Source organism: bacterium (assembly GCA_022616075.1).
Classification (GTDB): domain Bacteria; phylum Acidobacteriota; class HRBIN11; order JAKEFK01; family JAKEFK01; genus JAKEFK01.
Map to the genome: position 1 here is coordinate 1 of JAKEFK010000368.1, position 45864 is coordinate 45864.

At 48.4% G+C, this 45864-nt stretch carries 52 protein-coding genes; 15 read left to right on the forward strand and 37 right to left on the reverse strand.

Annotated elements, in window-relative coordinates:
- The 3 genes from L0156_28305 to L0156_28315 all read right to left on the reverse strand — a co-directional run.
- Nucleotides 1–585: HAD family hydrolase (locus L0156_28305; protein ID MCI0606905.1), on the reverse strand; the 585-nt coding region annotated here is incomplete at its 3' end.
- Nucleotide 586: 1 nt separating this feature from the next.
- Nucleotides 587–1813 carry a VWA domain-containing protein gene (locus L0156_28310; protein ID MCI0606906.1) on the reverse strand — a complete coding sequence of 409 codons (1227 nt, stop codon included), beginning with the start codon at nt 1811–1813 and terminating at the stop codon, nt 587–589.
- A gap of 37 nt (nt 1814–1850) precedes the next feature.
- On the reverse strand, nt 1851–3326 hold the full coding sequence (locus tag L0156_28315) for a magnesium chelatase (GenBank protein MCI0606907.1): 1476 nt from the start codon (nt 3324–3326) through the stop codon (nt 1851–1853).
- Nucleotides 3327–3458: 132 nt separating this feature from the next.
- On the opposite strand from L0156_28315, the gene L0156_28320 reads away from it, so the two are divergent.
- The gene (locus tag L0156_28320; protein MCI0606908.1) at nt 3459–4388 is read left to right on the forward strand and encodes a 2-dehydropantoate 2-reductase; all 930 of its coding nucleotides are present in this window, start codon (nt 3459–3461) and stop codon (nt 4386–4388) included.
- 28 nt (nt 4389–4416) lie between these two features.
- On the opposite strand, the gene trxA is transcribed toward L0156_28320, so the two are convergent.
- Both trxA and glgA read right to left on the reverse strand, forming a co-directional pair.
- Nucleotides 4417–4746, reverse strand: a complete 330-nt coding sequence (trxA, locus tag L0156_28325) for a thioredoxin (protein ID MCI0606909.1) — start codon at nt 4744–4746, stop codon at nt 4417–4419.
- 77 nt (nt 4747–4823) lie between these two features.
- Nucleotides 4824–6266 carry a glycogen synthase GlgA gene (glgA, locus tag L0156_28330; protein MCI0606910.1) on the reverse strand — a complete coding sequence of 481 codons (1443 nt, stop codon included), beginning with the start codon at nt 6264–6266 and terminating at the stop codon, nt 4824–4826.
- Between the two features lie 215 nt (nt 6267–6481).
- On the opposite strand from glgA, the gene L0156_28335 reads away from it, so the two are divergent.
- Nucleotides 6482–7603 carry an inositol-3-phosphate synthase gene (locus tag L0156_28335; GenBank protein ID MCI0606911.1) on the forward strand — a complete coding sequence of 374 codons (1122 nt, stop codon included), beginning with the start codon at nt 6482–6484 and terminating at the stop codon, nt 7601–7603.
- 24 nt (nt 7604–7627) lie between these two features.
- On the opposite strand, the gene L0156_28340 is transcribed toward L0156_28335, so the two are convergent.
- Together L0156_28340 and L0156_28345 are read right to left on the reverse strand one after the other, a co-directional pair.
- Nucleotides 7628–8740, reverse strand: a complete 1113-nt coding sequence (locus tag L0156_28340; GenBank protein MCI0606912.1) for a D-glycerate dehydrogenase — start codon at nt 8738–8740, stop codon at nt 7628–7630.
- Nucleotides 8741–8854: 114 nt separating this feature from the next.
- The gene (locus L0156_28345; GenBank protein MCI0606913.1) at nt 8855–10024 is read right to left on the reverse strand and encodes a pyridoxal phosphate-dependent aminotransferase; all 1170 of its coding nucleotides are present in this window, start codon (nt 10022–10024) and stop codon (nt 8855–8857) included.
- A gap of 142 nt (nt 10025–10166) precedes the next feature.
- Here L0156_28345 and L0156_28350 point away from each other — a divergent pair, with 142 nt between their 5' ends.
- Nucleotides 10167–11330, forward strand: a complete 1164-nt coding sequence (locus tag L0156_28350) for an acyl-CoA dehydrogenase family protein (protein ID MCI0606914.1) — start codon at nt 10167–10169, stop codon at nt 11328–11330.
- A gap of 135 nt (nt 11331–11465) precedes the next feature.
- Here L0156_28350 and L0156_28355 read toward each other — a convergent pair whose 3' ends face one another.
- On the reverse strand, nt 11466–12401 hold the full coding sequence (locus L0156_28355; protein ID MCI0606915.1) for a hypothetical protein: 936 nt from the start codon (nt 12399–12401) through the stop codon (nt 11466–11468).
- On the reverse strand, nt 12398–13303 hold the full coding sequence (ftcD, locus tag L0156_28360; protein MCI0606916.1) for a glutamate formimidoyltransferase: 906 nt from the start codon (nt 13301–13303) through the stop codon (nt 12398–12400). The genes L0156_28355 and ftcD overlap by 4 nt, the downstream gene beginning before the upstream one ends.
- 23 nt (nt 13304–13326) lie before the next feature.
- Here ftcD and L0156_28365 point away from each other — a divergent pair, with 23 nt between their 5' ends.
- Entirely contained in the window at nt 13327–14913 is a 1587-nt protein-coding gene (locus tag L0156_28365) for an ABC transporter substrate-binding protein (protein ID MCI0606917.1), read from the forward strand.
- 38 nt (nt 14914–14951) lie between these two features.
- Here the strand turns inward: L0156_28365 and L0156_28370 are convergent, their stop codons facing one another.
- The 6 genes from L0156_28370 to L0156_28395 all read right to left on the reverse strand — a co-directional run bounded on the left by L0156_28370 (nt 14952) and on the right by L0156_28395 (nt 18960).
- Nucleotides 14952–15635 (reverse strand): hypothetical protein, encoded by a 684-nt coding sequence (locus L0156_28370; protein MCI0606918.1) that lies wholly within the window; start codon nt 15633–15635, stop codon nt 14952–14954.
- Between the two features lie 18 nt (nt 15636–15653).
- Complete coding sequence (locus L0156_28375) at nt 15654–16106, reverse strand: RidA family protein (GenBank protein MCI0606919.1); 453 nt, start codon at nt 16104–16106, stop codon at nt 15654–15656.
- Nucleotides 16107–16156: 50 nt separating this feature from the next.
- Nucleotides 16157–16894 carry a hypothetical protein gene (locus tag L0156_28380; GenBank protein ID MCI0606920.1) on the reverse strand — a complete coding sequence of 246 codons (738 nt, stop codon included), beginning with the start codon at nt 16892–16894 and terminating at the stop codon, nt 16157–16159.
- Nucleotides 16869–17771, reverse strand: coding sequence for an ABC transporter ATP-binding protein (locus L0156_28385; GenBank protein ID MCI0606921.1), 903 nt, complete (start codon nt 17769–17771; stop codon nt 16869–16871). Before L0156_28385 ends, L0156_28380 begins: the two co-directional genes overlap by 26 nt.
- A 3-nt stretch (nt 17772–17774) precedes the next feature.
- Complete coding sequence (locus L0156_28390; GenBank protein MCI0606922.1) at nt 17775–18161, reverse strand: GntR family transcriptional regulator; 387 nt, start codon at nt 18159–18161, stop codon at nt 17775–17777.
- 130 nt (nt 18162–18291) lie between these two features.
- Entirely contained in the window at nt 18292–18960 is a 669-nt protein-coding gene (locus tag L0156_28395) for a lipid-binding SYLF domain-containing protein (GenBank protein ID MCI0606923.1), read from the reverse strand.
- A 164-nt stretch (nt 18961–19124) separates the two neighbouring features.
- On the opposite strand from L0156_28395, the gene L0156_28400 reads away from it, so the two are divergent.
- The 9 genes from L0156_28400 to L0156_28440 all read left to right on the forward strand — a co-directional run bounded on the left by L0156_28400 (nt 19125) and on the right by L0156_28440 (nt 26080).
- Nucleotides 19125–19793, forward strand: a complete 669-nt coding sequence (locus L0156_28400) for a hypothetical protein (protein MCI0606924.1) — start codon at nt 19125–19127, stop codon at nt 19791–19793.
- Nucleotides 19794–19795: 2 nt separating this feature from the next.
- Nucleotides 19796–20275, forward strand: coding sequence for a tetratricopeptide repeat protein (locus L0156_28405; protein MCI0606925.1), 480 nt, complete (start codon nt 19796–19798; stop codon nt 20273–20275).
- A gap of 78 nt (nt 20276–20353) precedes the next feature.
- Nucleotides 20354–21304 (forward strand): 50S ribosomal protein L11 methyltransferase, encoded by a 951-nt coding sequence (locus L0156_28410; protein MCI0606926.1) that lies wholly within the window; start codon nt 20354–20356, stop codon nt 21302–21304.
- Between the two features lie 15 nt (nt 21305–21319).
- Nucleotides 21320–22057, forward strand: a complete 738-nt coding sequence (locus L0156_28415) for a hypothetical protein (protein ID MCI0606927.1) — start codon at nt 21320–21322, stop codon at nt 22055–22057.
- A 307-nt stretch (nt 22058–22364) separates the two neighbouring features.
- Nucleotides 22365–23792 carry a hypothetical protein gene (locus L0156_28420; protein ID MCI0606928.1) on the forward strand — a complete coding sequence of 476 codons (1428 nt, stop codon included), beginning with the start codon at nt 22365–22367 and terminating at the stop codon, nt 23790–23792.
- 11 nt (nt 23793–23803) lie between these two features.
- Nucleotides 23804–24331, forward strand: a complete 528-nt coding sequence (locus tag L0156_28425) for a tetratricopeptide repeat protein (protein ID MCI0606929.1) — start codon at nt 23804–23806, stop codon at nt 24329–24331.
- A gap of 88 nt (nt 24332–24419) precedes the next feature.
- Nucleotides 24420–24959: a tetratricopeptide repeat protein gene (locus L0156_28430; protein MCI0606930.1), complete on the forward strand. Its 540-nt coding sequence runs from the start codon at nt 24420–24422 to the stop codon at nt 24957–24959.
- Between the two features lie 441 nt (nt 24960–25400).
- Nucleotides 25401–25613, forward strand: coding sequence for a hypothetical protein (locus tag L0156_28435; protein MCI0606931.1), 213 nt, complete (start codon nt 25401–25403; stop codon nt 25611–25613).
- A gap of 86 nt (nt 25614–25699) precedes the next feature.
- A complete protein-coding gene (locus L0156_28440; GenBank protein MCI0606932.1) occupies nt 25700–26080 on the forward strand; it encodes a hypothetical protein in 381 nt (126 codons plus the stop codon).
- Nucleotides 26081–26096: 16 nt separating this feature from the next.
- On the opposite strand, the gene L0156_28445 is transcribed toward L0156_28440, so the two are convergent.
- Nucleotides 26097–26315 (reverse strand): DUF1203 domain-containing protein, encoded by a 219-nt coding sequence (locus L0156_28445; GenBank protein MCI0606933.1) that lies wholly within the window; start codon nt 26313–26315, stop codon nt 26097–26099.
- Nucleotides 26316–26464: 149 nt separating this feature from the next.
- On the opposite strand from L0156_28445, the gene L0156_28450 reads away from it, so the two are divergent.
- A complete protein-coding gene (locus L0156_28450) occupies nt 26465–27805 on the forward strand; it encodes a hypothetical protein (GenBank protein MCI0606934.1) in 1341 nt (446 codons plus the stop codon).
- 36 nt (nt 27806–27841) lie between these two features.
- On the opposite strand, the gene L0156_28455 is transcribed toward L0156_28450, so the two are convergent.
- Complete coding sequence (locus tag L0156_28455) at nt 27842–28327, reverse strand: DUF1203 domain-containing protein (GenBank protein MCI0606935.1); 486 nt, start codon at nt 28325–28327, stop codon at nt 27842–27844.
- Nucleotides 28328–28437: 110 nt separating this feature from the next.
- On the opposite strand from L0156_28455, the gene L0156_28460 reads away from it, so the two are divergent.
- Nucleotides 28438–28836: a hypothetical protein gene (locus L0156_28460; protein ID MCI0606936.1), complete on the forward strand. Its 399-nt coding sequence runs from the start codon at nt 28438–28440 to the stop codon at nt 28834–28836.
- Here L0156_28460 and sctV read toward each other — a convergent pair.
- The 20 genes from sctV to L0156_28560 form a co-directional block, all read right to left on the reverse strand.
- Nucleotides 28833–30989, reverse strand: a complete 2157-nt coding sequence (gene sctV, locus L0156_28465) for a type III secretion system export apparatus subunit SctV (GenBank protein MCI0606937.1) — start codon at nt 30987–30989, stop codon at nt 28833–28835. The genes L0156_28460 and sctV overlap by 4 nt on opposite strands.
- Before the next feature lie 56 nt (nt 30990–31045).
- The gene (locus L0156_28470; GenBank protein ID MCI0606938.1) at nt 31046–32098 is read right to left on the reverse strand and encodes an EscU/YscU/HrcU family type III secretion system export apparatus switch protein; all 1053 of its coding nucleotides are present in this window, start codon (nt 32096–32098) and stop codon (nt 31046–31048) included.
- Between the two features lie 33 nt (nt 32099–32131).
- Nucleotides 32132–32962, reverse strand: coding sequence for a flagellar biosynthetic protein FliR (locus L0156_28475; GenBank protein ID MCI0606939.1), 831 nt, complete (start codon nt 32960–32962; stop codon nt 32132–32134).
- Nucleotides 32963–33000: 38 nt separating this feature from the next.
- Complete coding sequence (fliQ, locus tag L0156_28480; protein MCI0606940.1) at nt 33001–33270, reverse strand: flagellar biosynthesis protein FliQ; 270 nt, start codon at nt 33268–33270, stop codon at nt 33001–33003.
- 20 nt (nt 33271–33290) lie between these two features.
- The gene (sctR, locus tag L0156_28485) at nt 33291–34064 is read right to left on the reverse strand and encodes a type III secretion system export apparatus subunit SctR (protein MCI0606941.1); all 774 of its coding nucleotides are present in this window, start codon (nt 34062–34064) and stop codon (nt 33291–33293) included.
- The gene (locus tag L0156_28490) at nt 34045–34848 is read right to left on the reverse strand and encodes a flagellar hook-length control protein FliK (protein MCI0606942.1); all 804 of its coding nucleotides are present in this window, start codon (nt 34846–34848) and stop codon (nt 34045–34047) included. The genes sctR and L0156_28490 overlap by 20 nt, the downstream gene beginning before the upstream one ends.
- Nucleotides 34845–35345, reverse strand: coding sequence for a flagellar assembly protein FliH (locus tag L0156_28495; GenBank protein ID MCI0606943.1), 501 nt, complete (start codon nt 35343–35345; stop codon nt 34845–34847). Before L0156_28495 ends, L0156_28490 begins: the two co-directional genes overlap by 4 nt.
- A 5-nt stretch (nt 35346–35350) precedes the next feature.
- A complete protein-coding gene (gene fliI, locus L0156_28500) occupies nt 35351–36640 on the reverse strand; it encodes a flagellar protein export ATPase FliI (GenBank protein ID MCI0606944.1) in 1290 nt (429 codons plus the stop codon).
- A gap of 118 nt (nt 36641–36758) precedes the next feature.
- On the reverse strand, nt 36759–37421 hold the full coding sequence (gene sctL / locus L0156_28505; GenBank protein MCI0606945.1) for a type III secretion system stator protein SctL: 663 nt from the start codon (nt 37419–37421) through the stop codon (nt 36759–36761).
- 6 nt (nt 37422–37427) lie between these two features.
- Nucleotides 37428–38255: a hypothetical protein gene (locus L0156_28510; protein ID MCI0606946.1), complete on the reverse strand. Its 828-nt coding sequence runs from the start codon at nt 38253–38255 to the stop codon at nt 37428–37430.
- Nucleotides 38256–38404: 149 nt separating this feature from the next.
- Nucleotides 38405–38899 (reverse strand): hypothetical protein, encoded by a 495-nt coding sequence (locus L0156_28515; GenBank protein ID MCI0606947.1) that lies wholly within the window; start codon nt 38897–38899, stop codon nt 38405–38407.
- 14 nt (nt 38900–38913) lie between these two features.
- On the reverse strand, nt 38914–39303 hold the full coding sequence (locus tag L0156_28520; GenBank protein MCI0606948.1) for a hypothetical protein: 390 nt from the start codon (nt 39301–39303) through the stop codon (nt 38914–38916).
- Nucleotides 39304–39369: 66 nt separating this feature from the next.
- Nucleotides 39370–39780, reverse strand: a complete 411-nt coding sequence (locus L0156_28525; GenBank protein ID MCI0606949.1) for a tetratricopeptide repeat protein — start codon at nt 39778–39780, stop codon at nt 39370–39372.
- 41 nt (nt 39781–39821) lie between these two features.
- Entirely contained in the window at nt 39822–40118 is a 297-nt protein-coding gene (locus L0156_28530; GenBank protein ID MCI0606950.1) for a hypothetical protein, read from the reverse strand.
- 94 nt (nt 40119–40212) lie between these two features.
- The gene (locus tag L0156_28535) at nt 40213–40548 is read right to left on the reverse strand and encodes a hypothetical protein (GenBank protein ID MCI0606951.1); all 336 of its coding nucleotides are present in this window, start codon (nt 40546–40548) and stop codon (nt 40213–40215) included.
- 108 nt (nt 40549–40656) lie between these two features.
- On the reverse strand, nt 40657–41358 hold the full coding sequence (locus L0156_28540; GenBank protein ID MCI0606952.1) for a sigma-70 family RNA polymerase sigma factor: 702 nt from the start codon (nt 41356–41358) through the stop codon (nt 40657–40659).
- 1 nt (nt 41359) lies between these two features.
- Nucleotides 41360–41755 carry a flagellar biosynthetic protein FliO gene (locus L0156_28545; GenBank protein ID MCI0606953.1) on the reverse strand — a complete coding sequence of 132 codons (396 nt, stop codon included), beginning with the start codon at nt 41753–41755 and terminating at the stop codon, nt 41360–41362.
- A 141-nt stretch (nt 41756–41896) separates the two neighbouring features.
- Entirely contained in the window at nt 41897–43393 is a 1497-nt protein-coding gene (locus tag L0156_28550; GenBank protein ID MCI0606954.1) for a FliM/FliN family flagellar motor switch protein, read from the reverse strand.
- 12 nt (nt 43394–43405) lie between these two features.
- A complete protein-coding gene (locus L0156_28555; protein ID MCI0606955.1) occupies nt 43406–44365 on the reverse strand; it encodes a hypothetical protein in 960 nt (319 codons plus the stop codon).
- Nucleotides 44366–44498: 133 nt separating this feature from the next.
- Nucleotides 44499–45864, reverse strand: a 1366-nt coding sequence (locus L0156_28560) for a hypothetical protein (GenBank protein MCI0606956.1), incomplete at its 5' end; no start/stop codon positions are given.

Genomic DNA, 45864 nt, shown 5'->3' on the forward strand with positions numbered 1-45864 from the left:
AACGGAGATTTCTCCGGGACGTTTGTATCCGACAAAAAGGATGCCGGCCGCCTCCGCTGCCTCAGCATCGTAGATAGAATCTCCCACATAGCAGACTTCCTGTTTGGATAGACTCAGAACTTCCAGCGTTTTTAACAATAAATCCGGCGCGGGCTTCGATTCCTTTACCTGATCCACACCGATAACGGCATCAGGATAGTTCATTAACCCTGCATGCTTTAACAGATCATTCACAATCGCAGTTGGAGAATTGCTCGCAACAGCGATTTTCCTGTTCTGCGATTGAAGATGCCTCAAGAACATTTCGCTGCCTGGCTCCAGTTTTGCCCAGCGAGTGTAATCGCCGAAGCGCGTTTCATAAAACGCCATCAACTCTTCCAGACTCCATTCGGGGAAAAAGGCGTCTCGATCCTCTTCCGGACCCTGCCCCCAGCGACTATCGAATTCCTCAAGTGACACAGGAGTTTTCCCCTGTTCCCGCATGGCATCTTGAAGCAAACGAAACCAACAATCGTAGGAACCTACGAGCACGCCATCAAGATCGAAGAGAATAGCTCTACAGGAACGCAAAAAGGAGTTGCGCACGCTATTGTTTGTATTTGGTTTGCGTTTTTCGGTTGAGATAATCGAAGAGGATGTATTCGCCGAGATTGTAGGGACTCGTAAAATATGCTTTCCCGCGGCACATCTGCGTTAGTTTTTTCACGAACGCAACGAGATCACAATCGGAAGCAAGCATGAACGTGTTGATCAGGATGCCGCCTTTCCGACATTTGGATGCTTCTTCGAATGTATGGCTCACGATCATTGGATCGAGGCCAAAAGCATTCCGGTAAATTTGTCCGTTATCCAGAGTCATGGCGGACGGCTTGCCATCGGTAATCATGATGATCTGCTTCATATCCTTTCGCTCGCGCGAAAGAATGCGTTGCGCCAATCGCAAACCATCCCGCGTATTCGTGTAATAAGGACCCACCTTTACAGTGGCGAGCTTCTTCAATGGAATTTCCTCAGCCCCATCATGAAAAAGCACAACATGAAAACTATCACCCGGATACTGGGTTCTGATCAGATGAGCCAGCGCAAGCGCCACCTGTTTTGCGGGAGTAAAGCGATCTTCCCCATAAAGAATCATGCTATGACTGCAATCAAGCATCAGGACGGTCGCGCAGGAACTCTGGTATTCGGCCTGCTGAACCATAAGATCTTCTTTTTCTAACGGGAAGGGAATTTGCAGTCCGGCTCTTTGAATGCATTTCAAAAATGTTGCGCTGATATCCAGATTCATGGCGTCGCCAAATTCGTAATTCCTGGGAGCCTCTGAAGTTTCAATGCCTGTGGACAAATGATGAGTGTCGTGCCTCCCTATGCTGCTGCGGCCAACGGCGCCGAGCAGATCTTTCAGCTTTTTGAACCCGAGAAAATCGATGCTTTTGTCTGTTAATTCTATGCGTGTGTTCATCGGGTTTTCAGAATGATCCGGTGGTGGAACGATCTCACCAGCCTCATCAGACCAGCCGGTTGCTTCCTGACGGATGTATCCTTCCTCTTCCATTCGCTGGAGAATCTGGCGAATCAGTTGCCTCAACTGGTCATCATTCATGTTTTCTGTCGATTCCCACTGAGACATTTCATCCATCAGCATGTCGTACAGATCTTGCATGGTTAGATCTTCACCTGAGGAATAAAAGCGGCTGTAGAAATCCTGAAACCCTGATTGGAGTAAATGATCAGAGAGTTTTTCCAGTAAATCTTCGAGACTTAATTCCGACCAATCCTCAAAATACTTCGTGTAGTTTGTATATCGGCTCATCTCTCACTTGGCCCACTAGTGACTAGTCACTGGTCACTTAATTATAATGTTTTTTAACTCGATCGTAATTTTGAAAGATCTGTTCCTGGCTCTTCTTGGCTGCCGTGTAGATTCCCTTTTCTTCACTGCGGCTGATTTTTTTCTGCGAGCACAGCCCTTCTAGAATGAATTCACAACCGGCTATCAGCATGCCCTTTTCGCCATGGCCATCCATGCCAAGAGCGGCGACTTTTTCCACCAGAGTAGGAACGCGTTTGAAATCGGCGAGGCATTCCTCATTGGATGCTGTCTGTTTTACACGCAAGGTTCCGCCGTTTTCGAACCACTGTATGACCTGGCTTAACTCTTCTCCCGGTCCGAAATACTTGATAAACGTTTGACCGATTGCGCAACGGATAATGTCGCGCCCCACCTGTTCAGCGCCGCGCAGTTCCCCTTCATATTCGAGTTCCAGTTTTCCGGTGATCGAAGGGAGCGATTGATACACATCTGTGACTCTCGCAACAGGTTTCTCGCTATTTACGAGCCCGCGACGCTCTGCATTGCTGACAACGTTTTCCAGGCAGGTAATCGGTAAGCGTTGTGATACGCCGGATCTTTTGTCGATCCGTTTGTCTTTGCGGGCCTGAAAAGCAACTTCCTCCACAATCTCTCTTACAAAGATGGGAAGCATCGGTCCTTCCTTGCCACGATGCGTCCAAGCTTCCTGTTCCGTGATCTTGATTCCTTCTTCAATCGTTGCAGGATAATGAGTGTGGATTTCCGAACCGATACGATCTTTTAAGGGAGTGATAATTTTCCCGCGCGCCGTATAATCCTCAGGGTTTGCTGAAAACACCATCATGATATCGAGCTTTAAACGAACTGGATAACCTTTGACCTGAATGTCCCCTTCCTGCAGAATGTTAAACAAACCGACCTGAACCTTGCCGGCAAGATCCGGAAGTTCATTAATCGCAAAAATGCATCGATTTGCTCGCGGGACCAGACCATAATGAATCGTCAACTCATCGGAAAGTTGCAAACCCCCGCGCGCTGCCTTGATGGGATCAACATCACCGATCATATCGGCGATGGTTACATCCGGCGTGGAGAGCTTTTCAACGAAACGGTTCGAACGATGAAGGAACCGGATCTGCGTCTGGTCCCCCAGCTTTTGAATCAGATCGGAACAAATACGGCATATCGGACGGTACGGTTGATCGTTGATTTCGCAGCCGGCAACCACCGGCATGTATTCATCCAGCAGATTGACCATCTGACGCATGATGCGACTTTTTGCCTGGCCACGCAAACCAAGAAAAATGATATTGTGACGGGAAAGAATGGCGTTGATAATTTCCGGGATCACTGTGTCGTCATATCCGACAATTCCCGGAAATAGGATTTCTTTCTTCTGAAGTTTCTTGATCAGGTTTTCGCGCATCTCCTCTCTAACCGAACGATTTTTGATGCGCAATTCACTCCATTCGCTTTTCTTTAACTCCCCTAAAGTTTCAGGATGATGACTCATGGCTCACTGCTCATTGGTTTCACACTCCTCGAACAAGGTATAATTCTAAGCTTCGGTTGAAATGATGACAAGGCGCGCGGTTAGTACCGAGTACCGAGTGCTGAGTGATGAGTGCTGAGTGCTGGGTAAAAAATGAAGATTGCGGTTTACGGTAGCGGAGGAGTTGGCGGTTACTTTGGTGGGCAGCTTGCGCTGGCCGGTGAACAGGTCTATTTCATAGCACGCGGCGCGCATTTGCAGGCGATCCGTGAAAACGGATTGGAAGTTGCGAGTAACAAAGGTGACTTCAGGATTCTACATGCGCTTGCTGCAGAGAGGCCTTCGGAAATTGGTCCTGTCGATATTGTTCTTGTTGCTGTTAAGGCGTGGCAAGTCCCTGAAATTGCGCCAACGCTGGAACCATTGCTTGGCCCCGATACGTTCGTCGTGCCGCTGGAAAATGGAGTTGAATCAGCGGATCAGTTGGTCTCGGTGATCGGCAAGGACCGCGTCGTTGGAGGACTCTGCAAAATCATCAGCTACATTGAGGGACCGGGAAAAATCAAACATGCCGGCGCAGAGCCTTTTATCGCGTTTGGAGAACTGGATAACAGAAAGAGTGAACGAACGCAGAAACTGTTAGCATCCTTTAAGAGAGTTGGAGTGGCTTCGAAAATTCCCGAAGACATACACGCAGCTATCTGGGAAAAATTCTTATTCATCGCTTCCATCAGCGGTATCGGGGCCGTCACGCGCTCGTCAATCGGCATTTTGCGAACTTTACCGGAAACGCGCGCGATGCTAGAAGAGGCGATGCAGGAAATTTACAGTGTGGCGATAGCGAAAAGGATACCATTGAAAGATAATGTGATTGCAAAAACGATGAGTTTCGTAGATCAACTTCCCGCATCAGGAACAGCTTCGATGCAAAGAGATTTGGCAGAAGGAAAACCATCGGAGCTGGATGCTCAAAATGGCGCTGTGGTCCGCTTTGGAAAGGAAAAGAATGTGCCAACGCCCGTGCACGCTTTCATTTATCACTGCTTATTGCCTTCCGAGTTGAAAGCACGCGGAAAGATTTAAACAAACCGCCAAGTCGCCAAGAAAAATCCTAACCGATATGCTGCGATAGTACCTGGACGATTTCATTCTTTGGACGGTTGCCGATGAGCACCGTCTTGATCTCACCGTTGTTAAAGAGAATGAGTGTTGGAATGGATCGCACCCCGTATTTGGCGGCAGTCCGCTCGTTTTCATCCACATTCAACTTTCCTACTTTCATTCGCCCTGAGTAGGCGTCTGCAATGCTGGCAACTGTTGGAGCGAGCGCATGGCAGGGACCACACCACTCTGCCCAAAAATCGACCAGCACAGGTACGTTTGCCTTTAACACTTCCTGGTCCCAGTTCGCATCGGTTACATGAATAATATTTTCAGCCATAAAATTTCCTCCTGGCTCGATGAAACCACAGATGAACACAGATCATAAACGTAGCGTATTAATTTACGCTTGCGGCGTTAAGATTTCAACTGAAGGGCTTGATCGTAAAGCGACATGTACCTTAAAGCAGAATTCTTCCAGCTGAAATTTGCCCTCATTCCGTTTTGCATCATTCTCTTCCACATTCGTTTGTCTTCGAAAGCTTTCCTGGCGCGGGCAAAGGCCTCTACGAGAGCTTCGGATTTGTAAGGTCCGAATTTGAAACCGTTCCCGGCTTGATTCTCCTGGTCCCATTCCTGGACCGTGTCCTCCAGGCCCCCCGTCGCGCGGACCAACGGTACAGTTCCGTATTTCAGGCTGTACATTTGATTTAATCCGCACGGCTCATAGCGGCTTGGCATCAAGAACATATCGGCCCCGGCTTCCAGCCGGTGGGCATAAGCTTCGTCGAACCGCAATGCAATGCTCACCTGATTCGGGCGCCTGCTCCGCAATTTCTCAAAAAATCGTTCATATCGCGCGCCACCGGTCCCCAGCACAATCAGAAACGCTTTGCTGTCCAAAATCCGATCTGCCGCAGCTTCCACGAGATCAATACCCTTCTGAAGCGCAAGTCTCGAAATCATTGCCACAACCGGCCAATCACTATTCGCCTCCAAACCAGCTTCCGCGAGTATGTTCCGCTTGCATTCAGCTTTTCCTGATAAGTCAATGCAACTAAAGTTTCTTGCGATGTAAGCATCCGTTTCCGGATTCCAAATCTTTTCATCGATCCCGTTCAGCACGCCAAACAATCTGTCTTTTCTCATCCTCAACACACCCTGCATCTTGCAGCCATATTCATCCGTTTGAATCTCCTTACTGTGCCGGGGACTCACGGTTGTCAGAAGGTCTGAATACAGAAGACCCGCCTTCAAGAAACTTACGGTAGTGTAAAATTCCAGACTTTCCGGCGTGAAATATTCAGGGCCGAGTTCCAGCAGCGAAAAACGACTCCCTGAAAAATTCCCCTGATACGCAATGTTATGAATTGTGAAAAGAACAGGCGTCTTACTGATCGGATCGTGATAATAGTGAGTTCGCAAAAAGAGCGGAAAAAGCCCGGTGGGCCAGTCATTGCAATGAAAGATATCAGGCGGTTCCCCTTTCCTTCTAAAGTATTCGAGGCAAGCGCGAGTAAAAAAAAGGAAGCGTTCATCGTTGTCCGAATATCCACCGGAGGAGTCTCCATAAATCCCGCCCCGTTGAAAGTATTGCGGAGAGTCGATCAAGATCAGCTTCATTCCTTCATAGAGCGCCTCCACGATGGAATAGGTCACTTGCCTGCCCGCAAATGTCAGGCGCAACGGACTGATGAGTCCTGTAGGAAGAATCGGGAAATTTCCGTACAGAGGCATCATGAGCGTGACCTGATTCCCGAGCTTGACCAGTTCTTTTCCCAAGGCGCTGACCACATCACCCAGTCCCCCGGTCTTCGCAACAGGCACGGCTTCGGACGCAACGAGCGCGATTTTCAACATAAGCGTTTTCGATTATACATGGGTAGAACGCCACAGAAGATTGGCGGAGAACGCCATCTCATTGTTGCACTTTCAAAGCTAGGTTCTGGATCCACATGTGCAAGTTACTGGATTGAAATAGTTTAGCTTTTACCCACAATCTGGCACGGTTTTTGGTGTATAGAAAGCGCGCGATGTGTGTATTTCGCGGAAGTTCATCTAACAGGAGGCTGAAAATGAGTAAGATTCGCGTAGCAATTGCAGGAGTTGGAAACTGTGCCAGTTCTCTGGTGCAGGGAGTGGAATACTATAAGTTAACCGCGCCGAACAGTCTTGGATTGATGCATTATGACATGTGCGGTTACAAACCATACGACATCGAAATTGTTGCTGCGTTCGATATTGACGCGCGCAAAGTTGGCCGGCCTCTTTCACAAGCAATTTTCGCGAAACCGAATTGCACACAGGTTTTTTGTGCTGACGTTTCCGATAATGGCGTGACCGTCCAGATGGGAAAAATCTTAGATGGTGTGGCGGATCACATGCGTGACTATCCGGAAGAGCGGACTTTTGTTCCCGCAAATTTGCCTCCGAGTGATGTGGAAGCCGTGTTACGCGAAACCGGAGCAGACGTTCTGCTTTGCTATCTTCCTGTCGGTTCGGAGCATGCAGCACGATATTACGCGAAAGCCTGTTTGAACACGGGCGTGAGTTTTATCAATTGCATTCCTGTCTTTATCGTTTCCAACAAAGAATGGGCCGAGGCTTTCAACAAAGCCGGCATCCCGGTTATCGGAGACGATGTGAAATCACAACTCGGCGCAACAATTCTTCATCGCACTTTGATGAAGATTTTCCAGGAACGTGGAATTCGAATCGAACGAACTTACCAGTTGAACACCGGTGGAAATACCGACTTCTTGAATATGTTGAACCGGCACCGTTTGAAATCAAAAAAGATTTCAAAAACGGAAGCAGTTCAATCCACAATGGAAAACCGCTTGAAGGATGAAAATATTCATATCGGTCCTTCTGACTATGTGCCCTGGCAGAATGACAACAAGGTTTGTTTCATCCGGATAGAAGGACGGGGCTTCGGGGAAGTGCCGATGCACATGGAACTCAGACTCTCGGTTGAAGATTCTCCCAACAGTGGTGGGACGGCAATCGACGCAATTCGCTTGATCAAGATTGCCCGGGACCGGAAGCTTTCGGGACCGATGTATCCATCATCCGCTTATTTGATGAAACATCCTCCCATTCAGATGGATGACCGGGAAGCGCGGAAACTGATTGACGAATTCATAGGTGTCAAGGTCGAGGAAGTTGCGGATGCCCTGATGGCCGAAGCGATTTAAAGTTTCGCGGGCGGGACGCCCGCGCTACTTTGATTCGAAAGCTTCTTTGTTTACGACGTAAGGCATCTTTTTCGGACTGTCGTACTTGCCTTGCAGCATATCCAATACGGCTTGCACTGTGCGCCCCGCCATACCCACATTTGGATCCGTGCTAAGACGGGTTTGACGCGCACCGCTCGCAAAGTGATGGAACTTGCGGAGTTTCATATGCAATCGCGGATCGCGTAAGGGACTATCCATAGGAAGTGGCTCCACTTCAAAAACATCAAGAGCAGCTCCCGCGATCCAATCTTCGATCAGCGCTCTGTAAAGTGCTTTCTCATCAATGATCGGCCCGCGTGACGTATTGATGAGATAGCCGGTTTTTTTCATCCTCTGAAACTGTGGTTCGCTCATCAAATGGTATGTCGGCGTCTTGCTTTCATGAGGCATCAACAGCGGAACATGTAACGTGACGTAATCTGCCTTTTCGAGAGCTTCGTCGAACGTCACATACCGAATCGATTGAGGGCGAGTGACGAGTTTTTCCGCGGCACGCAAATCCATCAAGCGCTGAATCGATTCCACAAACTTGTGGTCTTGATAATCCGAATCGTAACAGAGAACATCCATGTCAAAACCGGCCGCTTTTTTGATGAATGACTTGCCGATTCTTCCTGTGCCGATCACCGCAACCGTTCGCGCGGTTACCTCATCACCCAGGAAGGGTTCGTATGGATGCCAGGAAGGCCACTTCCCTTCCTCAACGAGCCGCTCCGAAGAATAAAGTTTTCTTGCAGCGCATCCCATAATGAAGAAGGCAAACTCCGCAGTGGCATCCGTCAAAACATCGGCTGTGTTGCTAAAAGGAATTCGGTATTTGTTAGCAGCGTTCCGGTCGATATTGTTAAACCCGACCGCATCCTGCGCAATCATTTTCAGCGTATCCTTGCCTGCCGCAAAAACTTCTTCATCGATCGGATCCCGCAAAGTCGTGATCAACACATCTACGCCGGAACGAACTTTTTCCAGGATCACACTTTTCGGTGGAGCTTCGACGCTGGCATAAACTTCCACTACGTAGCCTTCATTGCGCAGACGGTCGAGAGCATCCTTTCCGATGTCTGCTGTGGCAAAAATTCTGAATTTCGAAGTCATTTTAGTCGTTGTTGTAGGGGCAGCGCATTCGCGTTTTTTGCGAATGCTCTGCCCGGCACGATACGGGCGCAGCATTTGTAAAAAACACAAATGCGGTGCCCCTACGCACCATCATTAAAGGTTATGAGTCCGCAGTGTGTTTTGTATTCTTTCCAGAGCTTCTGCAATCTTTTCTCTGGAGTTAGCGTATGAAAAACGCAGATACCCCTCCCCGAATGCGCCAAAAGCAGTTCCCGAGAGACAGGCCACTCCCGCTTCTTCCAAAAGGAGGTCCGCAAGTTTTTTCGAAGGGATCCCGAGTTTCTTTACACTCGGAAACGCGTAGAAGGCGCCGTCAGGCGTCCGGCAATGAAATCCTGAAGTATCGTTGAGGCCCTTTACTATAAAATCGCGTCGCTGACGAAAGACCTCAATCATTTCTTCCGGTTTTGATTGATTTCCTTGCAAAGCCTCCAAACCTGCGAATTGAGTAAAAGTAGAAGTGCAGGAAGTTGCATTCGTTTGAAGCTTACAAACTTGCTGCGCCAGATCAGGACGCATCACACCGTATCCCAATCTCCAACCGGTCATCGCAAATATTTTTGAAAAACCATCCAGAATGATCGTGCGATCCTTCATTCCGGGAAAGGAGGAGATGGAATGATACTCCCGTGTGTACAGGATTCGGCGATAAATCTCATCGGAGAGAATCATAAAATCAAAATTTTTTGCCAGATCAGCAATCCTTTCAAGATCGGACAAAGGAATCACACCGCCTGTTGGATTGTGGGGTGAGTTTAAAATCAGAAGTTTGGTTTTCGAGTTTACTTTTTTTGCCAGCTCTTCCACATCCAAACTCCAATTGCTCTCTTCCTTCAGCGGAATCGGAATCGCTTTCGCTCCCAGGTACTCGATCATGGATTCGTAGATCGGGAATCCCGGGTTCGGATAGAGAACTTCATCTTCCGGATCCACCAGCGCAAGAATCGTAAAAAAGATGATCGGCTTTGCTCCCGGTGTAACGACCACTTCCGCCGGATCAACAGCGATGTTGCGTGTTCGAGCGGTGTCTTCCGCAATCGCCTTTCGCAGTTCCGGCAAACCCGCGGAGGGTCCATAATGATGGGCGCCATGACGAAGCGCATAAACTGCAGCGTCGACGATGTTGTCCGGTGTGTCGAAATCCGGTTCCCCGATTTCGAGATGGACAATATTCTTTCCCTGAGCCTCAAGTTGACGAGCGCGCACGAGGACATCAAACGCCGTTTCAGTGCCAAGGCGCGACATGCGTGAGGACAATTTCATACTGCGCTATTATACGCAAACTTGAACACAATTGGCAGATAAGATAAAGTAAACCGCCAAGACGCCAAGGCGCCAAGAAAATAAAATTCTCTTTTTTCATCCTGACGTCTTGGCGCCTTGGCGGTTCAATAAGGAGCAATAAATGGAAGAACTTTTAACGCAGGAACAGCGCGACTTGAAGTATCGCGCGCGCGAAGTCGCTGAAAAATACGTGCGGCCGCAGGCCGCGCAACTCGATCGCGATGGAAAATATCCGTGGGAAATCATGGAAAAGATCGGTGAATACGGGTTGATGGGCGTGTGGGTTCCCAAAGAATTCGGCGGTGGTGGGGGTGGAGTCATGGAACTCTGCCTGGTTGTGGAGGAACTCAGCAAAGCATGCGGCGGCGTAGGAGTTGCGTATGCTGTGAATGCGTTGGGATCTTTTCCCATCATGATCGGAGGAAATGACGAACAAAAGAACACTTTTCTCCGTGATGTAGCTACCGGCAAGAAATACATCGCATTCTGTTTATCCGAAAAAGAATCAGGTAGCGATGCGGGAAGTTTGAAAACTTCAGCTGTTCGTGAAGGTGATGTCTACATTATTCATGGCGACAAAAAATGGACGACTAATGCAAATGCCGCGGAACTCTATACGGTGTTTGCAAACTTAAATCCAGACAAGGGAATGAGAGGGATCTCGGCATTCCTTGTGGAAAAGGGACATCCCGGATTCACGATCGGCAAGGAAGAAGACAAGATGGGAATTCGTTGCGTGCCGGTTCATGAAACGCATTTTAACAATTGCCGGATTCCTGCCAAGCAAATGTTAGGCAAAGAAGGGATGGGCTTCATGGTTGCAATGGCGACTCTGGATCGCGCGCGGCCTGGTGTTGCAGCGCAAGCTCTAGGGCTGGCTCAGGGAGCGCTTGATCTTGCACTGGATTGGGCATCGAAACGGAAACAATTCGGTCAAAACTTGATCAGCTTTCAAGCGATTCAGTTCATGCTGGCCGATCATGCCACGGAGATCGAGGCAGCGCGGCAGCTTGTTTACGCTTCCGCAAGGGCCGTCGATCAAGGCGTTAAAGGTTTTTCCAAACTCTCCGCGATGGGAAAGCTCTTTGCGAGCGATGTAGCAATGAAAGTCACCACCGATGCGGTTCAGATCTTCGGAGGCTACGGTTATTGCAGAGACTATCCGATTGAAAAATACATGCGGGATGCAAAGATCACTCAGATCTACGAAGGGACAAATCAGATTCAACGTCTTGTGATTGCGCGAACGTTGATTAAAGAGTTGGCCAGTAAGAGTGAAAGTTAGGAACGCAGGTCTAGCTTGTTTGAAAAATCAGTTGGAGCGCGGACTTCCAGTCCGCAAAAACGTCTTCGCTTGACAAGCATTTTGCGGGCAAAGATGCCCGCGCTCCCGCTCTAGGACCGCCAGCATCTGGATTTTTCAACTAGCTCGGCCGGACGCCCGCGTTACTTTGTTTATAGCCTCATCTGTTGCATCCTGTGTGATCACGCAGGAAGGCCCGATCAGCCACTTGTCGATTGATGCAAACCGTTTGCAGTCTTCAATAACACTGTCCGGGTTAGAGACCAATCTTTGCGGGTCAATTCCGCCTAAAACGAACTTTCCTATTTCTGCAGGGTCAGGAGCGCCGTCCGCAAAAAAATCATAGCTGAAGATGTCTGCAGGATAATCCAGCATGCGATCCAAATAGGTACGCTCGCCGCAAACATGCAAAATCACCAGCGCGTCACGATCCTGCAAAGCATTCAAAACCGGCAGCTCATACCTTTTTCCGAACTCTTCATATTCACTCCAGCTCATCAAATCTGAGCTGGCCCATTTCGTAGCAAAGAAAACACCATTCGCGCCCGCGTCCAGGCAGCGCATAGAAAAATCCAGAAACGTTTTGTAGATCGTTTCCAACAGATTGTGCGTTTCCTGCGGAGAGTTCTTGCGTAATGAATCAAAATCCTCTCTGCTGTTCATCAACCGGTGAGCAATCTCGATAGGTGAGAAGATCGTTTCCACGATCGGCAATTCGTTTCCGAAATGCTGACGAAGATTCCGAATCACCTGCAGTTGCTCCCCCAACGCTCCTTCACGCGGATCCAGTACAGAAATGTTTCGAACGTCTCCGGCAGTCGTAATCACGGGACGACGAAGTTCCGGTTCCCGGCTTGGATCGGCAAAAAACTCATACTCCGCTCCCCAATCCAGCGCGTGATAACAGGCAGGTGGATTGATTTTCATCAAGTCCCAGTTCCATTTCTCCTGCCACCGGATCATGGAGGTAGTCAATTCATCAACGGTTTTTTCGCGGTCATAAAAGTGGCGCCACAGACTTACCCATCGATGCTGAGGGTTTTTCTTTTTCATTCTTCCATTAACTTGTTTTCCAGAATTTGTGATGGGTTGAAATTCTCCATCTGCAAATAATAATCAGCGGTCTCGTAAAGCGCCTCAGCCGGAATCAATCCGATCAATTCGGTTCCGACCACATTCACTCCGTAACGCGCCGCTTCACGACGCACCATTTCCACGGCCCGGTAGACCGGTGTTTTCTTGTAGTCAGTCAAATTCATCGAAACCTGCGCGGTGTTGCGATCCTGCAGCATGACACCCATCGCTTTCACAAATCGCAATCCGCCGCTTGAATGGCGCACGGCTTTTGCAATCTTGTTTGCAATCTGAATATCGGATGTCCCGAGATTCACGTTGAAAGCGATCAAAGGCATCCGCGCGCCAATCACCGTAATACCAAAAGAAGGATGAACCTGGAATGGTCCCACATCCGGCTTCCACTCGGCTTTTTGAATTTTTTCAGGAAACCCTTCGAATTCTCCTTTACGAATATTTGAAAGATCTTTTCGCGCTTCGCTGGAAGCCGCGAACTCATAAAAGTAAACCGGAATTTCGAAACGTTGAGCGACCTCTCTTCCCAGCTCCTTTGCCAGCAATACGCATTCGTCCATTCTCACGTTCTTAATGGGAATAAATGGCGTAACATCCACGGCTCCGGCCCGCGGATGTTCTCCATAATGTTGCCGTAAATCGATTTCACGGAGACACACTTCGTAGAGTTTCAATATTTGCGCCCTCAAGCCTTCAGGAGAACCCGCAAGGCTGATGACAGTGCGATTGTGGTCGAGATCCGGCTTCACATCCAGAACGCGCGTATCAGGAACATCCTGGATCTCCTGCAAAATTCTTTGCAGAACATCCGTTCTCTTTGCTTCGCTTATGTTCGGCACGGATTCGATGATTTTGTTTAATTTCATTAGGCCTCCGAGACCACTCTATTGTGAAAGGTTTCCGCCAAAGATACAATGATTCCGCAATGCGCGTGCTGATCATTGTTCTTTTCTTAGTCGGTGGATTGTTCTCAGCATCATGTAAGGAACAAACGCCGGCTCCACCCGCAAATACAAAGCCATTGCTGATTCAAATGAGCTCGTATCCGGCAACGCTTGATCCCCAAATTTCCTTTGAAGTGGAAAGCAGCTACGTCCTGGGAAACATCTTTAACTCGCTTGTAGAATTTGACTCCGAGTTTCGTCTTTCGCCGGGACTGGCCAGGCGCTGGACCAATCCGGATGATCACACGTGGCGTTTTTACCTCAACGACCAGGCCTACTTCTCGGATGGAAGTCGTTTAAAAGCTTCTGATGTGAAATTCAGCATTGAACGACTGAAGTCGTTAAAACATTCAGATCTGCGAGGTTTCGCCGAACACATCCGTGAAATCAACGTTATCAACAATCAAACCATTGATATCAAAACGGATACCCCCTTCAGTATCCTCAACAACCTCGTCTTCCTACCAATCCTTTCCGAGCAACACGTGAAGGCTGTCGGTGACAAAATTGGTGAAAAACCTCTGGGCACGGGACCTTACAAGCTCGTATCGCGCGAAATCAACAAAAAGTTGACGCTCACACTGAACGAACATTACAAGCCAAAACCGGACATTGAGCAGGTAGAGTTTGTCATCACCGGAAACATAGATCGCATCTTGAACGAAATTCTTGAACGCAAGCCGGACATTACACTGACACTCCCTCTGAGAAGAATTGAAGAGTTTCAAAAAGTAAAGCCGGCCGATCTTGAATTGTTGCGATCCAAAGGGATCACAGTTGAATATTTGATTTTCAATTTGAAACCCTCCATCCCCGGTTTTGAAAAGAATCCATTGCTCGATATCAACCTGCGTAAGGCGCTTGCTCATGGCATCGATCGAAATGAAATCATTCATTCAATTTTTTCGGGGTTTGGCAGGCCTGCCACTCAGCTTGTTGCCCCTGAAGTCTTTGGGTACGACGCAAAGGTGCATCCACCGGATTTCAATCCCAGTGAAGCAAAAAGGCTGATTCGAGAAGGGGGCTACGAAGGTCTCGAACTCCCGATCCACACCTTGGAAGGAGGAAGCTATCGTTTTGAAAATTCCATTATCCGGCAATGGAATCGAATCGGAATTAAAGCTTCAGTTCGCACATGGAAAGACCAAACCGAAATGAATGAAGCGTTAAATTCCGGTGAATTTGTAATGTCATTCACCGGCTACGTTTGCACAAGTGGTGATGCCGGTGAACTACTCACTTTCGGGTTGCATACAAGAACCGATCCGGGAAGTTATGGAAAAGGAAATTACGGCCACTACAGCAACGCTGAAGTGGACAGAATTATTCAAGAGAACCTCCGGGTACTGGATGTAAAAACACGCCTGGAAATGATCCAGCGCGTGATGAGAATTGTGAATTCGGAGATCCCTAACGTTCCGATCCTTGTTTACGATGATGCGTATGTCGTGTCAAAAAGGATTCAATGGACGCCGCCTGTCAGCGGCGAACTCATCATACGCACCATTCGATATAGATCGTCTTCCAGTTGACGCGATAGACTCGCAGACGCCAGACGCGATAAACGCTATTATTCTCCGGTCAATTCTTTAAGTTCTTGCTCTCTTTCTTTGATTTGTTTTTTCAGCGCCTTCAACTCGTCATCCGGAGCTTCTCTCTCCAGCGCTTTTCGATACATGAAATCGAGCGCGTTAATTAATTGTTCAAGCATGATCTTGCGGTCATTGTCGGATAGCCTTTCTGATGCACGAGCCCGGTAGTGCGCCAGTCCTTTCTTCGCCTTCGAGAGTTGAATTTCAGTGTCCTCAGCTGGAATCACTTTATTCGTTCGTTCCAGTTCGGCAACCCAATCAACAAGAGCCCTTTCATTGGTGTCCGAAGAGGTCGTGGAGGATTTCTGTCCGCCGCCCTGAGCAGCATCGCGATTCTGCTTTGCCAGATCCGCCAGAGTGGTGGCGTCAGAACTTGTTGTTGACTGGCTGGAACTCGGCACATCAAGGTCTTTCACATCACTGTCAGTCTGATAACCTGCATTCACTTCTTTCATGCGATCCAGGTCCAGATCCTTTTTCAGGAAGCGGAGCCGGGTGCCTGCGCTGATAATCGACACAGACGATCCATCTTCGCCGACCAATTTGCCCTCTATGATCTTTCCGTTCTTTTTCATGACAACTTTGTACTCAGCAAAGGAGAGAACAGGAAAAGCTAGAAGCGCAACCAGTGTTAGCACGCAAAGAATGGTTCTGTTTAACATAAAACAAGCATAATCCTTCTAACGCCTTACTGCAATTCCCACCACTTCGAAACGCGCATTCCTCAACAATGGACCGGATCCGATGAAAGCCCGCGCCGGGAAGTCTTTCGAAAAATAAGTCCGGTAAACCGCGTTAAACGAATCGTAAAGATCTAGATGGGGACTGAATACTTGAACATACACCAGATCATCCATGGACATTCCCGCCGCCTTTAAAGTGGCTTTCATTCCGTCCAGGATCAAACGCACTTCCGCTTCCACCTGCTCCGGAACTTTCCCTGTTTTTGGATCCAGTCCGAGACGTCCTGCGAGATAAAGGGTGTCTCCAGCAAGCACTCCGTCGCTGAAGGGAAGCTGGGCGTTGTGCTCCGGAATATTAATGAAACGCTGCGGTTCCGATTTTTGAGAATAGACAAACAGGCTCCCTGTCAGAATCAGAACAAAAACGAGAAAGAACTGAAATCGATTCATTGATTCCTCCAACTTCTATTTTAACCTCCAGATCAAATTTAACCGCCAGATCAAAAATCGGATTCCTCAAACTTATTAACAGCAAAGAAAATTCCTCCGATGCCGACAACCAGAATCACGATCAGGGACTGCCATGGAAAAGATCCTGGTTCTGCCAAATCCATAAGATTTCCAGGTAGCCAGATGCGCACCGGTGGAATCTTTTCCAGCAGACCTGTCAGGAACCAGGCACCAAAGACAATCAGACCAGCTCTTAATTTGTCAAACGTCAAAGAAGTAACGGCAAGAGTTGCGCCAATCCAGGGAAACGCGATAAGCGGCATAAGGAAGGTTTGCATCAGTGCGCGAGTGAGAGGGTAACTTTTGCCGTAAACAAATCCTGCCAGAACAATGAGTATCGATGCGACAGCAGCAAGGATCATTATGTACATCCATGCGAAAACGGCGTGAGAAAGAACCCAGCGGCGGCGAAGGACAGGGAGGCTCAAGCTCAAAAGAACTGTATGAGTTTTTGCTTCGGTCATGATCCCTCCCAAAGCAAAAATAACAGCGAATGCCGCCATTGTTTCATCTTTATGGAACCATCCTGCATCCATGTACAAGAGGTAGTCGGACGCGTATGCCTGAATCTGCTTCCATTGTTCAAGAGGGATCTCCATTTTGAGCCTTGTCAGAAAAGTTCCAAACAAGGGGAAAAAGACAATCAGCGATAAAACATTCAAAATCAGAAGGCCCAAACAAATAAAGAAACGTGTGCGCAAATCAAACCAGGTCTTCCAGAGAACCATAATCAATCCCTCCTTGACGAATTGCAGACAAATAGATTTCCCGCAGATTCATATCGTAAACATGCAGTGGCGTCAGATTATTTTTCTTCAACTTTTCCTTCAAAACAGGAAAGCGGCTCGATACGATTCGTGAAACAAGACCGGAGCGGGTGACATTCAGAATACCTTCCTCGTGCGGATCGATCGAAAAATCACCCATGACCTCGATCGTTTTCCAGTTACTTCTCATCTCTTCCAGATCCTCGTTAAGCAATAGTTCTCCGCGATTGATGATTGCTACACGATCACAAACTCGTTCGATTTCTTCAAGCCGGTGCGAAGCTATCACGGCGCTTCTCTGTCCCTGGCTAAGCCAGTGCGTCAGCAATTCCAAAATGTCTTCCTGGCTGACAGGATCGAGTCCCTCTGTTGGCTCATCCAGAAAAAGAATGCGAGGTTTCCGTGCCATGGAAACAGCCATCCAGAGTTTCGCGCGCGTACCTTTGGAAAGATGCAGGATTTTTTGTTCAAGCGGCAATTGCCAGACGCGCAGCATTTCATCCATCCATTTTTCGGACCAGTCTGGATAGAAGCTCGAATAGTAGCGAATGAATTTTCCGGCGGTCATGTTGTCATATAGAATTTTGTCTTCCGAAACAAACGCTGACTTTTCTCGGATAGAAAGTGATTGAGCTTGTATATCGAAACCGAGGACTTGAGCTGATCCCGATGTTGGATGAGTCATTCCTAGTAGCATTTTCAGAGTGGTCGTTTTTCCCGCACCATTTGGTCCAAGAAAGCCGCACAGGGAACCTTCCGGGACAGACCAGTTTAAATGGCTGACCGCTGTAAGGGTCGCGAATTCCTTTGTCAAATCATTCGTGCGAATCAAGTCCATCGGTTACTCCTTTCCTTTTCTATACCTTTTCAAGGCATCTTGGACCAATTCGAATAGCTCCTGATTCGTGAAATTCAGAACATGCGCTTCCGCCAGGAGCTGATCAATGAAAGGTTGCAGTCGCTTTCTTCTTTCTGCAACGAGCATCCCGGATGGTGTGAATTTCACAATCGTGCCTCTCCTTGTGTTACTTTCGACAAGCCCAATCTGTTCCAGTTCTCGATAAGCGCGGGCAACCGTATTCGGGTTGATCACAAGACGCACCGCGAGTTCACGAACAGGCGGTAGCTGATCGCCGGATTTCAAAACGCCTGTCGTGATGGCGTGTTTGACCTGCCTTATCAACTGCTCGTAAATTGGCTCCCCTGAACCGGTCCGAACCTGAAACATTCACTACTTCCTTTGTACTAATGTCTTAATACAATACGGGTATGATTTCAGAAAGGTTCTTAGCAAAGTAGTGCGGACATCCCCCGTCTGCGGCGAGCTTGCACAGGCGAGAACGCCTGCGCTACTTTGTTTAATCGCGCGGATACTTATTCAGCAGGCCAACCAAAGCCCTGGCAGATGCTGGAACCGGGCCACCTTCCGTCAATAATTTCTTTTCATTCACTCTGCGACCGTAGAGGTCTTCGTTGTCTCCGCGATCCGGTTTCAATACGGATCCGGAAATGGAAACTCCGGCAAACAATCCGCGGCTTCTGGCATAACAGAGAATCTCGGCTCTCATTTTCGCATCTGTTGCCGCTGCGGCGGTGCGTCCTTTCGGACCCGCAGCCGCAGAACCATCCACACCGATCGTGAATTTGCTCTCTAACAACTTCTGAATTCCTTTCCTGTTCATGATCAACAGAAGAAGATCGGTCGCAGAACCTCCAACCTGCAATCCCCAGCTTCCTCCTTTAATGGAAGCCATCACAGGAGGAGTCCAGCCGGCTTCCGTCCGGCATAGGATACAGCCTTTGCCGTAGTTACCACCGATTCCAAAAGCGGCCTTTTTCATTGAGGGAATAATCACAACACATTCCGCGTCTTCGAGAAGGTCCTGTGGAATCCCTTCCGGGATATCCAGAATTTCCTGCAATACTTCTGTGGAGTTCCGAAGCCGTTCGATCTGGTCCCTTTTGGATCCAAAGACCGGAACCACAAGGCAAAGAATCAACAATAAAGCCAGAAATTGAGTTTTCATATGCTCTCCTAGTTGCTAATCTTAACATTATGTACGACTCGCCATTTAGCAACTTTTCTTTTATCAGGGTGCCAAGTAATGCTCATTACTTCTTTGGCGTTCTTCTGTTAAAATAATCCAAGCAATATTCACCGGGCGAATGCCGATAATCAAACGGAGGGAATATGAAAGCCGGCAGATCTGTGGATGGAATTGTTTATCCGGATGTTGGGCAGCAGATCAGTGATCTGGTCTCACAGCAGCCGGGGGAAGCAGAAGCGCCAGAAATAAAAGCGGTTGTACCACGGAGGCGCGTCGATGAATATAAGGCGATTGTATCTACCGGCTACAGCCGGCTGGATCAACTTCTTCGAAAGGAATTTCCGCCACTATCTACTTTCGGTTTCATTCCACGACCAGCTGGATGGCAAACCGCTCCAGACATCTTTCATCATCCGCAAATTCGACGGGAGCTGAATGAGCTTTTTCAGGCTCTTGGCGCCGACACGAAATTGCAGGAGCTTGCTGATGATCTTGTGGCAGACTCTGAAGATGCGCCCATCAACATTCAACACTTTTTGACAGCTGGGTTTCGCGGCCTCGTTTTTCCAGCGGACGTTCCATCGATGGAGGATCCGTTGAAGTTCATTCGCGAACGATCTCTTCATTCCCTGGATGAGCTTCGCCAAAAATTATTCGATGGGCGGACCAGTAGCTCTGAAAAAGCAAGCGCCCTTCTGCAATTTCGCTCCAAGCTGGACGCTCTGAAGAAGCTCGGTGAATTTATACAGAATTCCTTTGCCGATCTGGACTATCTGGAATTGTCGCGTGTAAAAGCTCCTCTGTTGTGCTGATCATGGCGGAAAACACTGAGATTGAAGAGCGCGTAGAAAAATGGCTTAGCGGAAAACTCACCACCGCTGAAGTTTATGACCTCACGCCGGGATTAACGAAAGCGCTCGCCGAACACGGCTACCTCCTTTATGAAGAAGGGAAATACGATTCTGCAAGAGTGATCTTTGAAGCCCTTGCGGTGGTGAATGGCTCTGATCCCAACATTCAAAAGATGCTCGGATCCATCTATCAAATTCATAATAAATGGGATGCCTCTTATTATCATTACACTCAGGCTCTAAAGTCCGCGCCGAATGACATCTTTGTAATCGTGAATCGTGGCGAAACCTTGATCCACATGCAAAGGCCACGCGAGGCCGCGGAAGATTTAAAGCGCGCGATTCAGCTGGATCCTGATGGCAAAAACCCGGTCGGACGTCGCGCCCGAGTTCTGTTTACAAACCTCAGCAATGTTCAACGCTGGGCACCTCCACGAAAATAAGCGCCAAAGTAATGAGTCATGAGCAATGAGAATTGATAGCCGGACTCATCACTCATTACTCATCATTCTGGCACTCTTATGAAAGGTGCTTCATACGAACAACTCTGGATCCACCGATTGATGCTGAGCGATCTGGTGCGTGGCGAGGCGTACCGCAGAGCAATTGAGCATGTAGTGACTCCAGATTCCATTGTGCTGGATATGGGCGCCGGAAGCGGAATATTAAGTTTTTTTGCAGCAGTTGCGGGCGCAAAAAAGGTCTATGCAGTGGAACGCACAGCCATTGCCAGAGTCACCCGTGAACTGGCAAAAAAAAATGGTCTATCCGATCGAGTGGAAATCATCCAATCCGATATTCTGGACGTTCAGTTACCGGGAAAAGTCGATGTTCTTGTGTCCGAATGGCTTGGACCGTTTGGTGTTGATGAAAACCTCCTGTATCCTTTGCTTGCGACACGAGACCGCTGGTTGAAAGCGGACGGCAAAATGCTTCCCGAGCGTGTAACGGCATGGATGGCTCCCGCTTATGATCCCGTTTTGGACAGCGATATGTTCTTCTGGCAAAGCCGGCCATATGGATTCAATCTCCAACCGATCGCTGATCATTCGGCAAATGAACTACGATACAGCCAGCAACATCTTGGTCCGGAAAACCTGCTGGCCGAACCAAAACCGATGTGGAGCACGGACCTTTACACTTTTGTACCTCAAGATGCGAAACTCCCCTTTCGCGGCTCTCAGTCTTTTGTGTGCAGAAGGGAGAGTCTCCTGAATGGTGTTGTGGTTTGGTTCGATGCTGAATTTGCGGGAGGAATTCTGCTCTCCTGTGGTCCGGGCGCTCCCAGAAATCACTGGGGAAGCACGGTATGCCCGCTAGAACGAGTTGTCCAAACGAAACCTGGAACTGAGATTCGCATCGATTTTGCCTGCGAAGTGGATGATACTCCCGGGCGTTCCTTCAGCAATTGGTCTGTTTGGATTGATGGTAAGTTGGTCGAGAGCCACAATACCCGGGATTCGATTCATTGATTTGGAGATCCAAGGATGAACCTGCTGGAAAGCATTGAAGCCTGGATTTCAAATGAACAGCCGGAAAATCTGATTATGCTCGCGGATCGCTTTCTGATTCGCACGATTCTCAAGCATGAAGAGATGAACCAGCTCATGGCTTATTGTCCGGAGCTTGTCGAAGCCTTCGCGCGTGCCGACACGGAATTGGTGCTCGTCAACGATCCTGCAAGCTGCCTGGTATTGTTATGGTGCATGCAGGAAAACGGAGTGGATGTCCAGGAAGCTTTGCCTGGAATGCAACGGATGCTTGATTTCTGCGAGCCGCTCATCCGGATGACCGGTGAACCGATGCGCTCCGTTATCCGGTATTGGCAGGTGCGCACCGGTTTCAGAAGTGAGTTCGTTCCAGGCCCGCTTCCCCACCATGAGCTTCTCCGGATTTATCACCTGTTGCACGTAATCTTCTTTCTGGGAAACTACGGAGCTTCACGCGTTCCACGAGGGATCACGATCGATGATGTGATGGCGGAAGCGCATTTTCTGGCTCAACGGCACAGAAGCAATGCTGACGTGATAGCCGAGCTATTGCTCGCGGAAGCCATTCTTTCTCCGCACGATCCTGCCACAATTGATCTGTTGACGCAAAAACTCCTGACGCTGTCTGATGCAGATGGAAAGATTCATGTGCCGGGAGGAAATGCCCAAACCGATCACCACGCGGGATGCGTTGCCAGCCTCGCTCTGCACTTACTGAACCCAAGAGCGTCTTAGCGTTAACGCGTTTTTGAGTCCCCGCGTCAAGACCCGAAGACCCGGGGACGCCCGACGCGAAGACGCTTGCTGTCGCGTTCCAGGTGACCGACCGCCTTTTCAGGCCGACTTCCGGAGCCCCTTGAACCGGCACGCAACTTCTTGAAAAGTCAGGCCGATAAGTAAAGTGACTTTGAGTGCAAATGCTTTTGAATCGGAGCGGCCGTGTGATAAGATTGCTGCAGAAATCTTCGGCAGCAAGGTCGTACGAAACAATTCATTTGCTTAACAAGCAAACTGAAAACTACTAATAGATTAGGAGGAACGTATGGATGTAGGCGGAATGTCACCGGGAACCCAACTAAACCGGTTTATGGATGACCTGGGGTTTTCGGATAAATTAGGTGATCTTTACGGTATGTCGCTGGATAAAGCCATAGGAAACGACCTTGGCGTTGCCAGAAACATGCTCGATTTGTTTTCTCCGCTTTCAACTTCCCAGTTGGACAAAATGATGGGTGGCGGGTTTGCTGCTCCCGGACATTGTTCAAGACCGCACGATAACTACGGTCATCATTGGGGAACTTCGAAGCATACACATTACGATCGTGAAAAAATCAATGTGTACAGGGAGCCAAATCTTGCTGGGTTGTTCGGCAAGAAAGATGTGATGATCGATGGAAAGAAAATTGATGTCGGCAACGACTGGGGAGTAACTCCGAAGCAGCTCGAGTCAAAGATCCTCACAGATCCGAACTTCCGGGCCAAGATTGAAAGCCAGGTTGGTGGACGAATAGTTCTGGATGGAAACGCAGATGGCAACATCACCATTGCGAAGAAAGTTCATCATCCGATGGTGCCCTACCACAATCATTGTCATCAGAACGTGGGGAACATGCTTGGACGGCAGCTTCCCGGGATGATGAATGGAGTGTTGAATCAGCTCGGTGGATTCCTTCAGGGCATTGGTCAGGGTATTGGTCAAGGGATTGGCCAAGCAGTTGGTGGAATTCTCGGTGGAGGTCAGCAAGGAGCGCAGGGCGCACAGGGTGCGCAAGGTGGTCCCGGTCAAGCTGGTGGCCCCAGTGGTCCTGGTGATGAACTGGATCAAATCTTGAAGAACCCGAACATGAGCTTTGAAGCCAAGCTGGCGCAGTTCATGATGAAGTTCATGGAAAAGAAGCAGAAAGAAATTGAGTCGAAGATGGAGCAGATGAAGAGCCAGGGAGAAAGTGGTGACAAAGCTGGTGGAGCCGGTGGCGGCGGAAAAGCCGGTGGTGGCGGCGGCTTCCTTGGTGGACTTCTAGGTGGCGGTGGCGGCGGCGGACTGCTGGGAGGAATTCTCGGTGGTGGCGGCGGCGGCGGACTGCTCGGTGGAATTCTTGGTGGCGGCGGCGGCGGCGGACTGCTGGGAGGAATTCTCGGTGGTGGCGGCGGCGGCGGAATGCTGGGTGGACTTCTCCAAATGGGAGGAGGTTTACTCGGTGGCATGTTCGGTGGACCACTTGGTGCATCGCTCGGTAGCCAAATCGGTGGCGCTGTAGGTGGCGCGGTCGGTGGTGGCGGCGGCGCTGCTGGCGGCCAAGGTGGCGCTGGTGGTGCTGGTGAGGCCGGAAAAGGCAAAGGCAGCGAACAAATTGCCATGAAAGAACTCGAAACCATGATGCAGGCTTTCCAACGCATGATGGAAAGCATGGGTAACGTTCTGAAAAGCGTCCATGACATGAGCATGTCTTCGGCACGCTTGATTCGGTAAAGGAGGGAACAATGCCAGAGATATTTGAAGTACAACCAGACGAATCCAGAGAACCAAATTTGATGGATACCTTCTCGCCGGATCGTGTTGAAAAATTCATCATGGGTGAATTGACACTCGGTCAACTCTATGGGATTACGATTGAGGAAGCCTATAGCGTTGCTGAACTCGGCTACACTTTCATGGAACAAGGAAGGTTGAACGAAGCACAAACCGTTTTTCAAGGACTTGTGATCGGCAACCCTTACGATGCCTACTTCCATACGGTGTTGGGATCCATTTACCAGAAACAGGAAAATGTTGATGGCGCAATCGAAGAATACAGCATCGCCATCGGGTTAGATCCTGCCAACATGGAGGCTTACGTAAATCGGGGAGAGCTTCTGATTCGTAAAGGAAATTTCCAGCTAGCTGCTGCGGATTTCAAGAACGCGTTGGAACTCGATCCTGATGGAAACAGTCCATCGGCGAATCGTGCTAGAGCACTGTCCAGTGTAACAGCTGCGGCGCTCTCTGCGGCGTTGTCCTCTGCCAAATAAATGAGGAATTTTCTCACTAGAGCTACCATGCTTCTTCGAAGCTGGTAGCTCTTTTTTCTTTTTACGCGCGCGTCTGGAGGTCGAACGAATGGCGGATCAGAAAGAAGACAAGGTGTATGACGTGAAACCTGATGAATCACGGGAACCAAACTTGATGGATACAATGTCACCGGACCGCGTTGAAAAGTTTATTATGGGCGAGCTTACCCTCGGCCAGCTTTACGGCATCACGATCGAGGAAGCTTACAGCATTGCTGAAATGGGCTACACGATGATGGAACAGGGACGCTTAAAGGATGCGCAGACCGTGTTTCAAGGACTTGTCATCAGCAATCCATATGATGGATATTTTCATGCGGTGCTTGGCGCGATCTACCAGAAACTGGGGATCGTGGATGGAGCGATTGAAGAATACACACTGGCTCTTGGTTTGGATCCTGGAAATGTTGAAGCGTATGTGAATCGTGGCGAGCTTATGATCGCAAAAGGAAATTTCGCGCAAGCAGCCGCCGATTTCAAGAAAGCAATCGATCTGGATCCGGATGGAGAGAACCCTGTGGCAAACCGGGCGCGTGCTCTGGCATCTATCGTTGCCGCAGCACTGAGCAGCGCTATTTCGCAGAAATAAGGGAGCGCAGGCATCTTGCGTGCATTATGGACCGCAGGTGTTTCCCGCTTGCAATTTTATTCACATCTGAATTTTTCCACATGATCTGCAGTCTGCTTCATCACTAGAAAATCGGTTCATGTCAGAAGTCTAGATCATTCAAACCTGACGAGACTCGCGGATATAACGCTACGGCGGATTTTCCCATTGCAAGTTGTATTTTTCCGCGTTTAAACAGGATTTGCTTGAATGCGCTGAATGACAGGAAGAAATTCTTTATACATCACAGAAACAGATTCGAATCGTTTTGAAGGATCCTTAGCAATGCAACGCTGAAGTATTTTATCGAGGGCAATCCATTTCGTTCGAACCGCTGCAAGCCGGGAAACATTCGCGAACTGGAAAATGCGATCGAACGAGCTGTAGTGCTAGGCTCTACAGGATTCATACTACCGGAAGATTTTGCCGGAAGCCCTGCAGGAGATTGAACCCGGAAGCTCTTTAGCCGTGGGAAATTTTCAGCGGGTCTCTCGCCAGGCAAAAAAGGATTCCATCCTCAACGCTTTGAAAAAGTCCGATTACAACTACACTGAGGCGGCAAAAATCCTGGGCGTCCATGTAACGCATCTCCACCGTCTGATTCGAAACTTGAATTTAAAAAAGGACCTGCCCTGATTATCCCCTGACGGAACCCTCTGGTGCCGCAAACGCTCCGGCTGATCACATTGTTAGCTCACTTGCCCGCTTTTTAAATTTCAGAAATGACCGAAACTTTTGCTGGCGTTTATGTCAGAAACGTTCATCAACAGAATTTCATCGCGTTGATCCACACGATAACCGCGACAACAGCTACGCGCACAGTTCTACCTTATGTATCGGAGCAAGGCAGGCCGGACTTTTTGCTATATGCATGGCAATTCGCTGCAGGTCTTTATTCTATTTCTTCTCCTAAAACGAGCAGTCAGCGGATGCTTTCCGAGCCGCTCAAAAAGGAAGAGCTGATCGCTCGCGCCGTGGATGTGAATGAAGAACACGCCATTAAATTTACGGAAGCCTGCTTGAGGGAGTTCGCTCTCCAACCAAAAGTTGTTTACCTGCAAGCAGCGCAGGATGCTGTATCACGAATCGGGTCGAAGCTCTAACAGAAATAATTCATTCCTAATCGGCGCGGTCGACTCTGCGGCTAAAACATCCCGGTTTCGCGTTGTGCAAATTCAAGTAAAGAATCCGCTCATCAGAAAAAAAGCGTTCTATCTGCTCTTCAAGGTTGCTCCCATCACTTCTGATGCTACCATCAACGATTGCGAGTTGTAGATTTGCACCGAAATGAGTCGGTGTCTCACAACATAGGGCACTCTTTTCACCGATTGCTTTCATGGTTCAATTTTGCGAAAATAGGATCATTGCACCGGTTTGGTCCCGTCAAACCATGCGAGAGTGGGGTAACAAAGCGGTCGACATATCGCTTGTCGCTTGCCTCTTCTTGGATCGGCCGCATTGTCAAGAAAAATGCAAAGGGAGGAGCCATGAGTTTACACGCCCAAAAAATCAACATTTTGCTTGCAGTGGTTTTTCTAGCTATCCCGTTCTGCCTGTGTGCCGATATGGTCAACGTGAACTGCGACAACGCGGAGAGCCTTCAAGCCGCCATCGATGGGCTGTCGTCGCCGACAGGACCACATACCATCAATGTCACGGGCACATGTGTTGAAAACGTCACGATCGATCATATCGATCGCCTTACAATCCAGGGTAGTAGTGGAGCGACGATTCGCAGCGCCAGTGCTGCAAATGATATTGTCGTCTCCATAAACCGCTCGCAGGAGATCTCTTTACGGCAATTGATTATCGATGGAGACAACCAGGCGGATGATTTTGGGGTTGCCGGGGTTTTCGCTTTCCGGTCTGATGTGGATATAAGAGGATGCACAATTATTAACAATCCTGATATCGGTGTGACTGCCGATACGGAATCTACGGCAGTTATCGGTGGACCCAGCGCAGGCCAGGAAGTAGTCATCAGTAATAACGGCGCAGGAATCGTCGCCGCTAACAATTCAATTTTGCGGATCAGAGGCAGAACAACAATTGAAGACAGTGTGGAGGATGCCGTAATCGTACAGGCCAGTAATCTTGCAGTCAACGGACGCACTCCGCCCGATGGAAACATCTATCGAAATAACGGGTTTGGGATCGGGATTATTAGTGGTGGTGTTGCCGGAATAAACGGATCCAATCTCATCGAAAATAACGGCCCGATTGGACTCTTCGTTGGACGAGTGCCCCACGTGGGGATTAATGCGGTTGAAGGAACAGCACCTGGCTTCACAACGATTCAAGGACACACGCAATTCGGAATCATATCCGTTTCTTCAAACATATTTTTTTCATCGCCTCTTTCGTCCATAAAACATAAGGTTCAAAATAACGGAAGCTCTCCTATTACCAACGATGCCGGTATTTCTGCATTCCGACCGGGATGCGTTGTAGCGCGGAACGTCGAAATTGTTAACAATATTGGGGCAGGAATTGTGCTGGATGGTGGAGCTTGCACTACCATCTCTGATGCGGCTATCACCGGTAATTCGACAGACGGGCTGCGCGTTTTACACAACTCCAACGCCGAATTCGGCGGCTTCCAGATAGCAGGCGAACCGATCCCTAACAACACTACAATCTCAGGAAACAGTGGACAACAGATCGCCTGTGATGCAACTGCAACGATCTACGGAGACCTCACAGGACTGCCGGATTTCAAGTGCAACACAACCGATCCGAAGCCACCAAAAGGAGCTACTCCTGCCGCTGCCGCTGAGGCAGAACTGGAGAAGCGCATCGAGAACCGCCTCCATCGGAAACTCTTTTAACGGACGGAGACGCAACTACCAACCAGGCGGGATAATTTATTCTTTAGCGGCGCGGTCGACTCTGCAGCTAAAGCATCCCGGTTTCGCGTTGTGCAGGTGCAAGTACTGAATCTGCTCATCCGAAAAAAATCGGTCTATTTGCTCTTCCAAATTGCTCCCTTCCACAACTTCCGATGCCACCATTAAGGATTGAGAATTGTAAGCTCTCACCGAAATGAGCCGGCGTTTCACCACATCGGGTAATTCATTCACTTTCAATTGAGCCTGTTTTGCGCTTTGTCGAACGTAGACAGGACCCGTTCCGCGGTACGGACCGTCGACAGCGTGATGTTCGTACGTCAATAAAATGATAGATTCTCCAATCTCCGCATCTTCGAGACTGACACGACAGGGGAAACCCGGTTTCGAATCGGCGATGCATCTTCGCGCGTTCACAGCAGCCAGTCCGGCATCATCCAGCTCGAATAGATTAGAAAAGGCTTCCAGCGGCAAACCTGAAATTAAAAAATTTGTGGACTTCATAATCGTTCCTCCATCAGTCCGCTATGTTAGCTTCACTGATGGAGAGTCTGCCACCGAAAATCCCACTTCGAATTCCTTGCCGGCCGTTTGCTACCTGATAGAATAGGACCATGAATCCGAACAAGATAGTGGCTCGATACAAAGACGGTCGGGTGATGAAGGGGCATACAACCGACTTTGTTCCGAACAGATCCTTCTTTCACTTGAGTCTGATTGATTCCGCTGAAAAACCGATTATGGTCCGCCTGGAGGAATTGAAAGCTGTTTTTTTTGTGAAGGACTTCAAAGGAAATCCTGATCACCACGACAAAAAGGATTTTGATTCCTCGAAACCTTTAATGGGACGCAAAATTCGTGTGCTTTTCAAGGATGGCGAGGAACTGATCGGCACCACACAGGGGTATCAACAAGGAAGGCCGGTATTTTTCATCGTTCCTGCGGATCCTGAGTCCAATATTGAACGATGCATGGTTGTGGCTTCAGCCGCAAAAGAAATATCTTTTCTTTAGTAAAGCTGCTTCTGAAGGGCAATTCGCGCGATTGGTTGTACCCGGATTTCCGGGGATAACTCTTGATAGGAAAGTACAGCCACTGAGGGATGATGTATTTCAACAAGTTTTTTAAGATAGCGCCGGACTTCCATTGTTGTAATCACAACCGGCTGCTGGGCGGTGGCAGGAATGTTTCCCAATTCTGATTGAAAGCTTTTCAGAATCTGCTGCGCCGAATCAGGATCCAGTGCCAGATAATTTCCGCTTTCGGACTGCCGGATAGAATTCGTAATGATTTCTTCAATTTCCGGATCCAGCAGGTACACAATTAGATTCCCCTGACCGCGCGTGTATTTAAAGCTGATGTAGCGTTTCATTTCAGTTCGCACGTATTCCGAAAGCACTGTTGGGTTGGTCTCCACAGGCGCCCAGAGGGCAATCGCCTGGAGAATCGTTCTCATGTCTGCGACTGAAATATCCTCCTGCACCAATCTCTTGAGGATTTCCGCAAGCAGATGCAGGTTCACCAGTTTTGGAACTGTTTCCTTCACAAGGGCCGGATAAATCTGCTCCATTTGATCCAGGATTCCCTGAACTTCCTGGATTCCGATGAATTCAAACGCATACCTCCGCATGACATCTCCCAGGTGCAGCGAAACATAACCGGGAATGTCAATAATGGTGATTCCTGCTTTTTCCACTTTTTCGCGATCTTCCAACGGAATCCACGAACCCGCCTGATGAGTCATGGGATTCATTCCTTCAATCGCTTCAATCTGCAATAACCGCACATTCGTGGCCGTATCGTTTACAAAACACTTCCCCAACATTACGTTTGCAAACGCAACGGGAACTTCATTGAGCTTCACGACATAAGAATCGGCGCCGAGACCAGGAACCATACCACGCACGCGGACTCCCGGAAATCGCACACCCAGCTCATAAAAAAGACGGTCCCTGATTTGCGGCAACAGCTCATTGATGAAGCGCCCGCCTGCTGTAGATACGTCCAGCATCTTTGTCATCTCGGTGCTTAGCTCCAGCGCAAGCGGAGCCGGCAATGGTAGAGAAAGTTGATCTTCTTCTTTCTCGGCATCGGTTGGTTTCTTTTCCTTTTTCGGTTCCGTGCCGGCAATGACTTCTCCCTTCTCCTGTCTTTCTTTCAGCTTGAACAATCCGTAAGCAATGCTTCCGGTTACGGCGGCCATAATGAAGAATGGAACTTTGGGCAAACCGGGAATGATTCCAAGTCCCACCAGCAACCCGGATGCGATGGCCATCGCTTTTGGCTGGGCGAGCAACTGCGTTCCAATTTCTTTTCCAAGATTCGCGCCCTCTTCCTCAGCAGCGACTCGCGTGACAACCATGCCGGCTGCAAGCGATATCACCAGCGCGGGAATCTGTGCGACCATTCCTTCACCAATGGTCAGCAATGTGTATGTCTTAGCCGCTTTATCAGCAGGCATTCCTTTTTGCATGACGCCGATGATGAGACCACCCACAATGTTGATAACTGTGATGATCATTCCGGCGATGACATCCCCTTTGACAAACTTCATCGCTCCATCCATCGAACCGAACAGCTGATTCTCCCTCTCGAGGTTCCGCCTTTTCTTTTTGGCATCTTCCATGGTGATGTTGCCGGCACGCAAATCTGAATCGATACTCATTTGCTTTCCAGGCATGGCGTCCAGAGTGAAACGCGCGGCAACTTCGGACACGCGCTCTGCGCCCTTCGCGATTACGAGGAATTGAACCATGGTGATGATGATGAATAGAATGAAGCCGACAACAAAATTTCCACCCACAACAAAATTGCCAAATGCTTCGATAACTTCACCGGCGTGGGCGTAAAGAAGAATCAATCGAGCTGCCGAAATCTCAAGACCGAGACGGAACAAAGTTGTAACCAGCAAGATCGTAGGAAAGGAAGCAATGTTCAGCGCTTCCGGAATGTAAATGGTTACCATCAAAATTACAACGGACATCGTAATGTTTAAGGTCAATAAAATATCCAGTACGAAGAACGGCAGCGGAATGATGATCATCGCCAGCACTCCGATCACCATGAGTGCGAGGCCGACGTCACCGTACTTTGTCATCAGGGGAATAATTTCCCCTGTCATGAACAATCTTTTAATTTCCTGAGGATCGAATTTTATTTTCGCCATAAAAATGCCTTATGACGCAGGCGAGACGCCCGCGCTACATTTGCTTACCTATCATATCACCGCCGCTGGTGCTGGCCCATTTTATAAACAAAATTCAGGACTTCAGCCACCGCTTCGTACAATTCTTCCGGAACCTGATCACCAATTTCCAATCGATTCAATGCCTGCGCCAGACTGACATTCCGCATGATCGGAACTCCAGCTTCCTTGGCAAGTTCCCGAATCTGATCAGCAATCAACCTTTCTCCTTTCGCAACAATCTCCGGAGCTCCCCCCTTTTCCTTGTCGTAAAACAATGCCACTGCAATTCGCGTTGGGTTCACAACCACAACAGTGGCTTTCTTTACCTTCGACATCTGGGTATTGAAAACCAGCTCTTGCATCAAATGTTTCCTCTTCGACTTGAAATGAGGATCGCCTTCATCCTCTTTGTACTCACGTTTGACTTCATCCTTGGACATTTTCAGGCCCTTCATATGCTGTTTCTTCTGGAATGCAAAATCGGCCGCAGCAATCACCATAAAAACGGCAGCGACGCGGAAGGTGAAGCTCGTCACCATATCACTCAAAAGAGCGCCCAGATTCGAGATGTCGCTCCCAACGGAGAGCACCAGCCCGCGAAGAGAAGTTGAAACGATTTGGTAAGCCAGAAAACATACAGCAGTCATTTTGACAATATTTTTCAACAACTCGACAAGAATTGTCGGCGAAAACCACTGCTTTAGTTTGCTCAATGGATTCAGCTTTTTCATGTCCGGCTTCAGGGTATCCATCGTAAATAGGGAGCCTACTTGAATGTAGCAGACGAAAGCGGCAATGACAAAATTCGCAGCCATCAAAGGGAGAACCAAACCAAGCATTGTAAAAATCAGCTCCGTGCCAAGCGTGCTATAGGCATCCGGCCGGAGCTCGGGTGTTACGGCGATCTCAAAATATTGCTTCATCAGGATTTTTAGCTTTTCCGTCATTCCGGGCCCTATGGCAATCAGAATGCTAAAGGCAACCACAAACAAGAATGCGGTTGTCACATCCTGACTCTTAGCGACTTGTCCTTTTTTCTTGGACTCGCGCATCCGCTTCGGAGTCGGATCTTCTGTTTTATCTGACATTTATTAACCGCCAAGGCGCCAAGAAACGCCAAGCTAGGATAGAATTTTCCATACCAGTTTTAAATCCTGAATCATATCAACAAACAATCTCCCGCTGTACCGCAAGATGTACGTAAATGCCGCAAGAAACATGATAATACCGACGGCGGCTTTAACCGGCTGACCTAAAAAGGTAACGTTGACTGCCGGAGCCAGACGATTCATGACTCCCATGACTACGTCTACCATAAACAAAGAGAGCAACACCGGAGCGGTTACCTGAAACGCGATCAAAAAGATTTTTCCGGTCATGATGATCAGTTGTGTCACCAGAATGAGGAAATCGTTTGAAATATTCGGAAACTGCGGCAACGGAATCAAATCGAAGCTTTGATAGTATGCGGAAAGAAAAATATGATGAAGGTTCAAAGTAAAAAAAAGAACGATCGCAATCTGCGCCTGCAGGTTCGCAAAGATGGGCCCTGATATATCCAGTTGAGGCACCAACACGCTGGCCTGAGAGGACCCGCGCTGAATATCGATGAGATGACCTGCCGATTCGAATGCTGCGAAAACCCACGAGGAAGTGAATCCAATCAGTCCTCCAATCGCAGCCTCTTTGCTGATGAGCGCCCAGAAGGCCAGGCCCTGGTGAGGGATTTTGCCTTGCATCAGCGGATAAAGAAACGGAAATAACGCTACGGACAAAATGAGAGCCAATCCGACCTTGATCTGGGCTACAACTGTTTTCCCGCCGAATATTGGAGAAAGAGCAACCATGGGCGCGGTTCTCGCGAAAATCAGCGCAAGCAAAGCGATCACGTAATACGGATCAACGTCTAATCTTAGACGCGATGCCATCTGACCAATTACTTGATCGTCCATGGGCTCTTAGCTCGGCCGGCGGACGCCGGCGTTAAATCTCAACGAACGAGATTCGGAAAGTTGTAAAAGAGATTTTGGGCAAAACGCATCATTAAACTCATCATCCAGTAACCGGATAGAGCCAGAGTTAAAAAAACGGTAATCATCTTTGGAACCTGAGATAAAGTCTGTTCCTGAATTTGGGTCGTCGCCTGAAATACGCTGATCACAAGACCAACGATCATGCTTACTAAAATTGGAGGGCCAGATAAAATCAGAACCAGCAATAACGCTTCATTGATGACTTTCACTACGAGGTTTTCCAGCATAATTTCTCCTCATGGAACCGCTAATGCGGTATGTATCCAAGCACCAGGCCGCGCGCGATCAGGTACCAACCGTCGATCAAAATAAATAGAAGAATCTTAAAAGGCAGAGAAATAGTGGTTGGCGAGAGCATCATCATCCCCATCGACATCAAAATATTCGATACAACCATGTCAATCACGATGAACGGCACGAAGATCAAGAAACCGATCTGAAAAGCCTCTTTTAATTCGCTGATCACAAAAGCGGGCACCACAACTATCAATGCTTTATCTGAAAGATTCTTCTGCTGTTCCGGAGTGCGCATCCGCCGGGCCAGTCCGTAAAACAGCTGGCGGTCTTTTATATGTGCATGCTTTAGCATGAACTTGCGAAGGGGCTCTTTAGCAACCTGAACTCCTTCCTTTACTAATCGAGTAGTAGAATCCGATAGGAGGGGACTCTGTGACCGCTCATCAAACAAAGCTGCCGTGCCATCTTTAATCTCGAGCGCAACCGGATACATGATGTAAATTGTCAGGATGATGGCCAGTCCGTTGATGACCTGCGTAGGAGGAATCTGCTGCGTTCCGAGCGCCTGGCGCAGGATGGATAGAACCACTGATATTTTCACGAACGATGTGACCATGATTAAGACAAAGGGAGCAAGAGAAATGGCACCCAGCAAGACCAGCAGCGCCAGTGGTGAATTAATGATGTTGTCTCCCTGAGCGAACGCAATGTGTGGAAAAAACAGAAAGAGGAGAAAAGCCGCACAAAGATAGTAGCGCTTCATCTTAAATTGTGAAGCCGTCATCGTCCGGTACCGTTGTAGATCGTTTGCGTGCGCGCGTTTTAGCTGTTTCCGTTTGGACAGAGGAATCCGATTCACGGCCTCCGCGATCCTGCTGTTGTTGCGATTGTTGATCGCGGGTCATGACATTTGTTTCAGCCAGGTTGAGGCCACGTTGACCCAGTAATTGCGAAAGTTCATTCATGCCCTTTTGCAATTCGGCTTGCGCGCTTGCATCCTGTGTAACAAACTGGATATTGATTTTTTCATTCTCCGAACTGACTTTTAGATTTAAAGCGCCGAGTTTATCGGTCATGATTTCAAAATTCATCTCCGGCAGGCCTTTCTCATTTACGCCCACCTGCACTTTTTGAACGATGCTTTCAATCTCCCGGATATTGAGAGCCGGAGCATGCGTTTTTTGAACCTCCGCTTTCGCCTGTATCGAGGCCGGACTCATATTCATATTTGGCACTGAAAACTCTTTTAATTCTTCTTTTTCTTTGACCTGTTTTTTTGAGAATTCCTCTTTCTTTAGGGCCCCTTCCTGAAAGTCCTCTTTTCCATGTTTGGCCGAAACGGGTTTTTTGCCGGCGTGGGTCAAAGGTTGATGTTCGGTCTGACCTTTGGCAAGCTTCGGTCCTTTTTGAAGTCCTTTCCCGTATATTTTTCCACGGGGTACTTTAGGCGCGTCGGAATCCAGAACCTCTTTGAATTCCTTTTGCGGTTTTGCTTCTGTCTTGTTTGGCGTTTTGTTGTCAGTTGTTTTGGCAGCGGGAGCTTGTTGAGATACACTGGATGTTTTCATGATGACGAATCCTTTATTTTTCTCGCAACAAAGAGAACGTTTCCGATCTCTTCTTGCTCATTTTGTTCAGCAGTCTCGATCTCTTTTTTGATATTCTCTTTCCATTTTTCCTTATGCTTATCGATTGCCTGGAAATCTTTCGTTTTCTCAAGTAACTCCGACCTGCGCTGTTCCACAAACAACTCCGCTTCCTTTACTTTTTCACGCTGCCTTTGCAGTTTTTCCTCGGCTTTTTTAATTTCGAAATCCAGACTCTTCAAATGATCTTTGCCCATCCGAATTTTTTCAACGGAGAGTTTCCCATCAAGGATTTTTTGATTCAATTCGATCTTTGCGTTTTCTTTGTGTTGCTTCGCGTCTTCCACCGCCTGAACGCATTGCGCTTCTTTCTTTTTTTCCTCTTCCAGAGCTTTCTGGGCCTCTCCTAACGCTTTTTCGGCATCTTCCTTTGCTTTCTGGCGTTTATCCAGGACGATTTGCAGGCGATACTTTGCCATAGAGATTACTCGTCAAAAAGAGCGCAAAGTTTGTCGACACATTCCCCAAAGGACATTTTTTCGTACAAACCCTGCTGAAGAAATTCGTTGACCTCATCAATTTTCTTGATCGCATAATCGACGCGCGGATCGCTCCCTTTTTGATAAGCGCCGATCAAAATCAAATCCTTCTGCTTTTCGTACGTGGCAAGTATTTCGCGCAATTTCCTTGATGCTTTCTTGTGCCTGTCTTCAGCGATTGTTTCCATAACACGGCTTACGCTTTGAGACACATCGATTGCAGGATAGTGACCGGAGGCAGCAAGAGGACGGGAAAGAATGATGTGTCCATCCAGGATGGAGCGGACTTCATCGGCGACAGGCTCATTCATGTCATCCCCCGCAACCAGAACGGTGTAAAAAGCCGTGATTGAACCTTTGCTGGAATTCCCTGTCCGTTCCAGAAGTTTTGGCAACTCTGAAAAGACGGAAGGCGTGTAGCCTGCTCTTGCGGGAGGTTCTCCGATGGCCAAACCGATTTCGCGCTGAGCACGCGCAAAACGCGTGGAGGAGTCCATCATGAGAATGACTTTCTTACCCTGATCGCGAAAGTATTCGGCAATCGCGGTCGAAACATAGGCTGACTTCAAACGCACCAGAGAAGGTTGATCCGATGTCGCACAAATGCAAACAGAGCGCGCCAGCCCTTCCTCTCCCAGATCTTTTTCCAAAAAGTCGCGCACTTCACGGCCACGTTCACCAATCAGTGAAATCACACTTACTTCTGCTTCAGTATTTCGGGCTATCATACCCAGCAATGTGCTTTTCCCTACACCTGCTGCTGCAAATACGCCGATGCGCTGCCCTTCTCCGCAGGTTAAGGTCGCATCAATGGCCCGAACTCCGACTTCAATGTGCGTTAAGATACGTTGTCTCTCGAGCGGATCGGGAGGAGGCTGCATCACGGGGTAATCGATAAAATCATCACCAACCAGATCTCCTTTATGATCCATCGGCTCGCCCAGACCATTCAAAACGCGTCCCAGCAGGCGCGGTCCGCATTTGACCGTTAGAGGAGCCCCAGTTGTGCTGACTTCACTGCCCGGACCGATTCCGCTTGTGTCTCCCAACGGCATAAGATACACAAGTTCATCCTTGAAGCCGACGACTTCTGCGCGGATCGGCTTTGCGCGATGAGCGCAACGAATATTGCAAACCTCACCAACAGATACACCGGGAGCAACTGCCTTCACCACAAGACCTGCTACCTCAACAACGCGTCCCTTCACTTCGACGGGAGATGCATTATCAATCATCTCCAGGTATTTCGAAAAATCAGGAGAAAGTAATGATTTGTCTACCTCGGCCATAATTCTTGTTTCCTGCGGGCGTGACGCCCGCGGTCCATAATGCAGGCGAGACGCCTGCGTTTTGTCAAGCTTTTGGCTGCAATAAGATTTTCTTCAACCGCTCCAACTGGGTTTGAAGCTGTGCTTCTACCGTACCGATTTCCGATTCAATGATGCAGCCGCCCCGATGAACCTTTTTGTCTTCCACCACATCGAGAATCCGCTGTCTCCCAAGAGTTTCCTGGAGTTCTTCCTCATTCTCCTTCAAAATCTTCGCATCTTCCGGATGAACGCGAATCGTGAGTTGCTTGCTCTGTCGAACCGTTTGCATCGCTTGTTTCACAATGCCAATAATCGTTTCCGGCTCCATCTCAAGTTGCTTGCCGATAATTTTTTCAGCGATCTTGAAAGCAAGATCCATTAAATCGCGGTTGGCATTTTTTATAAATTGTTCCTGTTCGGTTCGAGCCTTAACCATTAACTCTGTCGTTTGAGCAAGACCTTCCTGATAACCGGTGTCGTATCCGGTCTGGCGCTGTTTGGCGCTCTCCTCCTCCGCATTTCGTAGAATTGCCTCGGCCTCCCGCTGCGCTTTTTGAAGCAGCTCACGCGCTTTTGCGGAAGCCGAATAAACTTCACCTCGAATGATTCCATCTTGTTCAATCGAATCGCGGCCCAGGTCCTCTCGCAGATTACTCCCGGAGGTCTTATCCTTCTTGATTACTTTCACTACCTTGACGTCATCCATCAATGATTACTTTTCTACAACTTCTGGCAGGTTTGTAGCCGGCAATGCCGCTCGAAGCGCTTCCAGTTCTTTTCGCAACGCCATGGAAGATCGACCAGCCATTGCGATTATAAAACCAAATAAAAGCAGAAGGACGATCACAACAGCCGCAAGAATCTGGAAAGGGAATAATGAGTCTTTTGATAGTTTGATCGGTCCATAGTGGATCATATCCGGCTGACGGTCCGACGCGATTTCGGACGCGACCACTGCGACATCAGCAGGCTTTAATCCTTCTACGCTATTCGCAATCAAATTCCTCACATCTTCCTCTTTAAAAGGCACAGCGCCGCTCCTGTCCGGTTTATATTTCAATAAAACTGCAGCTTTCGTGATGGTCGGACCTTGCAACTCTTCTTTCAAAACGTCCGATTCAGGCAAAACTACATGGACGCGCGCTTCCACCACTCCGGTCATGGTGACCAATGTTTTCTCGAGTTCACCCATCACCGCCTGCATGTACATGGCCTTTTCTTCAACAGCTGTCGGAATCAGGCTTGTCTTGGCAAACACTTCCCCAAATCCTCTTTTTGGAGGCTTCGGCAGATTATTTGCCTGGAGTATCTCCCAGGCGTGGGACGCGTCCCCTTTAGGTACGGTCAGCGTAAAGGTAAGGACTTCCCCTTCGATCGGAACTTTTGTAGCGTGAATGCCATTGTTGGTTAACGTAACCACCATCTCGTTGGCCTGCTCTTCTGTTAAGCCGTGGTGCAGCTCCTGGCTGCATGAAATCATCACACTAAGGCTCAACACCATTCCGATTGCAAGAAACAACTGCCGAAACGTGTGTTTCATCAACTCTCCTTGATAAGAGGATTGCGACATGACTTCCTGCTCCTTATGAAGGAGGGGGCTAGGGGGAGGTTGGAAATAAGCAGAAACGCTTCCAACCCCCCTCTTACTCCCCCCTTCATAAGGGGGGAGAATCGCCAATCCGATCTCATCTACACCTGCATCTGCATTGTGGATTTGAATGAGGAAACGCCCTGTTCCACCATTTTGCAGCAAAGCGAAATCTCGTTAGTCAGTTGTCCAACTTCCGTTTGCATGGCAAGAAGCTCCTGAGGGGAAAAAGTCCTGCCGCTCATGGCCTGGTCCAGAATTTCTTTCAGGCGATTTTGGCTGCTCTTCATCCGGTCCACAACCTTCTCCAGGCCTTCCATGTCCTTGACCTTAGGTATCTCACCTGCTTTTTGTGTCTGATTTACCTGCTCCACTTGATTAGTCTTGTTCACCTGATCGACCTGGTTGGTGGACTGTTGCTGACTGATTTGCATATGCTCACCGCCCGGCTTGTTGACGGTGAATTCCTGACTCTCTAATTTCTGCCGAAGATCTTCAAACTTCGACATCTGCTCATTTGCATTTTGAAGCTGTTTGGAAGCTTCTTTGAACATTTCGGCGCCGGCTTTTCCAGCCCCGCCAATAGCGTCAACCATAAAAAATTCCTCCCTTAAGTCTTATTGCCCAATCGGGTAATTAAACTTTGCAATTTCGAAGACAAATGCTCATCCTGCGCGACAAACGGTGTGATTGTTTCGCGCAAAGCCGCCGCATCAGGACGTGACACAAAATCCTTGCCGAACATCTCCGTTAAAACCGTATCGACGACCTTTGCCGCAAGGGCTTCTCCTTTCAATCCTTCTGCTTTGGCAGTTTTAGCAACTTCACTCAGCCCCTTTTCGATCGAAGAGATACTTTGAGCTTGGCCTTTGGCTTTGGCTTTGGTGTCCTGCGTCTGCTGAACATGTTTTTCCGGTTGAAATTTTCCGACCTTTTTGTCGTCTCCTTTCGGTTCTGGAGGCGGCGGTCCGGAATAATTTCCCGGTCCTTTGATTTTCATAATCCGCTCCCCGGGCGGCTCTTTTCAGTGTAATGGAGATATTGAGATTTGATCTCCCTATCTCCCTTAAATCTTATTGAAAACTCCCATTTCTGCGGCTTTCATCAACTGCCGCGCCAAACTCGCATCGACTCCGTTAGGATCTTTCTCAACCACTTTTTTCAGTTCTGCAATCGCTTTGTCCTTCTGTTTCTTAAACAGCAGAACTTCCCCTAAATGGACTCTCGCGAATGTATTGCCCGGATCTACCTCTACCGCCTTTTGATGAGATTTCAGAGCCTCATCAAACCTGTCCAGATTGAAATAAGCATCCCCTAACAACGTATAACCGATCGATCTTTGCGGTGATAGAGCAACCACAGCCTGAAAGATTTCCGTTGCCAGTGCGTAACGATTGTTCGCGGCAAGACACTGACCCGCTTCGCACAAAAACTTCAGTTGATTGATTTCCGGTTTAATATCTGAAACTTTAGCCACAAGTTTCTCCTTGCATCAGGCCGGCATAAACCGGCGCGAGATTACTTCATGTTTTGAATTGCGTTTTTTGAAGCATCTGTCCGAGCTTTTTCCAAATTGGAAACAGCCTGATACATCATTGTTTCCAAAGATACTGCCCGCTGAAGCTCCAGCATTTTTCCCATTTCGCTCTGTCCGCTAAATGTCGGATCCGTTAACTTATTCGAAAAATCCGCCGTCTGCGCCTGGGTTTGGCTGATGACTTCGGTTAAAGGGCCGATCGCGTCAGATCCCGTAGCTCCTCCAGCGGAACCACCGGATTGAAGCCCAAAAGGTGTTGGTGCGTTACTAACTGGCATAAACTTAGCCTCCTAAAGTATTTGAACAGTATTATCGACAACGATCTTTCGAAAGTTGCTAAGCTCCGCAGGCGGGACGCCCGCGCCACTTTGTTTAACGAACAATTTTGCTGCTCTCGAGAATAGCAAGTGATAATGCATAAGCCTTTTGCACCTGTTCGGCATCCTTCTTCTCTTTCTCAGATCCCTTTTTTGAGACTTCACTGGCCGCGAGAAGAATCCGCTGCATTTCCTGTTGAAATGCCTTCGCCTCCTTTCCACCACCGCGACGGAGATTCGTTAATACGGGAAATACTGATTCTCTAATCTCAACTTTTATCGCTTTTCCCGGCTTCGCTGCGGGCTTTGCTTCGCTCTTACCTTTCGACCCGCCGTGGGCCGCTCCCACCGTGAATGATTTTAATTCCTCTTTCGATTTTTCTTTGGCCACAATACCTCCTGCGGTATTAAGCGTGTAACTTTAGATTTTTCAATGTTTTAATACATTCTACTTTACTCGACCGATCCAAAACCGTCAACAAAAATCCATCATCTTCGATCATTTCTTTCCGGCGACCGAGCTCCTTCCCGCGAACAATTTCTGCAGCTTTGAAATCGCTTTTGCATGGAGGCGTGAAGCCCAGGATTTTGAAAGCCCAAGCTGCGAAGCCGCCTGTTCCAGTGTCATATCCTTGTAGTAGTGGAACTCCAATAGCTGCCTCTCTTTGGGAGGAAGCTGTTCGAGCGCCCTTTTCAATTCAGCCTTTTCTTGCTTCAGCGCCACCTGTTCTACGGGAGACCGGCCCGTTTGTTCCTGTTCCAAACGGTCAATGGCGTCGGTGGTCAACATATAAATGGGAACCAAACCCGAAATCAAACCGACGACCTCATCCATTTCATCCTTAAGCGTCATTCTCCTTGTCTCTATCGATCCACGAAGAGTTTCGTCGGCCAGGAACTCGGTGGCGGCAGCTTCAAACTGCAATTTGGAGTTCTTCCGGCGAGTTATGACATCCATTTTTCGCAGTCCATCATACATAGCGCCCCTGATGCGGTAATAAGCAAAAGTTTTAAAAGAGACTCCGAGCTTTGAATCAAACCGGTCTGCTGCTTCCATCAATCCGATGCGTCCTTCTTGAACCAACTCATCCATTTCCAGCGGCACACGGAGGCGCTGCTTGATTTGAAAGGCAATCGACCGGACCAAAGGGGTATATTGTTCGATCAACTCTTCTTTGGAGAGTCCCTCTACTTTATTCATTCTACGAAGATTTCTGTTTAGAGAGAGTTTTCCTTAAAATCTCGGCAAATGAACCCTGTCTGGGGGCATTTGTTTCCTGGGATAGTATCTTTGCGCGGTCCAATTCCATGAGCACGTTGATCTGACCTTCCGCCGAGCCGAGCAGGTAAACCTTTTCTTGAACTTCTACAACGAGGAGGCTTTTTCGCTGGTCAATCGGAACTCGTTCGAGAACGCGAATGGTCCTGCTCCCATATTTTTGCGCGCCGGGAATGAGAAGCGGCAGGACTTTCCTCAGCATGAATACAATGAGCAAGAGCGTCAATCCAAGGAAGATCAACATCCGGAGGAAAAGCGCAGCAAAATTGATATCCTCCGGTGTGGTTGCTTGCTGGGCGAGCTGGAGTAAAAAAATCATCTAACTTTTCATCTCCCCCGTGCGCTTGAGGGACTTCGCGGTTACAAATGAAACCGCCAAGACGCCAAGACGCCAAGATAAAAACAAGAAATTCCTTTTGTCCTTGCTTGGCGCCCTTGGCGACTTGGCGGTTTCATATGATTAAACTTTTTTCAAAATGCGAACGATTTGAACCCCCAGCTTTCCTTCTACGTCCACAAGTTTTCCGCTGGCGATTACTTTTCCATCCACCGATAGATCGACTACTTCGGGAGGCATTTTTTCGAACTCAATGATTTGTCCTTCCTTGAGCGTGGAAAGTTCCTCAAGCGTAAAATTCAGCCGCGCAAATTCGACAATCACCGGTATTTCTAGGCTGGATAAAACTTCAGGCACTCCTTCAGCAGCAGGGGCACTCTCCGGCTTCTTTACCTCAGTCATGTGTCTCAAACCCTCCTGAAATACGCCATCAATGGTTATTTTCGCACTCCCTGCACCGTCTGAAAATAGCGATGCCTGGATGACTCCACGGCGCAACATTGAACTGTGAAGCCCGACCTTCCCCTCAACTTTCTCACCATCAAAGCTAACAGTAGCACGATCCAGAAGAATGATATCTCCTCCTTCCAGTATAGTAATCTGTTCGGGCGATAGATATGCCGCGCCCACATCCACGGAAAAGGAATAGTTCATCTTTGATATCCATGGCGCCCGTGAAAGGAAATCGATCTCCGTTTTATTATCAGCAAGGAATTCTGCCGGTAAGAAAAGTCCTGCATGCACCATTCCGATCTCTGTTCGGGTGCCAAACGCAATTTCTACCATCGTATTTTGATTCGAAAGTAATTTCAGGATTTCCGGCTCTTCCCGTGAGACATTCTGAAGTATAAAACGGGACTCGCGGAAAAACGGATTGAGGGTGGAAAGTATTTTACAAGTCATGTATTCGAGCAGGCCGGACTCCATTTCGGTCCACGCTCCCTGGCTCTCCTGGCCCATAAAGATTTTTTGTATCAACCATCGCGCCGATTCATCATCCAAAATCAAAGCGACGGTCTTCCCTGCCGGCTGCACTTGCATGAAAATGCCAACATGCCTGGGAGCACGAAATTCACGGCATTTGCGAACCGTTATGATTTCAATGTTTAGCGGGCGTTTCGCAATCGATACATCGACCGGAAGACTGACTTTGATCTCAAAGGGATCAATCTTGATCACATCTTCATTCTTCAAAACGACTTCACTGCCTGGCTCCAAACGAACCTGATTCAGCTGCGTTCCATTGTTGCTTTCCATGTCCTTCAGGTAGTATTCAAGGCCGCGCCTGAAAATCAAAGCATGCTTCTTGGAAACAATCGGAGATTTCAAAGGCACATCATTATCATTCGTTCTTCCGATGGAGATGGCCGGTTGCAAAAGCTTCCGGACTTGAGGTTTACCGATGTGGCCCACGGGTTTCACGATCAAACTAATCTCGATATCGTCCAGATTGAAAATATCGTAGTCCAGCAGGACGTCTCCAACGGCTTTCAAGATTTCTTTTAGCTCATCGGGCTGAGCAAGAAACGAGCTAGCACGATTCAAGATGGCTATATCGCCTCTGGCAAACTGTTCGAGCCCCTTAAACTGATATGCCGGATATTCCATAAGAAGGTTCAAAGGTTCAACTTTCTAACTGATACCAGATGGGCGGACTCGAGAAATAGAGGAAAATATTGAATCGACTTGTTGACTGTCGATTTTTCCTTTGTCGACTAAATCGCGAAGAATAACCAAGAGTTCCTGTTCCTCGTCTTGCCCGGTTTCCATTTCTATCATTGCTTCTAATACTATCATGCCGTAGGAACGAGGAAGACGCTGAGCAATTTTTCGGGCGGTTTCCTTTTCATTCTTCAGGCTTGCCCCTAATTTTGTCAATCCCACTTTCAATGTCGCATCCTCCATCGACATGGAAGCAAGATCGATTTGACTCAATCTCTTGGTTGCCAGTTTCACTTTATCCCCAGTATCGCCTGAAACAGTCTTGATTTCGTTCAGAAAATCCTCTTGAAGAGTGGGCGGAAAACGAACCACCAGGGCCGCAAGGGCATTTTTTCCGGCAATCGAGGAAGCTCGCGCGATTTCTCTTACGCCTACATGTCTAAGAAAGATGAACATCTCTTGTTGCTTTAAAAGAAAAAGAGTTTGAAGAGTCAGCTGAGCTTCTCCCCAGGGCGCTTGCATCGACGCAAAGCGCATTCCAAACAGTTGAAAAATGGCGTCCGAGGACTGTTGAGGCACATAAGGCAAAGCAACGGGCTGAGATTTTATCAACTGTTCGACTTCTTTCCTGTATTCCGGAGAGAGCCGGCTCAAAAGAATTGCCCGCACCTTGGGAGATTCTTTTTCGAGAGAGTCTGCAATCCAGCTGGGATGAACTCTTTCAAGATTCCTGTTTCGCACATGCTGAACGAGGTACCCGAGTAATTTGGATACCAGTGTCATTCGAACTTCTTTAGGAAAACGATCGTAGCGACGCGCTTCCTTTTGAACCATCTTGGCTCTTTCCTCAGTAAGAAAACTTAAAACTTGCTGGTCTTGCCCTTCATAGAGCAAAAAGCAATAAAGAAAAACCTGATCTTTTACAGTCATAAGGCTTAACGCGTATGATAACATGCATGGACCGCACTTTGACTCGAAGAGCTCTCCAGTAATTTGTAACGCCAGCTTCTAGCTGGCAAAAGACTTCGAGCTCTGCGAGGCGCTGGCCGGCTGGAAGCCGGCGTTACAAAGCGCGCAAACTCAAAGCCTGTGTTTCATAGCGTTGAATCAGTTTATTTCTAACAGTCTCGTCTCTGATAGCGCCGAGTTGCTTTTGATACTGCAGAAACGGAGTGAGATAGTCGATGCTCTGGAGTGGAAGGAAAAGGTTGAGAGCATCGGAGAGTACGCCGTACACTTCCCGTAATTCTTTACTTCGAGGATCTTTTTTCAGTGCTTGCGCAATTGGTTTTTCCCAATCTCGATTCAATAGCCCGCGGAAAAAATTTGTCCCGGTTGTGGTGAGGTGAAGAGCCTGTTTAATGATCTGCAATAGAGCCGGATTATTTGCGGCCCTTTGGCTCACAGCAGCGAGAATCTGCACAAAATGGCCATTCCGGAATGCGAGCAGCAGGTCGCTTCCCGTGCGAACCGATTCAATAACCTCGCTGCAATGGACATCCAATTGAAGATCCTCTATGTTTCGGGCAAACTCATTCACCGGCTTTGTCAGAAGTCCATCTGCAAAATTCTGCATCAACTCCAGGCCAGTATCGAGTATGAATTCGCGATCTTTTCGGGTTGTCGTTTTCTCGTAATTGGTCCTCCACCGGTTGCAATGTTCTTCAATCTCCCGAAACGGCGATGCAGCTTCGGAATGTTGGAATGATTGCGAGAAAGCATTGAGTTGTTTCCGGAAAGCGCCATCAACCAACCGTTGTAAAAATTCAAAACTCTCGAAACCACCAATATCAGCGTTGCGCATCTGCTCAACCATTGCGCGGGTATTCGGCAGATCGAGTAGAAACTGAATTCCTTGCTGGGCGAAATTCTTCAATTCGGGTATTTTTACTTTCAACAACGCTGATGGCAGTTTGTCATCTTGAAACACAACCGAACCTTTGTCGATGCCTTCCAGCAAAGTTGGTATCTGATGGGGAGGCAGAAAATCCTTTTGAAACTGCTGCAATAAGGTGTCTACTTTCACAAGAGGATCTGCAGGTCCAGAGAAGATTTCGGAGGCAGTCGCCTTCAAAACCTGAAACTGGGTTATCTCCGGTTCGATGTTTTGCAAAAACTCGTCACGCTCTGCCCGGCCGATTTCCACCGCCACGCTTTCCGGACCAAAATCATCCACGGCTTGTTGAATCTGCTTTTGAAAAATTTCCGTTTTGGAATCGCGCAACGCCACCAAATCCGAAGCCGCGGATTCAAAGAAACCCGTGAGCGGACGCGACACAATTTCACGCATCTGGTATTCGCTTAAACCGGCCGTGGTCCTTATGTCTTCCAGTAAATCCAGTTGTTTTTCTTTCGGAATCGTCGAATCAATGAGAATGTCGATTGTTTTTTCTCGCAATTGATTGGGATTGATCAGCGCATGACCCTCA

What these genes read in the sequence shown, in the direction of transcription:
- L0156_28425 (MCI0606929.1), top strand. Translation starts at nt 23,804, where the DNA reads ATGCCAGAGATATTTGAAGTACAACCAGACGAATCCAGAGAACCAAAT.
- L0156_28510 (MCI0606946.1), bottom strand. Translation starts at nt 38,255, where the DNA reads ATGAAACACACGTTTCGGCAGTTGTTTCTTGCAATCGGAATGGTGTTG.
- L0156_28445 (MCI0606933.1), bottom strand. Translation starts at nt 26,315, where the DNA reads ATGAAAGCAATCGGTGAAAAGAGTGCCCTATGTTGTGAGACACCGACT.
- trxA (MCI0606909.1), bottom strand. Translation starts at nt 4,746, where the DNA reads ATGGCTGAAAATATTATTCATGTAACCGATGCGAACTGGGACCAGGAA.
- sctL (MCI0606945.1), bottom strand. Translation starts at nt 37,421, where the DNA reads ATGGATGACGTCAAGGTAGTGAAAGTAATCAAGAAGGATAAGACCTCC.
- L0156_28520 (MCI0606948.1), bottom strand. Translation starts at nt 39,303, where the DNA reads ATGAAAATCAAAGGACCGGGAAATTATTCCGGACCGCCGCCTCCAGAA.
- fliQ (MCI0606940.1), bottom strand. Translation starts at nt 33,270, where the DNA reads ATGCTGGAAAACCTCGTAGTGAAAGTCATCAATGAAGCGTTATTGCTG.
- L0156_28530 (MCI0606950.1), bottom strand. Translation starts at nt 40,118, where the DNA reads ATGCCAGTTAGTAACGCACCAACACCTTTTGGGCTTCAATCCGGTGGT.
- L0156_28375 (MCI0606919.1), bottom strand. Translation starts at nt 16,106, where the DNA reads ATGAATCGATTTCAGTTCTTTCTCGTTTTTGTTCTGATTCTGACAGGG.
- L0156_28470 (MCI0606938.1), bottom strand. Translation starts at nt 32,098, where the DNA reads ATGTCAGATAAAACAGAAGATCCGACTCCGAAGCGGATGCGCGAGTCC.
- L0156_28310 (MCI0606906.1), bottom strand. Translation starts at nt 1,813, where the DNA reads ATGAGCCGATATACAAACTACACGAAGTATTTTGAGGATTGGTCGGAA.
- L0156_28475 (MCI0606939.1), bottom strand. Translation starts at nt 32,962, where the DNA reads ATGGACGATCAAGTAATTGGTCAGATGGCATCGCGTCTAAGATTAGAC.
- L0156_28340 (MCI0606912.1), bottom strand. Translation starts at nt 8,740, where the DNA reads ATGACTTCGAAATTCAGAATTTTTGCCACAGCAGACATCGGAAAGGAT.
- L0156_28490 (MCI0606942.1), bottom strand. Translation starts at nt 34,848, where the DNA reads ATGAAAACATCCAGTGTATCTCAACAAGCTCCCGCTGCCAAAACAACT.
- L0156_28545 (MCI0606953.1), bottom strand. Translation starts at nt 41,755, where the DNA reads ATGATTTTTTTACTCCAGCTCGCCCAGCAAGCAACCACACCGGAGGAT.
- ftcD (MCI0606916.1), bottom strand. Translation starts at nt 13,303, where the DNA reads ATGAAATTAAACAAAATCATCGAATCCGTGCCGAACATAAGCGAAGCA.
- L0156_28450 (MCI0606934.1), top strand. Translation starts at nt 26,465, where the DNA reads ATGAGTTTACACGCCCAAAAAATCAACATTTTGCTTGCAGTGGTTTTT.
- L0156_28495 (MCI0606943.1), bottom strand. Translation starts at nt 35,345, where the DNA reads ATGGCAAAGTATCGCCTGCAAATCGTCCTGGATAAACGCCAGAAAGCA.
- sctV (MCI0606937.1), bottom strand. Translation starts at nt 30,989, where the DNA reads ATGGCGAAAATAAAATTCGATCCTCAGGAAATTAAAAGATTGTTCATG.
- L0156_28410 (MCI0606926.1), top strand. Translation starts at nt 20,354, where the DNA reads ATGAAAGGTGCTTCATACGAACAACTCTGGATCCACCGATTGATGCTG.
- L0156_28345 (MCI0606913.1), bottom strand. Translation starts at nt 10,024, where the DNA reads ATGAAATTGTCCTCACGCATGTCGCGCCTTGGCACTGAAACGGCGTTT.
- glgA (MCI0606910.1), bottom strand. Translation starts at nt 6,266, where the DNA reads ATGTTGAAAATCGCGCTCGTTGCGTCCGAAGCCGTGCCTGTTGCGAAG.
- L0156_28315 (MCI0606907.1), bottom strand. Translation starts at nt 3,326, where the DNA reads ATGAGTCATCATCCTGAAACTTTAGGGGAGTTAAAGAAAAGCGAATGG.
- L0156_28390 (MCI0606922.1), bottom strand. Translation starts at nt 18,161, where the DNA reads ATGTTTCAGGTTCGGACCGGTTCAGGGGAGCCAATTTACGAGCAGTTG.
- fliI (MCI0606944.1), bottom strand. Translation starts at nt 36,640, where the DNA reads ATGATTGATAATGCATCTCCCGTCGAAGTGAAGGGACGCGTTGTTGAG.
- L0156_28540 (MCI0606952.1), bottom strand. Translation starts at nt 41,358, where the DNA reads ATGAATAAAGTAGAGGGACTCTCCAAAGAAGAGTTGATCGAACAATAT.
- L0156_28415 (MCI0606927.1), top strand. Translation starts at nt 21,320, where the DNA reads ATGAACCTGCTGGAAAGCATTGAAGCCTGGATTTCAAATGAACAGCCG.
- L0156_28370 (MCI0606918.1), bottom strand. Translation starts at nt 15,635, where the DNA reads ATGTTAAACAGAACCATTCTTTGCGTGCTAACACTGGTTGCGCTTCTA.
- L0156_28395 (MCI0606923.1), bottom strand. Translation starts at nt 18,960, where the DNA reads ATGAAAACTCAATTTCTGGCTTTATTGTTGATTCTTTGCCTTGTGGTT.
- L0156_28400 (MCI0606924.1), top strand. Translation starts at nt 19,125, where the DNA reads ATGAAAGCCGGCAGATCTGTGGATGGAATTGTTTATCCGGATGTTGGG.
- L0156_28320 (MCI0606908.1), top strand. Translation starts at nt 3,459, where the DNA reads ATGAAGATTGCGGTTTACGGTAGCGGAGGAGTTGGCGGTTACTTTGGT.
- L0156_28555 (MCI0606955.1), bottom strand. Translation starts at nt 44,365, where the DNA reads ATGACTGTAAAAGATCAGGTTTTTCTTTATTGCTTTTTGCTCTATGAA.
- L0156_28515 (MCI0606947.1), bottom strand. Translation starts at nt 38,899, where the DNA reads ATGGTTGACGCTATTGGCGGGGCTGGAAAAGCCGGCGCCGAAATGTTC.
- L0156_28440 (MCI0606932.1), top strand. Translation starts at nt 25,700, where the DNA reads ATGACCGAAACTTTTGCTGGCGTTTATGTCAGAAACGTTCATCAACAG.
- L0156_28355 (MCI0606915.1), bottom strand. Translation starts at nt 12,401, where the DNA reads ATGAAAAAGAAAAACCCTCAGCATCGATGGGTAAGTCTGTGGCGCCAC.
- L0156_28460 (MCI0606936.1), top strand. Translation starts at nt 28,438, where the DNA reads ATGAATCCGAACAAGATAGTGGCTCGATACAAAGACGGTCGGGTGATG.
- L0156_28455 (MCI0606935.1), bottom strand. Translation starts at nt 28,327, where the DNA reads ATGAAGTCCACAAATTTTTTAATTTCAGGTTTGCCGCTGGAAGCCTTT.
- L0156_28385 (MCI0606921.1), bottom strand. Translation starts at nt 17,771, where the DNA reads ATGGACTTGATTCGCACGAATGATTTGACAAAGGAATTCGCGACCCTT.
- sctR (MCI0606941.1), bottom strand. Translation starts at nt 34,064, where the DNA reads ATGACGGCTTCACAATTTAAGATGAAGCGCTACTATCTTTGTGCGGCT.
- L0156_28350 (MCI0606914.1), top strand. Translation starts at nt 10,167, where the DNA reads ATGGAAGAACTTTTAACGCAGGAACAGCGCGACTTGAAGTATCGCGCG.
- L0156_28405 (MCI0606925.1), top strand. Translation starts at nt 19,796, where the DNA reads ATGGCGGAAAACACTGAGATTGAAGAGCGCGTAGAAAAATGGCTTAGC.
- L0156_28380 (MCI0606920.1), bottom strand. Translation starts at nt 16,894, where the DNA reads ATGGTTCTCTGGAAGACCTGGTTTGATTTGCGCACACGTTTCTTTATT.
- L0156_28335 (MCI0606911.1), top strand. Translation starts at nt 6,482, where the DNA reads ATGAGTAAGATTCGCGTAGCAATTGCAGGAGTTGGAAACTGTGCCAGT.
- L0156_28430 (MCI0606930.1), top strand. Translation starts at nt 24,420, where the DNA reads ATGGCGGATCAGAAAGAAGACAAGGTGTATGACGTGAAACCTGATGAA.
- L0156_28420 (MCI0606928.1), top strand. Translation starts at nt 22,365, where the DNA reads ATGGATGTAGGCGGAATGTCACCGGGAACCCAACTAAACCGGTTTATG.